General features: G+C 39.9%; 51 protein-coding genes and 1 tRNA gene. 19 read left to right on the top strand and 33 right to left on the bottom strand.

The features are described 5' to 3' along the window. Positions 1-293 precede the first annotated feature (293 nt). The 3 genes from ACWIX0_RS01220 to dapA all read right to left on the bottom strand — a co-directional run bounded on the left by ACWIX0_RS01220 (position 294) and on the right by dapA (position 2,371). A complete protein-coding gene (locus ACWIX0_RS01220; RefSeq protein WP_454171234.1) occupies positions 294-437 on the bottom strand; it encodes a hypothetical protein in 144 nt (47 codons plus the stop codon). Positions 438-641: 204 nt separating this feature from the next. Further along, complete coding sequence (locus ACWIX0_RS01215) at positions 642-1,412, bottom strand: enoyl-ACP reductase (RefSeq protein ID WP_454171246.1); 771 nt, start codon at positions 1,410-1,412, stop codon at positions 642-644. A 77-nt stretch (positions 1,413-1,489) separates the two neighbouring features. Then, entirely contained in the window at positions 1,490-2,371 is an 882-nt protein-coding gene (gene dapA, locus ACWIX0_RS01210; RefSeq protein ID WP_454171233.1) for a 4-hydroxy-tetrahydrodipicolinate synthase, read from the bottom strand. Positions 2,372-2,501: 130 nt separating this feature from the next. On the opposite strand from dapA, the gene ACWIX0_RS01205 reads away from it, so the two are divergent. After that, positions 2,502-2,678 carry a hypothetical protein gene (locus tag ACWIX0_RS01205; RefSeq protein ID WP_454171231.1) on the top strand — a complete coding sequence of 59 codons (177 nt, stop codon included), beginning with the start codon at positions 2,502-2,504 and terminating at the stop codon, positions 2,676-2,678. On the opposite strand, the gene ACWIX0_RS01200 is transcribed toward ACWIX0_RS01205, so the two are convergent. From ACWIX0_RS01200 to ACWIX0_RS01190, 3 genes are all read right to left on the bottom strand, one after another. Continuing rightward, positions 2,667-3,272, bottom strand: a complete 606-nt coding sequence (locus tag ACWIX0_RS01200) for an FAD-dependent oxidoreductase (protein WP_454171244.1) — start codon at positions 3,270-3,272, stop codon at positions 2,667-2,669. The genes ACWIX0_RS01205 and ACWIX0_RS01200 overlap by 12 nt on opposite strands. 233 nt (positions 3,273-3,505) lie before the next feature. Then, entirely contained in the window at positions 3,506-4,195 is a 690-nt protein-coding gene (locus ACWIX0_RS01195) for a hypothetical protein (RefSeq protein ID WP_454171229.1), read from the bottom strand. Between the two features lie 41 nt (positions 4,196-4,236). Then, positions 4,237-6,060: a BspA family leucine-rich repeat surface protein gene (locus tag ACWIX0_RS01190; RefSeq protein ID WP_454171227.1), complete on the bottom strand. Its 1,824-nt coding sequence runs from the start codon at positions 6,058-6,060 to the stop codon at positions 4,237-4,239. A 272-nt stretch (positions 6,061-6,332) separates the two neighbouring features. Here ACWIX0_RS01190 and ACWIX0_RS01185 point away from each other — a divergent pair, with 272 nt between their 5' ends. Then, positions 6,333-7,256, top strand: a complete 924-nt coding sequence (locus ACWIX0_RS01185; RefSeq protein ID WP_454171225.1) for a class II fructose-bisphosphate aldolase — start codon at positions 6,333-6,335, stop codon at positions 7,254-7,256. A 199-nt stretch (positions 7,257-7,455) separates the two neighbouring features. Here the strand turns inward: ACWIX0_RS01185 and ACWIX0_RS01180 are convergent, their stop codons facing one another. The 3 genes from ACWIX0_RS01180 to ACWIX0_RS01170 form a co-directional block, all read right to left on the bottom strand. Then, complete coding sequence (locus tag ACWIX0_RS01180) at positions 7,456-8,868, bottom strand: alanine/glycine:cation symporter family protein (protein WP_454171223.1); 1,413 nt, start codon at positions 8,866-8,868, stop codon at positions 7,456-7,458. Positions 8,869-9,035: 167 nt separating this feature from the next. Next, positions 9,036-10,322 (bottom strand): hypothetical protein, encoded by a 1,287-nt coding sequence (locus ACWIX0_RS01175; RefSeq protein ID WP_454171221.1) that lies wholly within the window; start codon positions 10,320-10,322, stop codon positions 9,036-9,038. Between the two features lie 18 nt (positions 10,323-10,340). After that, positions 10,341-11,750, bottom strand: a complete 1,410-nt coding sequence (locus ACWIX0_RS01170) for a hypothetical protein (RefSeq protein ID WP_454171219.1) — start codon at positions 11,748-11,750, stop codon at positions 10,341-10,343. A gap of 175 nt (positions 11,751-11,925) precedes the next feature. Between ACWIX0_RS01170 and ACWIX0_RS01165 the strand changes: the two genes are divergently transcribed. Continuing rightward, the gene (locus tag ACWIX0_RS01165) at positions 11,926-12,690 is read left to right on the top strand and encodes a 3-methyladenine DNA glycosylase (RefSeq protein WP_454171218.1); all 765 of its coding nucleotides are present in this window, start codon (positions 11,926-11,928) and stop codon (positions 12,688-12,690) included. A gap of 20 nt (positions 12,691-12,710) precedes the next feature. After that, complete coding sequence (locus ACWIX0_RS01160; RefSeq protein WP_454171216.1) at positions 12,711-14,942, top strand: hypothetical protein; 2,232 nt, start codon at positions 12,711-12,713, stop codon at positions 14,940-14,942. A 17-nt stretch (positions 14,943-14,959) separates the two neighbouring features. On the opposite strand, the gene ACWIX0_RS01155 is transcribed toward ACWIX0_RS01160, so the two are convergent. From ACWIX0_RS01155 to hisF, 13 genes are all read right to left on the bottom strand, one after another. After that, complete coding sequence (locus ACWIX0_RS01155) at positions 14,960-17,446, bottom strand: hypothetical protein (protein WP_454171214.1); 2,487 nt, start codon at positions 17,444-17,446, stop codon at positions 14,960-14,962. Position 17,447: 1 nt separating this feature from the next. Beyond that, positions 17,448-18,404, bottom strand: a complete 957-nt coding sequence (locus ACWIX0_RS01150) for a hypothetical protein (RefSeq protein WP_454171213.1) — start codon at positions 18,402-18,404, stop codon at positions 17,448-17,450. A 59-nt stretch (positions 18,405-18,463) separates the two neighbouring features. Beyond that, the gene (locus tag ACWIX0_RS01145) at positions 18,464-21,871 is read right to left on the bottom strand and encodes a hypothetical protein (protein ID WP_454171211.1); all 3,408 of its coding nucleotides are present in this window, start codon (positions 21,869-21,871) and stop codon (positions 18,464-18,466) included. Positions 21,872-22,029: 158 nt separating this feature from the next. Then, entirely contained in the window at positions 22,030-22,839 is an 810-nt protein-coding gene (gene mreC / locus ACWIX0_RS01140; RefSeq protein ID WP_454171210.1) for a rod shape-determining protein MreC, read from the bottom strand. Between the two features lie 59 nt (positions 22,840-22,898). Next, complete coding sequence (locus tag ACWIX0_RS01135) at positions 22,899-23,939, bottom strand: rod shape-determining protein (RefSeq protein ID WP_454171208.1); 1,041 nt, start codon at positions 23,937-23,939, stop codon at positions 22,899-22,901. A gap of 2 nt (positions 23,940-23,941) precedes the next feature. Further along, complete coding sequence (gene clpX, locus ACWIX0_RS01130; RefSeq protein WP_454171206.1) at positions 23,942-25,324, bottom strand: ATP-dependent protease ATP-binding subunit ClpX; 1,383 nt, start codon at positions 25,322-25,324, stop codon at positions 23,942-23,944. 14 nt (positions 25,325-25,338) lie between these two features. Next, positions 25,339-25,563 carry a hypothetical protein gene (locus ACWIX0_RS01125; RefSeq protein ID WP_454171204.1) on the bottom strand — a complete coding sequence of 75 codons (225 nt, stop codon included), beginning with the start codon at positions 25,561-25,563 and terminating at the stop codon, positions 25,339-25,341. Further along, positions 25,556-26,362, bottom strand: coding sequence for an acyl-ACP--UDP-N-acetylglucosamine O-acyltransferase (gene lpxA, locus ACWIX0_RS01120; protein ID WP_454171202.1), 807 nt, complete (start codon positions 26,360-26,362; stop codon positions 25,556-25,558). Before lpxA ends, ACWIX0_RS01125 begins: the two co-directional genes overlap by 8 nt. 36 nt (positions 26,363-26,398) lie before the next feature. Then, complete coding sequence (gene fabZ, locus ACWIX0_RS01115; protein ID WP_454171201.1) at positions 26,399-26,884, bottom strand: 3-hydroxyacyl-ACP dehydratase FabZ; 486 nt, start codon at positions 26,882-26,884, stop codon at positions 26,399-26,401. Positions 26,885-27,340: 456 nt separating this feature from the next. Further along, a complete protein-coding gene (locus ACWIX0_RS01110; protein WP_454171200.1) occupies positions 27,341-28,750 on the bottom strand; it encodes an epoxyqueuosine reductase QueH in 1,410 nt (469 codons plus the stop codon). A gap of 156 nt (positions 28,751-28,906) precedes the next feature. Further along, a complete protein-coding gene (gene rlmN / locus ACWIX0_RS01105; protein WP_454171242.1) occupies positions 28,907-30,196 on the bottom strand; it encodes a 23S rRNA (adenine(2503)-C(2))-methyltransferase RlmN in 1,290 nt (429 codons plus the stop codon). Between the two features lie 224 nt (positions 30,197-30,420). Continuing rightward, positions 30,421-31,146: a phosphorylase family protein gene (locus tag ACWIX0_RS01100; protein ID WP_454171198.1), complete on the bottom strand. Its 726-nt coding sequence runs from the start codon at positions 31,144-31,146 to the stop codon at positions 30,421-30,423. Positions 31,147-31,243: 97 nt separating this feature from the next. After that, positions 31,244-32,008: an imidazole glycerol phosphate synthase subunit HisF gene (hisF, locus tag ACWIX0_RS01095; protein WP_454171196.1), complete on the bottom strand. Its 765-nt coding sequence runs from the start codon at positions 32,006-32,008 to the stop codon at positions 31,244-31,246. 368 nt (positions 32,009-32,376) lie between these two features. On the opposite strand from hisF, the gene ACWIX0_RS01090 reads away from it, so the two are divergent. The 8 genes from ACWIX0_RS01090 to ACWIX0_RS01055 all read left to right on the top strand — a co-directional run bounded on the left by ACWIX0_RS01090 (position 32,377) and on the right by ACWIX0_RS01055 (position 41,821). After that, positions 32,377-33,477: a ribosomal RNA small subunit methyltransferase A gene (locus tag ACWIX0_RS01090; protein WP_454171195.1), complete on the top strand. Its 1,101-nt coding sequence runs from the start codon at positions 32,377-32,379 to the stop codon at positions 33,475-33,477. A gap of 11 nt (positions 33,478-33,488) precedes the next feature. After that, a complete protein-coding gene (locus ACWIX0_RS01085) occupies positions 33,489-35,540 on the top strand; it encodes a ribonuclease J (protein ID WP_454171193.1) in 2,052 nt (683 codons plus the stop codon). A gap of 112 nt (positions 35,541-35,652) precedes the next feature. Continuing rightward, entirely contained in the window at positions 35,653-36,666 is a 1,014-nt protein-coding gene (locus ACWIX0_RS01080; protein ID WP_454171191.1) for a KpsF/GutQ family sugar-phosphate isomerase, read from the top strand. A gap of 60 nt (positions 36,667-36,726) precedes the next feature. Continuing rightward, positions 36,727-36,966 (top strand): DUF2443 family protein, encoded by a 240-nt coding sequence (locus tag ACWIX0_RS01075; protein ID WP_454171189.1) that lies wholly within the window; start codon positions 36,727-36,729, stop codon positions 36,964-36,966. A gap of 249 nt (positions 36,967-37,215) precedes the next feature. Next, positions 37,216-37,425, top strand: coding sequence for a carbamoyltransferase N-terminal domain-containing protein (locus tag ACWIX0_RS01070; RefSeq protein ID WP_454171187.1), 210 nt, complete (start codon positions 37,216-37,218; stop codon positions 37,423-37,425). Between the two features lie 172 nt (positions 37,426-37,597). Continuing rightward, the gene (locus ACWIX0_RS01065) at positions 37,598-39,526 is read left to right on the top strand and encodes a carbamoyltransferase family protein (RefSeq protein WP_454171186.1); all 1,929 of its coding nucleotides are present in this window, start codon (positions 37,598-37,600) and stop codon (positions 39,524-39,526) included. Next, positions 39,513-41,429 (top strand): hypothetical protein, encoded by a 1,917-nt coding sequence (locus tag ACWIX0_RS01060; RefSeq protein WP_454171184.1) that lies wholly within the window; start codon positions 39,513-39,515, stop codon positions 41,427-41,429. The genes ACWIX0_RS01065 and ACWIX0_RS01060 overlap by 14 nt, the downstream gene beginning before the upstream one ends. A gap of 20 nt (positions 41,430-41,449) precedes the next feature. Continuing rightward, positions 41,450-41,821 (top strand): SxtJ family membrane protein, encoded by a 372-nt coding sequence (locus tag ACWIX0_RS01055; protein WP_454171182.1) that lies wholly within the window; start codon positions 41,450-41,452, stop codon positions 41,819-41,821. Here ACWIX0_RS01055 and ACWIX0_RS01050 read toward each other — a convergent pair. After that, entirely contained in the window at positions 41,762-41,908 is a 147-nt protein-coding gene (locus ACWIX0_RS01050; protein ID WP_454171180.1) for a hypothetical protein, read from the bottom strand. The two genes, ACWIX0_RS01055 and ACWIX0_RS01050, sit on opposite strands and share 60 nt — an antisense overlap. 117 nt (positions 41,909-42,025) lie before the next feature. On the opposite strand from ACWIX0_RS01050, the gene ACWIX0_RS01045 reads away from it, so the two are divergent. Beyond that, positions 42,026-42,175 (top strand): DUF5989 family protein, encoded by a 150-nt coding sequence (locus ACWIX0_RS01045; RefSeq protein ID WP_454171178.1) that lies wholly within the window; start codon positions 42,026-42,028, stop codon positions 42,173-42,175. Between the two features lie 88 nt (positions 42,176-42,263). Here ACWIX0_RS01045 and ACWIX0_RS01040 read toward each other — a convergent pair. Next, positions 42,264-42,339 (bottom strand) — tRNA-Phe (locus ACWIX0_RS01040). 184 nt (positions 42,340-42,523) lie between these two features. Between ACWIX0_RS01040 and ACWIX0_RS01035 the strand changes: the two genes are divergently transcribed. Both ACWIX0_RS01035 and ACWIX0_RS01030 read left to right on the top strand, forming a co-directional pair. Continuing rightward, positions 42,524-43,372 (top strand): exodeoxyribonuclease III, encoded by an 849-nt coding sequence (locus ACWIX0_RS01035; protein ID WP_454171176.1) that lies wholly within the window; start codon positions 42,524-42,526, stop codon positions 43,370-43,372. 224 nt (positions 43,373-43,596) lie between these two features. Next, complete coding sequence (locus tag ACWIX0_RS01030) at positions 43,597-43,896, top strand: TRL domain-containing protein (protein WP_454171174.1); 300 nt, start codon at positions 43,597-43,599, stop codon at positions 43,894-43,896. A 413-nt stretch (positions 43,897-44,309) separates the two neighbouring features. Here the strand turns inward: ACWIX0_RS01030 and ACWIX0_RS01025 are convergent, their stop codons facing one another. The 4 genes from ACWIX0_RS01025 to dnaA form a co-directional block, all read right to left on the bottom strand. Beyond that, positions 44,310-44,573, bottom strand: a complete 264-nt coding sequence (locus tag ACWIX0_RS01025) for a superinfection immunity protein (RefSeq protein ID WP_454171172.1) — start codon at positions 44,571-44,573, stop codon at positions 44,310-44,312. Positions 44,574-44,684: 111 nt separating this feature from the next. Beyond that, positions 44,685-47,024: a DNA topoisomerase (ATP-hydrolyzing) subunit B gene (gene gyrB, locus ACWIX0_RS01020; RefSeq protein ID WP_454171170.1), complete on the bottom strand. Its 2,340-nt coding sequence runs from the start codon at positions 47,022-47,024 to the stop codon at positions 44,685-44,687. A gap of 133 nt (positions 47,025-47,157) precedes the next feature. Further along, a complete protein-coding gene (gene dnaN / locus ACWIX0_RS01015; protein ID WP_454171168.1) occupies positions 47,158-48,252 on the bottom strand; it encodes a DNA polymerase III subunit beta in 1,095 nt (364 codons plus the stop codon). 249 nt (positions 48,253-48,501) lie between these two features. After that, complete coding sequence (gene dnaA / locus ACWIX0_RS01010) at positions 48,502-49,821, bottom strand: chromosomal replication initiator protein DnaA (protein ID WP_454171167.1); 1,320 nt, start codon at positions 49,819-49,821, stop codon at positions 48,502-48,504. A gap of 257 nt (positions 49,822-50,078) precedes the next feature. Here dnaA and ruvC point away from each other — a divergent pair, with 257 nt between their 5' ends. Continuing rightward, positions 50,079-50,570, top strand: a complete 492-nt coding sequence (ruvC, locus tag ACWIX0_RS01005) for a crossover junction endodeoxyribonuclease RuvC (protein WP_454171166.1) — start codon at positions 50,079-50,081, stop codon at positions 50,568-50,570. 111 nt (positions 50,571-50,681) lie between these two features. Here ruvC and ACWIX0_RS01000 read toward each other — a convergent pair whose 3' ends face one another. The 5 genes from ACWIX0_RS01000 to ACWIX0_RS00980 form a co-directional block, all read right to left on the bottom strand. Then, complete coding sequence (locus tag ACWIX0_RS01000) at positions 50,682-51,083, bottom strand: hypothetical protein (RefSeq protein ID WP_454171164.1); 402 nt, start codon at positions 51,081-51,083, stop codon at positions 50,682-50,684. Between the two features lie 72 nt (positions 51,084-51,155). Then, entirely contained in the window at positions 51,156-51,980 is an 825-nt protein-coding gene (galU, locus tag ACWIX0_RS00995) for a UTP--glucose-1-phosphate uridylyltransferase GalU (protein WP_454171162.1), read from the bottom strand. Positions 51,981-52,233: 253 nt separating this feature from the next. Further along, positions 52,234-53,892 carry a DNA recombination protein RmuC gene (gene rmuC, locus ACWIX0_RS00990; RefSeq protein WP_454171160.1) on the bottom strand — a complete coding sequence of 553 codons (1,659 nt, stop codon included), beginning with the start codon at positions 53,890-53,892 and terminating at the stop codon, positions 52,234-52,236. A 514-nt stretch (positions 53,893-54,406) separates the two neighbouring features. Next, complete coding sequence (locus tag ACWIX0_RS00985) at positions 54,407-54,583, bottom strand: hypothetical protein (protein ID WP_454171158.1); 177 nt, start codon at positions 54,581-54,583, stop codon at positions 54,407-54,409. A 237-nt stretch (positions 54,584-54,820) separates the two neighbouring features. Further along, the gene (locus ACWIX0_RS00980) at positions 54,821-55,012 is read right to left on the bottom strand and encodes a hypothetical protein (protein WP_454171157.1); all 192 of its coding nucleotides are present in this window, start codon (positions 55,010-55,012) and stop codon (positions 54,821-54,823) included. Positions 55,013-55,283: 271 nt separating this feature from the next. Between ACWIX0_RS00980 and ACWIX0_RS00975 the strand changes: the two genes are divergently transcribed. The 3 genes from ACWIX0_RS00975 (at position 55,284) to ACWIX0_RS00965 (ending at position 57,422) form a co-directional block, all read left to right on the top strand. Further along, the gene (locus tag ACWIX0_RS00975) at positions 55,284-55,772 is read left to right on the top strand and encodes a hypothetical protein (protein WP_454171155.1); all 489 of its coding nucleotides are present in this window, start codon (positions 55,284-55,286) and stop codon (positions 55,770-55,772) included. A gap of 145 nt (positions 55,773-55,917) precedes the next feature. Next, positions 55,918-56,358 carry a hypothetical protein gene (locus tag ACWIX0_RS00970; protein ID WP_454171154.1) on the top strand — a complete coding sequence of 147 codons (441 nt, stop codon included), beginning with the start codon at positions 55,918-55,920 and terminating at the stop codon, positions 56,356-56,358. Positions 56,359-56,762: 404 nt separating this feature from the next. Continuing rightward, positions 56,763-57,422, top strand: coding sequence for a hypothetical protein (locus ACWIX0_RS00965; RefSeq protein ID WP_454171152.1), 660 nt, complete (start codon positions 56,763-56,765; stop codon positions 57,420-57,422). The last annotated feature ends 249 nt before the right edge of the window (positions 57,423-57,671 follow it).

The raw sequence follows: 57,671 nt of genomic DNA, 5'->3' as shown, positions 1-57,671 counted from the left end.
AATGTTTGGGCTGTTTGGAATGTTTGAAGTTTAGAGATTTTATAGGCATTTTGTCCTCTTATATTATGTATGTTTTGTGTGATTTTGGGCAATGCTTACGCGATAAAAAATCCCAAATTTTCCCAAAAATGCTGTGTTTTTGAGAAAAACAAAAAATGATACAAAATATTATTTATATCTCTCTTATAAACTGCTTAAATTATAAAAATTTTTAGATTTTATGTAAGATTTCGTAACAACTGATAAAAAGCCACAAGAAGTAAAATATGCAAAAAGCAAAAGCAAGTAAAAAACTAATCCATAAACACAAAAATATGACAAGCCTCAAAAAATCCAATAAATGCAAGCAAAAGCACGCCCCCAGCCACAATTTCCAACCTCCCAATCTCATCAATTAGTTTGTTTATTTTTATGGCAATTAAGATTATAGCTGGCATAAAAAATACAATTAAGACAAGCTTAGATAAAGCAAAATGAGTTTTGTCATATTTCGTAGCTACAAAGGCTATGAGTGCAAGTAGTGTTGTTACACAATAATTCTACCAACGCCTAAATTCCGTTTAATTTTTCTTTCTTTTCATCTAATGGTGCGGACAAAATCCAAAATCTAACTAAATCACTAACAAATTCTACACTAGATTTTACTTAAATGTCGTCCCACCATCGATTACGATTGTCTGCCCTGTAAGCCACGCACTTTGTGCATTATCACAGAGGAAATACGCTGCCCCTGCCAAATCTTGAGGCGTTCCCATTCGGTTTAGCGGGGATTGCTCCTCCACTTTTGCCCTCACCTCCGCATAGTCTGGGAATGCCCGCAATGCGTCCGTGTCGATAGGACCTCCGCTGACTGCATTTACGCGGATTCCCCATTCGCCTAGCTCTGCTGCGGCGTATTTCACCATTGTTTCTACGGCGTTTTTAGAGTTGCCATGCCCTGCGTAGTTTGGCATATACACGAGATTTCCTGTGGAGCTTAGTGAGACGATAGCCCCGCCACCGACTTCTTTCATTCGCTTTGCCGCCTCTTGCGCACCCACGACAAACGCTAGCACGGTGGCGGTGTAGATATTATTTAGCCCTCGTGGGCGAAGTCTCATAAACGGACCAAATCCCCCAGCCACGCTTTTGCCATAGATAATCGCATTGGAGATGAAAAAATCCACGCGTGCAAAATCTGCATCAATCTTGCTAAAAAGCTCGACATATTGCTCGGGCTCTAGCACATTTAGCGGGTAAAATCGTGCTTTTATGCCGTATTTTGATTCTACATCTTGGGCGATTTTGCTCGCTTCTTCTTCGTTTTTATTGTAAGTGAACGCCACATTTACGCCATTTTGAGCAAATTTATACAAAATCGCCTTGCCTATGCCTCTTGTCGCTCCGCTTATCACAAGCGTCTTGCCTTTCATTTGAGTATTTGTTTGGCTATTTTTATTTGCCATAGACTCTCCCCCACAACAAGCATTATTTTTATTAGAATCCACATTCATTTGCACACCTCGTATTGTTGTAAAACTTGCTCAATCAAACGCATATTTTCCACGCTAGGAGCGACCAAAGGCAGTCGATACTCTAGCGTTGGGATAAGCCCGCTTAAAAACATTGCCGCTTTGATAGGTATAGGATTGCTTTCACAAAATAATACCGAATTTATATCATAAAGTTCATTATTTATCGCTTTAGATTCCAATATTTTGCCCTCTAATGCGCAGTGAGTAAGATTAGCGATTTTATCGGGCAGTAGATTCCCCGTTACGCTTATCACGCCCTGCCCGCCATTTGCTAGTATGGGGTAGTTTATCGCATCTTCGCCACTAAATATCGCTAGCCCTTGTGCGTGAGTATTTAGCTTTATTATCCTCTCCATTTGCCCGCTTGCTTCTTTGATTGCTACGATATTTTTTATATTGTCAAATAGCCTTATAGCCGTGCTTACTTCGATATTTACACCTGTGCGCGATGGGACATTATACAGCACAAGCGGGATTTCCACTGATTGCGCTACGGCTTTATAATGCTGATAAAGCCCCTCTTGGCTTGGTTTGTTGTAGTAAGGCGACACGCACAAAATCCCATCTGCTCCACATTGTTGGGCAAATCTCGCTAGCTCGATAGCTTCACTTGTAGCATTGCTCCCCGCTCCTGCTAGGACTTTTGTCTTGCTTCCCTTACACACGCTTACTGCCATTTCTATACACTGCTTATGCTCGCTATGGCTTAGCGTGGCAGATTCCCCCGTAGTCCCCACAGGCACGCACGCATCCATTCCACAGCGGATTTGTCTTCTTAGCAAGCTCATAAATGTCGCTTCATCTACCTTGCCGTCTTTAAACGGCGTGATAAGCGCACTCATCGCGCCTTTTATCATCATATCTCCTTAAGATGCTTTTTTGATTTGGTATTATTTGTATGTGATTTAGAATGTAGATTTTAAGTTTGCAAAAGGCATATTGTAGCATATTTTGTAGTTTTATAGGCAGATTAGTTATGGCTAGATTTTGCTAGCGGATTTTTCACAAAACCCAAAATCTAGCAAAAATCTAAACCACAAAAAAGCGCGAAATCTAGCAAAATCTAGTCATTATTTTCGCGTTTTTTGTGCTTTGTTGCCGTGTTTGCGCTTTTTGAGTTTGCTTGTGTTTGATTGTGTTTTGTGCTGTTTGCTACTTCCTTGAAGTAGGCGTATCGTGGTGGTAGGCTACTTCGCCCGCTATATCGCTAAGTATAGCACACGCCGCCTCACTAGCAGAACCCATAGCAGTCGTTACCATAGAAGTAACCCCAGAAGCGATTCCAGCGACATACGCGCCCGCTTTTAGCTCCTGCCTACCGCTCCACTCTAAGCGGACTTTGTTTGGGCGAGGGATAAGGCTATGTGGGCGCACAAATTCTGTAAATCCTGCGATTTCAAACGCGCTAGCCCCTGTGGCAAAAATCACATATTCGCTTGCAATAGGGCTAAATCCCTCTCCGCTTGTGGTAAATTCACCTTTTTGCCCGCTTACCTCCGTAGCTTTGCCCGTGATATAGCGCACCTCAAGCATTGAGGCGATTTGGGATTTTAGCTGTGAGTAAATCTCACTAGCCTTCGCACCTTGCGGAAAAAGAGGGGCGTTATAAATCGCAGCAGCATTTAAGTCAGCCTTGCCCTCATCGATGATGGTTATCTCAAAATCTTTGTCCGCAGATTTTGCACTCGCAAAAATAAGCGCGGAAGTAAGCCCCGCGATAGAGCCACCAATAATGCTAATAGAAGTTTTCTTAGCCATTTTATGTCCTTTATGTTGATTTATTGATTGCGTAGAATCGTTAGATTTTATGGATTTATAAATGCCTTTTATCACGCAAAGCGCGGCAACTAAAAGCCACAATAAAAGCCTAAAAAGCAAAAAATCTTAACCCTGATTCTAGCGCGCAAATTGTAGTATAAAAATGATAATGTGGTGCAAAATTTGAAAATGATATTTTGTGCTAATATTTTTGCGCTACGCTTAGTTTGCAACTACTTAGCGACATTATTTTGATTGCTTTTAAAATGCTTTTTGCCAAGTTGCCACAGATACAAATCCAAATCCCTAAGAGTTGCACTTAGTTTATAATGTCTTTGAAAAGCACACAAAATCTCCATAAACTTCCCATAATCCCTTAAATCGTTTTGGTTAAATGTTTGCTTAAAATCTTGCTTAAAATGCGTTAAAACCTTTGCCACAAAGCTATCATAAATAGCGTATTTTTCGCTATTGTGAAAGGAGCAAAATTTCGTAGCAAAAGAATAAAAAATGATTTCTTTCCCGTTTTTATTTTTTAAGCCACTTTTGGCAATTTCGCTAACCAACTTTTCATCGCCACTTTTTAGCCTCTCATCAATGTGTTTAATGTGGCTAATATGCTCTGCCACCGCAAAAATATTAAAGATATTTGTGCCATAAAGGCTATTTAGCGTAGCGACTTTGATGATAATCTCATCTAAGTTAGTATTGTTATGATAAGCCTTAAATAGCTTCTTTAGCGCGGATTCTTGGGCTAGATAATGCCTCATAGTAAAATCTGTTTGAAACGCCTTAAGATAAGATTCTAGCTCCTCTTGGATTGGTGTTGGGATTTGTATTTTGTTCGTTTTGCTTGTTTTGCTTGTTTGCTGTGTTGAGCTTCTGCCCTGATTTTTGCCCCATTTGTTTTGTTGGTTTTGCATCTTAGCCCCTTATGTTGTTATATACTTAAATCGCCCTATTTTCATATCATACTTTGTATCACAGGCACAGCCGCTAGAATCGCACCAAGCGCGGACAAAACACCGATTATAAACATAGCCCAAGTGAATCTTTTATTTTCCGCTTCTCTTGTTTTATTCTCCCTCTCCCTTATCTCATCACTCACAAGCTGTGCGATTCGCGTAATCGTCTCTTGCAATTCCTTATGCTTATCATTTATCTTATATCGCTTTGAGAGTTTTTCCCAAAATTCCACCAAAGCAGAATTATAAACCAGCACAGGCGTATCTTGGTAAAATTTCAAATCAAAAGCGCAAATCTCTTTATGACATTGCATTAGATTCGCCCCTTTTGTGCTTCGTGCCATTTTGTTAAAATCATACATTTTTGATTCATAAGCCTTTGCAAGTATCAAAGCACCGATGATATTTAGGATTCGATTGCTATTTTGCGTATCTTTGTTTGTGTTGCCATTGTAGATATACATTTCATTGCTATCCTCCAAACTAATATGCAAAGAATTGCTTTGGTAGTGAATCTTGCGCTCCCCAAAATCATAATCTTCATCGTCATCATCAAAAGGCTCTTGCTTTATTGTCAGTGTTCGTTTATCGTGCTTTTTTAGTGCATTTTGCGAGATATTAAGGATATTTTCCTTATCGCCCACTTCTATCACAAAGATATAATCAAAAACTTTATAGCAGATAAAATCCCATTTGCTCTCATCTGCCTTGCAATATCTATCGCCTTGCTTTTTAGATAGATAGATTTCAAAAGATTGTCGAATATTTTTTGGTAGCCAACTATAAAGCTCTTTTCTATCGCATTTTTGCCATTCTTGCGGATTTACAAACGAATCTAGCGCGTTTTTGTAATCTTTGTCAATGAGATTTTTATCATTTTTGACAATTTGATAGATTCTAAATTCCTTTATGTCGGAGGCAAGTTGATAGGCTTGTTTGACCGAATCTATCGCATTTTGGCTTGAATCTTGCAAAGTTTCTTTTTCGATCTCTGCACCACTATCGCTAATTTGCGTGATTTCAAGCTGTAATTTACTACCTTTGATAATATTATCAGTATAGCAATCCGCTGGTATTTGCCAATCTTGCAAAAAGTTTATATCTAGCGACTTCGTATCGGCAAACATTCTTGCCATACTTTTGACTTTCCCTAGCTTTGTCCCCCATTCGCTTAAATCTTGATTAAACGATTCTGCCCCGCTAAAAACCCCCTGCATATCCACTACATTGCTGATATTCCACTTATCTAGCGGTTGGTTAAAGTCCTTAGCGCGCAAAAACATTTTTTGGATTTTTTGCACGCTAGACATATCCCAATCATTCAAAGGCTGATTAAATTTCTCCGCCCCTGCAAACATTTCCCAAGCCCAAATGACATTTGACATATTCCAAGATTGTATGGGTTGGTTAAATTCCACCGCCATAAGAAACATTCTAATCGTATTTGTCGCTTTGGCTGTATCCCATTTATCAAGCGGCTGATTAAAAAATTTTGCGCCATAAAACATTTGCATAAAGTTCGTAGCATTGCTGACATTCCAATCGTTTATATTTTCATTGAAACTCTCTGCCCCCTCAAAGCAGCTCATAAATGTCGTTACCCTGCTCGTATCCCACGAAGAAATCCCGCTAAAATCTACTCTACTAGAGCTTTTAAACAACTCTCTAAAACTTGTAACCTTGCTAGTGTCAATCCCGCCCAACTTCACTTCATCATAGCGCACAAGCTCTTTTATCTGCTGATTATTAGGCACAAACTGCCCTTTGTCATTTCTGTCTATGGTTTTTAGTAGTTTTTGTAGTTTTGGATTTTGAGATTCCATAAGTAGTGTCCTTTGAGATAGTGATTTTGTTTTTTTTAGTTTTGTTTAAGCAAAAAATGTATTTGTATTCTACCCCCCCCCTAACTTAAAATTTACTTAAAAATCATTTTTATAAAATCCACAAAACAAATATAAAAAAGGATTTTTGCGTATTAAAAGATTTTAGCTACACTTAAGGTTTTATTTTGGCTTTGGGCAGTATTTGATAGCAAAATCCTTACAAGATTGCCCAAAATCCATACTCAAACATAAAATCCAAAAAGGAGAATCCAATGCTAGTTACAGGAAATGAAATCCTCCAAAAAGCCCATAAAGAAGGCTATGGCGTGGGCGCGTTTAATTTTGTCAATTTTGAAATGCTAAATGCGATATTCTTAGCCGCTGACAAAGCAAAATCCCCGCTCATTATCCAAGCAAGCGAGGGCGCGATAAAATATCTCGGCATCGATATGGTGGTAAATCTCGCACGCACGATGGCAAGCCGATATAGCCATATCCCTGTGGCACTCCACCTAGACCACGGCACGAGTTTTGAATCGTGCAAAAAGGCCATTGACGCGGGATTTACCTCCGTGATGATTGATGCCTCTCACCACGAGTTTAGTGAAAATCTCGCCCTCACCACGCAGGTTGTAGACTATGCCCATAGCAAAGGCGTGAGTGTAGAAGCCGAGCTAGGGCGACTACAAGGTATCGAGGATAATATTTCAGTTAGCGAAGCAGACGCCGTGCTAGTCAATCCCACAGAAGCAGAAGAATTTGTCGCCAAAAGCAAGGTAGATTTTCTAGCCCCAGCCATTGGCACAAGCCACGGCGCGTTTAAGTTTAAAGGCGAGCCAAAGCTAGATTTTGCCCGCCTCCAAGAAGTCAAAAAGCGCACCAATATCCCGCTAGTCTTGCACGGCGCAAGCGCGATACCAGAGTATGTGCGCGAGTCTTTTCTCTCCACAGGCGGGGATTTAAAAGGCAGCAAAGGCGTGCCATTTGACTTTTTAAAAGAAGCGGTAAAAGGCGGTATCAACAAAGTAAATACCGACACGGATTTGCGCATAGCCTTTATGGCACAAGTGCGAAAAGTGGCAAATGACGACCCTACGCAGTTTGATTTGCGCAAGTTTTTCACGCCCGCTATGGAGGCGATGAGCGCGGTAATCGCCGAGCGAATGGAAGTGCTAGGCTCTGCGGGCAAGATTTAGCAAAATTTATAAAAATCTAGCCAAAAATTTTTAGCAAAGCCAAAATCTTAAGCAATCTTAACAAAACTCAACAACTTAGGAATGGGCAAAGAGAGGGGACAAACAAAATTAACGCCACAAAAAATGGGAGTAAAATCTATATTTTTTTGAAACCTCTCTAAAAATCTCTTTTACGCATTAAGCATTTAAAAGCACTTGTTTATTTCCAGCACTCCGTATTATTGATTCCCACGCTGCGTGCGCTAAATACAGGATTTTTGCCCGCCTTTTTTTGCGCTTCATAATCGCGTAAAACCCGCACAGCGATATTGCTTAGAATCAAAATTACGACAATATTTATGCTCGCCATTAGCCCCATAAAAATATCTGCCAAATCCCACGCCAAAGCCAAATTTAACTGCGCCCCGACAAACACCATCACCACAGCAAAAAACCTAAAGATTTGCAAAGCGACTGTATGCTCTGTGATAAATTTAAAATTTGCCTCCGCATAAAAATAATTCCCAATAAGCGAAGTAAAGGCAAAAAGCACGATTGCCACGCTTACAAAGATAAGCCCAAAATCGCCAAAATGCCCCCTCATCACCGCTTGCATCACTGCCATTCCGCTTAATCCACTTGTATCCACGGTAGAGCAAAGCACCATAAACGCGCTTGCCGAGCAGATGATAATCGTGTCGATAAAAACAGATAGCGTTTGCACCATTCCTTGCTTAGCAGGGTGGCTAGTGTGCGCGCTCGCAGCGGCATTTGGCGCAGAGCCCATACCCGCTTCGTTTGAGTAAAGCCCGCGCTTAATCCCTATGACTATCGCACTCCCTGCAAATCCCCCAAATATCGCGCTAAAATCAAACGCCTCTTTTAGCACGCTAGAGAAAATGAGCGGGATTTTATCCACATTTAGCCCCACAACTACGAGTGCCACAGCAAAGTAGCCAAACGCCATTATCGGCACGAGTATGGAGGAAATGAGCGCGGATTTTTTGTCATCGCCAAAGAAAAAGAAACTCACCAAAATCGCTAAAATTAGCCCGACAAAAATCGTTAGCGGGGAGTTTTCAAACACTTCTTTGCCCACAAAAATCTCAAATGACGAAGTCAGCGTGAAAGCCTGCAGGGCATTAAACCCAAGCGCAAAGCAAAATATGAGCGAAATCGCAAAGATAATGCCAAGTTTTCTAGAATTTAGCGCAGATTCTATGTAGTAGGCAGGACCGCCTTTGTAGCGGTGTGTGCCGACTTTTCGTTTATACACTTGCGCGAGGGTGGATTCTACAAACGCGCTTGCCCCGCCTACAATCGCGCTAACCCACATCCAAAATAGCGCGCCACTTCCCCCGCTAGCGATAGCAACGGATACGCCCACGATATTACCTATGCCCACGCGTGAAGCAGTCGAAATCATCAGCGCACCAAATGGCGAAATATGCTCTTTCTCGCTCCTCTCTTTTAGCACGGCAAACACATCGCGCAAAAATCGCAACTGAATAAAACGCGTGCGAATGGTAAGATACGCCCCACAAAGTAGTAACGCAAACACGAGCCAATAAGTGTATAAAAACCCGCTAAAACTGCTTACAAAATCCATAAACAAATCGCTAATATGCTCCATAATGTAGCCTCCTTAATAAATAAAATAGCCACCCCAAAAACACCACAAAAAGCGTAAAAAGCACGCAAAAACAGCGTTTTTTCAAATCCAAAAATACTATGATAGCCCATTTTATGCTCTTATTATCCATTACTTTTAGGCAAATCAACTCATTGCGACATTGCATATCATAAATCTAGCCATTCTATATCGCTTGTGTGGATTTTGATGCTATGGGTGCGATAGGTGGCGTAGATATTAGCGACTTCAGGGGTGAAATTATCCTGCCTTGCATAATTTGTGCCATTTGAAATATGCGTAAAAAGCGGGGGAAGCACCTTTAAGACTGCCCTAGAATCTAGCCTCGCAAAAATCAATGCCAAAGTAGCCTCCCTCTCTTGCAGCGGATAGACAAGTCGCAACACTTCAGGGGTAAATTTATTGTCCTTAAGCACGGCAAAAACACGAGATAGCTCGCTAGGGTGGTAGCAAAATATAAGCCCGCCTCTTTGGGCTAAAATCCGCCTTGCTTGAGGTATCCACTGCTCTAGGGGCATAGAAGTGGCGTAGCGGGATTCTACTAAATGTGGGTTGCTAGAGCGGAGCGCACCATCGGGGTAAAATGGGGGATTGCTAATGCAAAAATCTGCTTTTTTTGTGGCATTTGTGAAATTTGTTGTGGCATTTTTTACGCTACTTGTGAGATTTGCGGTGTTTGATAGATTTTTTGTGTGGATTTTGGAGGTTTTTTGCGGTTTTTCAATATGGTGGTTTTTAGATAGATTTTGGGATAAAATCTCTAACAAACTAGAATCTAAAAAATCAATATGATACACACGAGCCAAAGGGGGTTTATCAGCATTTTTTAGGCAAAAAGTCGGATTTTGGGATTTTGCGTATGCTTCAAATGATTGTTCAAAATCTGTTTTAAAATGCTTTTCAAAAGAGGCTTCAAAAGTTGTTTTAAATGGGGCTTTAAGCCCACTTTCAAACTTACTTTCAATCTTGCCCTCACATTTCCCCTCAAACTCACTTCCACACTTTCCAACTAGATTTTGCGCAAAATCCTGTGCCAAACCTAACGCAAAATCTTGTCTAAAATCCTTTCCTAAATTTTTAAGCGGTTTTTGTGCATTGTGTTGCGCTAAATACGAGCTATGTTCTCGCAAACAATCGCCATTTGTCCTAGCATTGATATACGCAAGCGTCGCCATATATTTATTGATTTCTATGAGATGGGAGCGCACGCCAAAATGTTTTGCGCAAAGTAGCCCGATGATGCCACAGCCCGCGCCAATATCCACTAGATTTATCATTTTTGATTTTTGCTTCTTGTGGAGGGGGTGAGTGCTAGGCAGGGTATGAGGGGCTAAAAACCCCCTTGCAAAATCAATCAGCAACAAACTATCGCTATTATACAAATAGCCATCGCGTGGCTGATATAGTCTCAAAAAATTTGTTTGGTGTTTGCCCATTTTTGCCTACCAAATGCCTTAGAGATTTATAGGCTTTAGCCACAAAAGCAAATCTTGCATCTTATGTGGATTTTTGGCTAGACTCTCAAAATCTTGCCTAGAATCTATTTTTGAAGTTTTTGGATTTTGCTTGCCTATTTTTTGGGGTTTATGGCTAGATTTTGGTATAAAAAGTTTGCTTGATATATTTGATAGATTTTGCAAACTATCATCTAGCATATCGCTATGCAAAATCCTAAAATGACACAAGATTTTTGTCAAATCACCCTGCATTTTTTTGGTATGTTTGATATGGTTAGATTCTTGCTCTAAATGCGAAAAATCGCCTAGCCACACGCTAGGAGAAATATGCAAAAGTAGCATATCGATTTTTTCTCTCAATGCCCATAACAGCGAAAATCCCCCCTCAACTACATTAAACCCGCTAGATAGACTTAGCGCATTTGGCGAAGTCTTTATAGCCACGCTACGATTTGGCAGGCTAAAAAGCGGGATTGTGTTTGAATGCCTTAGCAAAGACTCTTTATTGCGCGTTAAAATCTCTATATTTGGCAATCTTTGTAAATGTGGCATTTGTGGCGCAAATCGTTGTGTGGATTGTTGGGCTTGTGGCATATCTTGCCTAAGAGAATCTAGCGTTTCAAAATCATTTTGTCTAAAATCTAGCGCGTAAAAACTATCCGCATAGCGCGTATCAAGACGAGGTTTATCATTTATAGCGGTGCGTCCTGAAATGATTAGATTTTGTGCTATGCAGCGCTGATTATGCGTGAAATTACGCGAGGCAACGCCTGAAATTTGCCCATCTTTATACTCGCCATCTAGTCGCAATGCTAATTTAAAAAGATTAAACCTCCCCCGCTCTTTTAAGCACAAAAATGGATAAAGCAAATCCAACATTTGCGCATAAATATCATCGTGGCAAAAATCCATCTGCGACAAACTCGCTTGCGATAAAAATTCCACTTCCACTCCTGCTTGTTGTAGCTTTTTTGCACCATTGCTAGATTCACCCCATTTATCGCAAAATCCTATGATAACTTTTGCAGGTTTTAGCGTAGCGATAAGCTCCGCACAAGGCGGGGTTTTGCCATAATGATTGCAAGGCTCAAGGCTAATTAGCAAGATTTTATCCCTAAAAAGTCCGTTATGATTTTTTGCCAAAAAGTTATGTATTTCTTGTGAATCGCTCCATTTATCTAGCCCGCTTTTTTTCCCGCTTAGCACCTCATAGCCATATAGCAATGCTAGCACTTCTGCGTGTGCCTTGCCTGCTTTTAGGTGGATTGCACTAGAGATGATTTCATAGCTATGATTTAGCAATATCGCGCCTACGGGGGGGTTTGGCAGTGTGAGTGTCTGCGCACTCCACGCCAAATCTATGCAATGCCGCATAAAAAGAATGTCCCTACTCGTGTGAAAAAACATATTTTGCCTTAATGTTTGTGTTAGTTTTGTGCTTAGCAAAGCAAAAAGTATAAACGCGCATTATAGCGTATTTGGGGATTTTAAATATGCTATAATCGTGCGCAAAATATTCATATATAATCACACTCATCAAAATAAGCAAAATCTTAAAAACACATTTTAAAGAGAAAATACAATGAATAACACAATACATATCAGCGACATTGATAGCCTATGGCTACTAGAGCGACTAAAAAGGCTAGATTTATTACGCGGATTTAGCGCGTGGTGGTGGGAGGGCGCACCTAGCTTTGAAGTGGTTTGCGGGGCATTGCTCGTGCAAAATAGCAGGTGGGAGGGTGTGCAAGCCTCGATAAAAAACCTAAAAAACGCCCACATTTTAAGCAACAACAATGACGAAGAGAGCCTATACAATCTCTCAAAATGCGCTAGCATAGAATCCCACATAACCCCAAGCGGACTTTTTAGACAAAAATCCGCCCGACTTATCGCCCTAGCAAAATCTATCATCACAGATTTTGGCAATTTTAGCGCGTTTAGAAGCGAGGTAAGCAAAGAGTGGCTACTCTCCCAAAAAGGCATAGGCAAAGAAAGTGCCGATAGTATCCTAAACTACGCGTGTGGGCGCGAAATAATGGTGGTAGATAGATACAGCTACAAGCTACTATGTGCGCTAGGCATAGAGATAGAAGACTATGAGGAATTGCAAGGGTGGTTTATGGATTTGGATTTGGGTGGTGCATTTGGGCTATATGAGGGATTTTATGAGGATTTTGATGGCATTTGTGGCATAGATAGTGGCGTGGGCAGTGGCACAAGTAGCAATAAAAAGGGGGCAAATCCTCAAATCAGCCTAGCCCAAATCTACGCTCGCTATCACGGCAAAATTGTAGAGTTTTCTAAGCGAAAAATGGATATAAACACGCTAATTGCGCAATAGATTTTACAAAAAGTGGCAAAATGAAAAATAGCAATACACAACAAATATTTTCAAACAAGACTTTTTCAAACAATCTACCAAATACTTTGTCAAATACTTTGCCACAATCCAAAATCAAATCTAACCCAAAATCTAAACAACCTAAAATCAAAAAATCTAGCAAATCCCGCGCTATGCTTACTCCATTGCAGATTTTTGAAAAACTTTGTGAGATTCCTCATCGCTCATACCACACACAGAAAATGTTTAACTATCTTTGCACTTTTTGTAAAAATCTAGGGCTAGAAGTCCGCACTGATAGGGCTAAAAATATCTATGTTTGTAAAAAACCTAAAAAATCTAGCCCAAAAGGACGCTTGCCAAAAAACCACCTTGTCAAAAACGATTTTCCCAAAATCTGCTTGCAAGCACATTATGATATGGTAGGCGTTGGCAAGGCACAAAGTGGAGAGGGCATAGAGCCTTATGTAGATAAGCAGTTTTTGCGTGCTAAAGATTCCTCGCTTGGCGCAGATAATGGTGCGGGGCTAGCTAGCATTTTGTGGCTTTTTATGCAGGAAAAATACGCGCCGCATATCGAAGCGATTTTCACAAATGATGAGGAAGTGGGGCTATGTGGAGCAAATGAGCTAGAATTGCCCATAAAATCGCGCTTTTTGCTAAATGTGGATAGTGAATTTTTTGGCGAGATTATCACGGGCTGTGCGGGGGGATTTGATGTGGAGTTTGATTTTAGTGTGTTTGAGATTCAAAAAACAAGCGGGGCAGGGCAAAATCTACTTTTCTACCCCTATGAAATAGAATCATTTGGCTTTGAGGGCGGGCATAGCGGGGTAGATATTCATAGAAATATTCGCTCTAGCATAGTGGAGTTTGCGCGTCTGCTACAAACCCTATGCGAGATAGAGAGGGCTACTTCTAGCTTTTTTTGCGAAATATATAGCCTAAATGCAGGCGAGAAGTCAAACTCCATACCTGTGGGACTAAGCGCATTTATGGGCTTTAGCAGCGATATAGACGCGCTACAAAACACACTAAAAAACGCGGGGCTATGTGTGAAAAAAGAGAATCTACACACTCTGCGCATAGGACTACTACCAAACGATATGACAAAATCTAAACAAAATCTAAAAACGGGGTTTTTGATAAAGTATCATCGTAATATAGGGGATTATCAACAGATTTTAAAGCAAAAACCTCAAAAATGTTATGATAAAAAATTGCTATCAACACTGATTTTAAAGCTACGACACGGAGTGTGGGAAAGGGGAGAAAATGCGGAAGTAATAAGCTCGCTAAATATTGCAATGATAAAGGGCGATTTATCTTTTGAGACGCAAGCAAAACAGATTTTGGATTTTTTGGATTGCACAAAGTCCGCTAACATTTCAAAAAATTTACACAGCCACACCACACCAAACGAGTTGCAAGCAAAGCAAAGCAAAAATACTAGAATCGTGGGGGAAAGTGGCATAGATTTTAGTCAAAACAATAATCCCCCCTCCCTTGCGGAGGGGGTTAGGGGGAGGGTAGAAACTCCATTAGAATACCCATTAGAATCTAGCCTAGAATCTAGCACAAAAACCAACGCCAAATCGTCATTGCAAGACTTGCCAACGGCAAATCGTGGCAATCCAAAACCTTGTCATATTGAGCGAAGCGAAATATCTAAACAAAAACTGCAAGGGGATATTTTTGCTTTTTCAAAGCCTCAATATGACAAAAAAAACATTGACAAAACAACAAATTGCCACGCAAATGCGTCCCCATTTGCTCGCAATGACGGCATAAACCCCCCAGCCCTTCATTTCACGCTAAAAGCACGGGCAAATACCAACCCCCTACTAGAAAAAATCAAAAATCAAACCACACAAACCATAACAAACTTGCTAGCAAATCCACGCCACACAGCTAGCCCAAATATCAGCAACGAATATAGCGCGTGGGCAAACGCTAGCGAGCATAAAACAAATAAAATAGCGCGTATTCACCCCATTTTGCAAATGATTATCGATGCGTATAAATGGCGACATTGCGCGGTGGGAAGTATCCACGCAGGGCTAGAATGCGGTATTTTGCAAGAGCGTTTTAGCAAAATGGGGTTAAAACATATCACTATGGCGTCCATAGGACCTACGATTTTATCCCCACATTCTCTGCAAGAGAGGCTTGATATTGATAGTTTTTATGAGTTTGTAGAAGTGCTAGAATCCCTGATAGCAAACATCTGTGCTAGTGAAATAAACAACTAAAACAAAATCTAAATACCCTACAAATCAACCCTATTTCTCCGCACATACACTACCTCATCATTACTTAGCACAAACGCACCATAAGGCAAAATCACTAAAATCTTTTGCTTAAACACATTAGAATCTTTGCTAGCTTTTTTGCCTTGCTTTTGCAAAGTCGCGCCCTCTACCATACTTATGAAATTTTCATAATCCCCCAAAAACACAAAATCCACCGCTATTTTTTGCGGATAATACCCCTTGCCCCTGTCATACTCCACGCGCTTATCGCCACGCTTTATATCTAGCTTTTCTAACGCCCCCGCATCACTATCCCACGATTTTGCCATTTTTATCGCCTCTTTTAGCGAGGCTACGCGCTTAGCATTGCCCACAGCATTTTGCCCTAACTTCAAAATCCACTCGCCACTAGAAATTTCAAGCCTTTTTGGCGTTGCCACTTCTGCCATTATCTCGCCCGCCTTTGCATAATCAGGGCTAGAAGCAATGTCATATTTCTCGCAAGGCAAAAGCGCGGATTTACTTATGCGCACATTGCGAGTGATTACCTCGCCTTGCTTATTGCGGATATTTACTATGAAATAATCCCCCCTGCCCGTATTATTTAGCCCTAAAATCTTTTCTATGGACATATTCTCGCTTCTAAACTTCACTTTATCCAAAAAACCAAAAACCTGCCATTTTTCATCATACATTGGCACAAATGCGTGTTTTGCTAGCTCCTCCCCGATGCAAAGCAACTCTTCTTTGTTGGAGTTTTGCAAATCTTTATTTGTCGATTCTGCTAAATCCTCTTGCTTTTTAGATTCACTCACAAATCTAAACTCCACCGCGCTATATGTATCACTTGCCTTATGCAGTGTCGTAATCGGCAAATCCCCCTTTTTCAAATCCACCTCTAGCGCAATCTCTAACTCCCGCTCCCCTCTACTTTTTGCCATTTCTAAGGCTTGTTTAGTCATCTTTTTATCCAAATGCAAGCTAAGCGCACCGCTAATGGGTAGCTGATAATAGCTCACATATCCGCTCAAATCGCGGGTAATTTTCTCGCTAGGCTTTATAGAATCCCCCGCCCTATCATCGATATATGGTTTTCTAGCATACTCCACGCGTTGCGCCTCAAAATCCACTACGGCTTTGACTTGCGCAGGATATTCCACTTTGACTACTTCTCGTAGCTCATTTAGCGAAATCTGTCGAGGCATATTCTCACGCGGGATAAAGCTATAAGCCTTTTTTACCTCCTGCACTCTATACTCAAATGGGAGTAAGCAAATATCACAACGCGTATCCCAATAAAACTCCAAAATCTCATCTGCCAACTCCTTGCTTCCTAAATCAATATAGCCCCAAAAATACACGCTATCCCCGCGAATCACAAGCACTTGCGCGATTTTTTCAAACTTTGCAGAGCCAAGCCCTAGCACAAAAACTTTATCAAGCAATGGCGCACTTAAACTCACCCCCTGTTTTGCTAATGCCTCCCTGCCCAAAGTCGCGCGTTTGGCGTTATGATAAATGCTATCTAAAATAATATCTTTTGGATTAGATTTTTCGCTTTTATCCGCATTATTCGCGCTACCCGCTTTTGTGTCATTTTTGCCCGCACTAGCATTAAGCCTAGATTTTAGCACCGCTTCAGGCGTAGCAAAAAGTGTGATATTGCGAGCAAAGCGCAAACCAAGATACGCGCTAGGGAGCAAAATAGGGGAAAAATTTTGTGGGTTTGTGCTATAAGAATTTATCACAGAGCGCGTATTTACTAGCATAGATTCTTTTGCCAAAAATCCGCCATAGCCAATTTTTTGCGCCTCTTTTGAATATTCAGAGTCTTTGCTATCCTCGTAGGACTCAAACGCGCTTAAAGGCAGAGACACTATTTTTGTCTCATTATCGCTCTTTGCTTCTCGCCACCCCGCATAACCAAAGATTTTATAGATAATCCCTAGCGTGCGCGAAGTCGCGCCATTATTTTGCTTTTGGCTAGATTTTGCGTCATTTTCTAGCGTGCCATTTTTTAGTTTGCCATTGTTTAGTAGCTCAATCGCGGCAAACTCATTTCTATCAGCGAGATTAAATCGCCCTGTGGCATTCATCATACAGGGCTTATCATCACATTTAGTCTTTGTATCAATGATATTTAGCACTTGATTTGGCAAAAGGGCGCGTTTATCTCTGTCATTATACTTATCCGCGATAGTGTCATTTGCAAGAAAATATGATTGCTTTATCCGATCGCACACCTCTTCGCCCATATACAGCAGTGGTGCGTCCTTTGGGATTCCCATTTCGCGCAATTCTTCTTCGCTAATATTTGGCGTATCCACGCGACAATTTATTGATTCGCTTTCCCCACCATAGAAAATAAATCCATCTACAAAAATACTCTTTTTAGAATCAAGTGCCTTTGGTAGCGTTGCGGAAAATAGCGCGTTTGGTGCAAATGCGCACACAAACGATACGCTAAACACAATGTGGACAAAGTCTAAAATCCATTTACGCATTTTATTTTTTGTCCCGTGATTTTAGCTCATCTAAATGCCTTTTATGCAATGTTGTTGGCGGAGTGAAAAACACAGGTTTATCAGCATATTGCGGGTCTAGGCGCATTAACGGGTGGCTAGGCAAAATCTTTTTAATCGCGCTTTTTGGCACAAAAGCATTGATAGGCTCTCCATAGCATACACCATCGCCGTGCGTTGCCCTCCACCCCTCACTGCACTCATCACGCACGCCTTGTAAGTAGTCATAGCTCTCCTCCACACTCTCAAAATCCTTTAGCCTCATAAAGTGAGGAAAGATAATCACTTGATAAAATTCGCCTGTTTGCGCGATAGGGAAAACAATGTCTTTTTTGCTCTCAATCTCCCACGCCACAGCAGAATCTAGATTTGGAAGCGCGTAGGCTTTGAAATTTTTAATATGTGGGGTGTAGGGAAACACACAGCCAAAGCCTTTGGGCGTATAGCAGAGGCTTTTACTCTCTTTGTCAGTGATAACCCCGCTTTCCTCTGCCCACAGAGCATATATATAAAATGGCACATTTGTATCCACCAAATCCCCCGCCCAATTTATGCCATATACACCTTGTGTGCTATCCCACTCACGCAATTTTTTATCCAAAAAGCTCGTATAATACCCAACGCCAATAGCACTCGCAAGGGCAAAATCTGCGTAATTTTCATCTTTTTTGCTTAAACTCGGCTTCACACCTCGAAAACTTTTATTATGCCCAATATAGTAAAACCCGACATATAGCCCATCTTTGCGTGGATCTTCGCTTATAGGGCGATATGGGGCAAACTCTGCGTTTTCAACACTTTCCACGCTTTGTGTGTAGCTTGCTACGGGACAAAATGCAAAAATAACCGCTAGGCTTAATGCCTTTAGATTGTTGTAGATTTTGTTTTGCAAATATGAGGTTGATTGCATAAATTGCGTTGATTGTGAGGATGATTTCATCATTGCTCCTTATCTAAGATTTTATAGCAAAACTATAAGAGAAAAATTTTAACAAAGAATCAGGAATGAGAATCTAAAAAATCCATAAAATACCTAACCCCTAGTCGCTCTTTTATGGCATTGCCCATTTCAAAAATAAGGCTTTGAGTGCGCAAAGCATTTTTGAAGTTTTTATCTTTTTTCTTAGTAGAATCTATCAGTTTTAAGGCTTTTTGTAGGTATTCCTCTTTACAAAAAGCTCGATTTTGACTAAAGCATAAAACTATGTTTTTGTAGCTTGCAAAATCCATTTTTTTGGTTGTGATTTTTGCTTGTTGGGCGTGGTAAGTTATTGTTTTGTCAATGTTTTTTTTGTCATATTGAGGCTTTGAAAAAGCCGAAATATCTCCTTGTATTTTTTGTTTAGATATTTCGCTTCGCTCAATATGACAAGATGATAGATTGCCACGCGGATTTTGCAAATCCGTTTCCAATGACGATTCCGCGTTGGTTTTTGTGCTAGATTCTAAGGTGGATTCTACCCTCCCCCTAACCCCCTCCGCAAGGGAGGGGGGATTTTTTTTGTCATTGCTAACAAATGCCTCCACATTTGCGTGGCAAGTTATTTTGTTTTTATTGCAGGGTGGATTGCTACGCTCGCTATCGCTCGCTTCCAATGACGATTCCGCCATATTAGAATCTTTGTCGCCATTTTCCCCCACAATTCTAGTATTTGCGGTGGTGCTTGTGGAGTTTTTGGCAGTTTGACACGAGGTTAGCGCACTGCTCGTGCGTGCCTCGTGGCAAACTGCCAAATCTATGCAATGATTACCCAAAGATAAATTGCCCCAGCCCAAAGACAAATTGCTAAAATTCTCATCACACAAAATCTCATCAACTACGCCACTTAGCATATCCAACTCCCCCTCCAACCTACTCAAAAACTCCCCCTCACTCCCCTCAAAATACCTAAGCGCAATCCCCCTGCCCTTTGCCACATATTCGATTCTGCTCTCCCCCTGCTCCATAGGAAAGCTATCTAGCCACACATCGATGATATGCCCATACACCGCGCTATCTATCTGCCCCGTGAAGCAAAAACGATGCAACACGCTAGGATTTATCTGCAAAATCTTATCTTTTATATGCTCCTCATTTCCCACGCCACACGCCACAAACACACATTCTTTGCGCCTATGCAATATCTCACAAATCACTTCCAAATATGCCATAGAATCAATCTTAGTAAGCCTCCCCATAACGCCCAAAATAACTTTATCTTGCAAGATTTTATGGGCAAAATCCGCTTCTAACTCCGCGCTTATGTTTGGGCTAGTTTTCGTGTCAAATTGCAAAATGTGGCGCGTGCCAAAATGAGTGCCAAACTGCGTTATGGATTGTGTGCTAGATTGCATAGCAGATTGCGTAAGAGACTTTTTGGTAGCCTGTTTAGCAGGTTCTTTGCTAGACTTTGCATTAGATTCTTTAGCCATATTTTGTGCTAACAAATGCGCGATATTTTGCCTAGCCTGTGCGATTTCCTCTTCTAAAACAGGCGGATTATAAAATCCATTATCCATTTTCACAGGAATCCCGCCAAACTCCACTCCCTCGTGTGTGATTTTTGCCAAATCATTGCAAATATGCGTAAGCCTCCCATCAATCCCCACAATATCATAGACAAAATTGCCGTGCGTCCAAAAAACCTGCATAGGCGCACACCGCACGCTAAGCAAAAAATCGCTAATCCCATAGCCATTATTTGGGCTTATTAGCACCGCTACTTTGTCGCTTAGCATTAGTTCGCGCAGGGCAAATGCTTTTTGCAAATGTGAATTATAAAAATTTGCCCTATTGTAAGCTAGCCCAATATCGATGATTTCTACGCCTAGTCTGGCAAAAAACTGCATTATTCGCGGGTCATTTTCGCTTTTTTCTATGAGGCTCATACAATAGATTTTTATGCTGTATTTTTCCCTAAATTGCGCAAAATCCATAAGATTTTTGATAAGGCTATATTCGACTTTGAAAGGGGAATTTTCTACAAATCTATCGCGCAAAAAGCCGATGACTTTTTTGCTAGATTTTGGGGTGGTTTTTGTGGTAGATTTTGTGGATTTTAGGCTAGATTTGGGACTAGATTTTGCAAAATCTATTTTGCTACTTTTTACTAAAAATTTTGCTCCAAACTCCCTATAAAGAGAAGTAGATTTTTCTAAAACTTCGGTATTAAATCCCCTCCATTGCTCTTGAGAGATAAAGCTATTTCCACAAAAATGATACATAAACAACTGCAAATAAAGCACCTCATCAATCGCCTGATATAATGGCTGTAAATTTGGCTCTTGCAAATATGCTCGCGTGTCGCCCTGCTCTATGCTATGTCTTGCATCGTGTGGCAAGTCGTTTTTATTAGATTCTATAAAATCCATAATCTCCCTAGATTTTGCTATCCTCTCATAAAAAATCTTTTTCCACAAAGGATAGAGATTTAACCATTCTTTTATGTTAAACCACTGCGCGACATTCCAAAAAATATGCAGTTGCCAATTACACACATTGCGCCGTTTTAGCGCGTTATCAGCGTTTTCAAACGCCAAAAAAATAGCCTCCTCTAGCAAAGAAAAATCTAGCTCAAAAAGCCTATATGCCTCATAGATAAAAGGCTGGATTTTTTGTGCGGGAGCGCACTGCATATCGCTAAGCGATACAAACGCGCTAAAAAACACAAACGCGTTTTTTATCTCACATAAATTTTTAGCATTGCGTTTTGACGCATTGTTTTGGGAGGCATTTTTTTGCGTTTTTTGCCTGTTTTTTTGACTAGGGGCAGTATGGATAGCACCTTTTTGTATTTTTGAAGTTTTTATAGCATTTTTGTTAGATTTTGCCCTGTATTGCTCACTAGGAAAAGCAAAAACCCTGCTAATGCTACCAAGCTCGACTAGCATTAGCCACTCTTCTTGACTGATAGTTTGACTAGCATTTGGAGAATCTAGCGTGTTTGTAGTATGTGATACTAGCATTTTATCAGCCAAATTTACAAAGCCCAAAAATCTCTCATCATCATAAAAATGCCTAAAAAAATCCCACGAAGCAATATCATCAAAATCTGCGCTATTTGCACCAAAATCCACAAAATCTCTACGAAAAATCTCTACGAAAAAATGTGGCGTGATAAAGTTAATATACAAAAATGAACAATCAAGTATATCTCCACTCTCTAAAATCCCATAGATTTTCTCTCTAAACGCACAAAAAATCTCCCCAAAAAGCCCAAATATCCTCTCTAAATCCGCCCTATTTCGTGTCTTTGTCGCACAATCTGCATTTTGGATTTTCTTAGAAGCATTTTTTTTAGCACTGATAGCACGGACAAGGCTAAATAGCGCGTTTTTTAGCTGTCCTTTGTCTTGACTAGATTTCACACATTCTAGCACGCTAGACAAAAACGCCTCATCGATTTGATTTTGATGAGAAAAAATCATTGTTACTCTTTAGTTTTTTATAAAAATATTGCTACAAAGCCCAAAAAATAGGCTACAAAAAACTTTAGCTTAAGCCCACGCAAAATCCGCTAAGCAAACCAAAAACCCCGCCAATCTCGCTAATCCGCTGATAAATTAGCCCGACAACAAAACTGCGACTAAAATGGATTTGCTTCCTCCACACTTTGTGTCTTAGCACCTGTATCCACTAGCCACACATACCCTAGCGTAGAGCTTTGGGCATAGGGCTTTATCTCTGCGCTGATATACCCAAAATCCGTATTTACAGCACTCACTTCCCCCACCAAAATCCCCTCGATAAATATCCCGTCCATTCCGCTAGTTCGCACTTGATCACCCACTTTTACCTTGTGCCATAGTGGGATAAAATCCGCCGTTACGCGATTGCTACTAAGGGCTGAATTATGCACGATAGCAGGGACTTTTTCATCACCGATATGCACGCTATACGCGCTTTTTTTATCGCCATTAAAAAACCCCATCACCTTTTGCCCGTCAATAAGGGCGATTCCTAGCACCATATTATCCCGCACTATCCCAAAGATTCTGTCTTTTGGATAATCTTTTGCATCAAAATTTATCCACACGCGATTATAATCCCCCATACCCACATACGAATAAATCCGCGCAGGCAAGAAACTAGCGTCATTATGAAAAGAATGCTGCGTGTCAAACACCGATAGCGCGTCTAGCTCTGATTGTGTATGAAGTAGCTGAAGTTTTAGTTTTTCGTAGTCTTGTAGTTTTGCTTTGTATGATTCGATACTTGAGGCTTGATTTAGGTATTTTTGATAGCCAAGTGAGATTCCCTCTTTTGCATTTAGCACGAGGGTTTTTATGCTATCACTCACTGCCATAATACCATTTTGCAAAAATTTACTAGAATCTATGGCGATAAAAAGCACCGCCATAAGCACGACAATAAAGCTAAGTGATTGATAGCGCATTTGCTTTGTCTTTTTGTGTTTTTAGTTAGCGTATCGTAGTTTAGATTTTGCGCGATTTTTTATTGATAGTTTGCCGTATTATACACAGCATCTATCTCTTCTAATGCCTTGCCCGTGCCTTTTGCCACCGCTAGCAAAGGCTCATCGCCGATAAACACAGGCAATTTAATCGTATCGCTTAGATACCTATCTAGCCCACGGATAAGCGCACCACCGCCTGTTAGCGTTAGCCCATTTTCTACCAAATCCCCTGCCAAATCCGCAGGCACGGATTCTATCACGCTTTTTACCGCAGAGCTGATTTCTCGTAGTTGATCTTTCATCGCCTCTCGTATATCCTCACTTGTAAGCGTTATCGTGTCTAATAGCCCGCTTACTTGGTCGCGTCCCTTGACTTCCATTGATAGCATATTATCTAGCGGGGCTGCTGCGCCGATTTCGATTTTTATCTCTTCGCCTAGTCGCTCGCCGATAAGCAGATTATGATGCTTGCGGACATAATTTACAATCGCCAAATCGATTTTATCCCCCGCCACGCGCACGGATTTGGATATGACAAGCCCGCCTAGAGAGATTACGCCGATTTCAGTAGTCCCGCCGCCAATATCTACGATAAGACTCCCTTGAGGCTCTTTGATAGGCAATCCCGCGCCAATCGCTGCTGCCATAGGCTCTTCGATAAGAAAAACCTCTCTAGCACCCGCACTCATTGCGGATTCTTTCACAGCTTTGCGCTCCACACCTGTAAGCCCATAAGGCACGCACACCATTATACGCGGACGCACCAACGCCTTGCGATTATGCGCTTTTTGGATAAAGTGGCGAATCATCTTTTCAGTTACATCAAAATCCGCAATCACCCCATCTTTCATCGGGCGAATCACTTGGATTCCATTAGGTGTTTTTCCCACCATTTCCTTTGCTTCATAGCCCACAGCGACTATCTCGCCATCTCTATCAAACCTATCCACACGCACCGCTACTATGCTTGGCTCATTGACAACGATTCCTTGCCCTTTGACAAGCACGAGGGTATTTGCCGTGCCCAAATCTATCGCCACATCGTGGGAGAACATTCCTATGACTTTGTTAAACAACACTTTTACGCTCCTTTTACTTTAGAGATTTTTTTGTGCTTTATGAGCAATGGTTTGGATTTTTGCTCGACACATTCTTTTGTGATGACAACTTCGTGCTCTCTCATCGAGGGCAAGTCAAACATAATATCTGTCATAAAATCCTCGATAATCGCCCTAAGCCCTCTAGCACCCGTCTTTCTAGCTATGGCAAGCTCCGCGATAGATTCTATCGCCTCCTTTTCAAAGCTAAGTTTGACATTATCATCGACTTCAAAAAGTTTTTGATACTGCTTTATAAGCGAGTTTTTGGGCTTGGTAAGAATATCTATCATCGCTTCTTTTGTGATAGGCTGCAAAGTAGCGATGATATGGAGTCGCCCGATAAGCTCGGGGATAAGCCCATAGCTTACCAAATCATCTGGCTCCACTAGATTTAGCACATCTTTTTGCTCGGATTTTGTTTTTTGTATCTGTCCAAATCCAAGCACATTATCCCCCATTCTGCGCTGGATAATCTCACCCAAACCATCAAAAGCACCCCCACAAATAAACAAAATATTTGTCGTATCGATTTGGACAAACCGCTCATTTGGGTGCTTTCTGCCACCTTTTTCAGAGATATTTACCACACTTCCTTCAATGATTTTTAGCAACGCTTGCTGCACGCCCTCTCCGCTTACATCGCGCGTGATAGAGCGGTTTTCACTTAAGCGAGAGATTTTGTCAATCTCATCAATAAACACGATTCCTCTTTGCGTCTTTTCTATATCGCCATCAGCGGCTTGATAAAGCCTTGTTAGGATATTTTCGACATCTTCGCCCACATAGCCCGCTTCGGTTAGGCTTGTGGCATCGCTTATGGCGATAGGCACATCTAAAAATCTAGCCAAAGTCTGTGCCATAAGAGTTTTGCCACTGCCTGTGGGACCGATAAGCAAGATATTAGATTTTGCGATTTCGACATCATCATTTGTAGATTCTGCAGAATCCTGCGCGATAGGCGAAGCCATAGAAGAAGTCTGCACTTTTTGGTGTGTTTGTTGAGATTGTTGGGTTTGCAAATTATTTGCGATTCGCTTGTAGTGATTATATATCGCTACGCAAAAGACTTTCTTTGCTTCCTCCTGCCCGATGACATATTCATCAAGTTTTGCCTTTAGTTCCTTAGGGCTTGGCACTTTGCTATGGGATAAGTCAAGGTTTAGAGACTGCTTTTGCGTGCTAAGAGAGATTTTCCTAGAGCCAAAAATCGGATCTAAAAACTCCTTATAAATCGCGCTAATACAAGGCAAACAAATAAACGCAAAAGCATTGCCTGTATCGTTTGGATTAGGATATTTCGCACGCAATCCCTGCCTATGCTCTCCGATAGCGTTTCCACAAAAATTACAAACAGCTTGATTCATACACTGCCTCTCTATTATAGATTCTCTTTTGAAGTTTTTGTTTTTATAGACGCGCTATTTTGGGCATCATAGCCAAAATCTAGTCCAAAAACTACGATATTACTCGCATTATTTGTGTTATGTAGTTTTGCAAAAATAAGCCCCACTTGCCCAATATTTTTGTGCAAATTTTGACACACCATTTGCAAACCTCGCTTAAAATCCGCCACAAATAACACAAATAAACTGATTTTAGGCATTTTCCACCTCGACTTTTCGCAATGGAATCCCCCTCTGTGAGCCAACCACAAATTCACAGATTTTCTTAATAGATTCTTTTTTGGTAGATTTTTCCATAGAATCTAGTGTTTTTTGCGCAAACTCTCGCATAGACACCGCAGCAAAAAGCTCCTTATAAAAATGACTTATCTCATCAATCTCTTTGCTGTCAAAAAGTTTTCGCATTCTATGTTTATTTAGCCCGCGGATTACCGCCCTATTTCCCTCTGCCATACAAAATGGCGGAATATCTTGACTTAACGCGCTAGCCCCCGCTATCATCGCCCCATCGCCGATTTGGACAAACTGATGCACGGGCGTCATTCCGCCGATATTCACAAAATCCCCTATTTTGATATGCCCACCAAGCGTAGCATTATTTGCCAAAATGCAGTGATTTCCCACCACACAATCGTGCGCTATATGCACAAACGCCATAAACAAATTATTATCCCCGATGATTGTCTTGCTAATCCCGCCCTCTGTCCCGGGGTTAAACATACAATGCTCGCGGATAATGTTATTATCCCCGATGATTAGCTCGACTTTTTCGCCCGTATATTTTAAATCCTGCGGAATCGTCCCAAGCACTGCGTAAGGAAAAATCGTGTTATTTTTACCTATAGTAGTGTCGCCCAAAATCGTTACGCCATTATACAGCTTGCACCCCTCGCCGATTTTTACCCCCTCGCCAATCACGCAAAAATCGCCAATATCCACACCATCAGCGATTTGCGCACCATTTGCGATAACGGCTGTTTGTGCGATTTGTGCTTTCACTTTTTGTTCTCCTACAAGATTTTTTATAGATTTTACTTATGTCGCACTTGTCGTGCTAGATTCTGCGCTATCATTATCAGCCACCATCGCTTTTAGCTCGGCTTCGCACACTAGCTTGCCATCTACAAACGCCTCCCCTCTAAGCGACCACACAGCACCTTTATGCTTTAGCACACTCAAACGATACTCTAATCTATCGCCGGGCACCACAGGCGAGCGAAACTTCACGCCATCAATCGTCATAAAATACACAATCTTATTTTCCGCAGCTTTTACATCATCGCCCCACATACTCACAAACGCTAGCACGCCCCCAGCCTGCGCCATTCCCTCGATAATCATAACTCCCGGATAAATAGGCTTACTAGGGAAATGCCCCAAAAAAACCTGCTCATTTGCCGTGATATTTTTATACCCTTCAATTAGCGTGTCTTTTTCTAGTTTGGTAATCCTATCGACAAGCAAAAGCGGGTATCTATGTGGCAATATTTTTTTAATCGCGTTAATATCCATTATGCTCATAGCTCACACCTTGTATCGCGTGTATCTTATACGCCATATCTCAAACGCTTTTATCAATCCCTACTAACAAAAACCACCAAAAAACACCTGCAAAACGCAAAACATTTTTGTTTTGTTGGGCTAGATTTTTGCCAAAGTGGTTTTTATAGATTTTAGATAGATTTTTGCTAATCGCACCAAAAGTTTGAGATTTGCGCTAAAACGCAAGATTATACACAATTTTTGATAATGTTTTATATGATTTTAAGCGGATTTCATAATAATTTTGCATAAAATAGTGGCATTTTTTATGTTTTTTGGTTAAATTTAGCATTTTTTAGCACATTTTTTTAGATTTTTTGTTTGCAAAATCCATTTTTACAATCTTTTGTGATAACTTTTACACGATTTTTTACGATGCAACACCCAAAAAACACAACCACCACAAAGCCACACAAAATCCAAAATGCACCAAACCTATTCAATCTCTATAATTTCAAACACTTTTTCATCTTGAAAAAATGATTCTATATGAAGCGAGATAGATTTTTGACTTGCGGGGATTTTGTGTTTTTGACTTGCAAAAATTTGTTTTGTGGATTTTGGTAAATCCTCTCTTGCAAAATCTAGCATTTTTTGATTTTCCAAATCAGCATTTGCTCCAAACGCACCAATACACAAACAATCATCAACCACCACGATAGGATTTATCGACTCATACCCACAAAGCCTATATCGCAAATCAAGCTCTTTTTCGTATTTTACAGGGTTTCTAGCTATCTCGCTCACGCCCTCATATTTCGCATTCACAAGGGTATTAAAACTTTTTAGTGGCAAAAATATCGTGTCATCTTTTGGGCTAATGCCAATAGTGATTTTGGTAGCATTTTTGGTGTGTTTTTGCGCTAGATTTTGCTTATCTTTTGTGGATATTTCCTCTAAAATCTTTGTAGATTTTGCATTCCTTTTTATATGGGGTATGTGTTTTTCTTGCCCGCTTAGACAAACCTCATCACAAGATTCCACCACACTAGAATCCACCACAAAATCATCACTCAACCCCCTACCCAAATCCACCAAAATTTCTACCCAGCTTAGTAGCTCCATTTTCACTTTTTTTGATTCAGAGTGCGCTAGCACATAGTTAGATACAGACTCCCCATTTACAAATAGCGTATGTTTTAGCACGCGATAGACACGCTTTTTTCTCTGCGTCAAAATATATTTTTTACCCTGTTTTTCTAGCGCGTCCCGCTTAGCAAATACTGCGATTCGCTCTTCAATGCTCGCAGGCAAATCTCGCCTGCCAATATCACTCATCATTTCCAAGCTATATCGCCCCTGCTTTTCTCGCTGTTTTTCTAGCGCGTATTTACACCCACAATAATTCTGCCGATAGAGATTGTCTCGCTTAGCAAGCGCATTTTGCTTATTTACGCCACCATTTGCACGGACATTGATTTTGACAAAATCTAAATTTTTTGCCCGCGCGATAATATCCCCCTGCGTGTAGAGAATCTCCTGCTCTTTCATAGGGCTTGCAAGTAGCGTGCTAGTAAATCGCGCTTCGCCTATCTCGCTCGCCACTTCCGCGCTTCGCTCTAGCCGAATGTCAAAACACCTCTCACACCGCTTGCCTTTCTCTGGCTCTTCCTCTAGCCCACGCACACCCTCTATCCACTCATCTGTATCATATCGCCCCTCTATGAGCCTCACTCCTAGCATCTCACAGCTCCTGCGCACATCTTGCAATCGCAAATCGTGTTCAGATTTTGGGTGAATGTTTGGATTATAAAAAAAACCGATAAGATTTTCGCTAGGATATATTTTTTGCAATTCGCTCAAAAAATAATGACTATCTACCGAACAACAAATATGCACCAACATTGTTTATCCTTATTTTATTTTGTTTATTTGACTTTGTATCATTTTTTTGCATTTGGTTTTTGCTAATCTTTTTTATCATCTCGTATAAAATACAGATATCCACCGATACCACCCACTAGCACTAGTAGCAAAAACACAAGCAAAAACACCTCTAAACTATCCATTTTGATTCTCCTTTTGTGTAGATTTTGATATGGATTTTGCTTTGTCGATCCTAGTATGATGAGGCATTGTAGTTTTTATAGAGGCATCTATGTTTGCCTTGTCAATATATTTTTTATCCAAACTAGAATCCAAATCATTCACAAATGTTTCATATGAAACATTTTTATGCAAATCATTGTTTTTGTTTCCGTCATCATTTTGCTTTGTGTTATGCAGTTTTTTCTCACGCAGTTGCCCACAAGCAGCCGAAATATCCACGCCCTTAGATTCTCGTATGGTAGCTAGCAAACCTTTTGACACGAGAAAATCAGCAAACTCTTTCACTTTTTTCATTTCTGGGCGTTGATATTTTGACTCTTTATGCGGGTTAAATAGTATCAAATTTACCTTTGATTTTATCCCGTTTAATAGTTTTAGTAGCTTTTTTGCGCTCTCCAAATCATCGTTTATATCCTTTATCACAAGGTATTCAAACATTACGCGTTTGCGAGTGTCTATGGGAAATCGCCTCACAGCCTCAATCACCGCTTCAATATTATAAGTCTTGTTTATGGGCATAAGTTTGCTTCGTAGTCCATCATCTACCGCGTGCAACGAAATCGCCAACTGAATCCCCAAATGCAACTTACCTAGATTTTCTATCTGCGGAGCGATACCGCTCGTAGAAATCGTCTGTCTTTTGGGCGAAATCGCCAGCCCATCTAGCTCGCTAAGGATTTTTATCGCCCTTACCACCTCATCAAAATTATGCAATGGCTCTCCCATACCCATAAACACGATATTTACTCGTTTGTGAGATTCTAGGGCGTTATCTCTTTTTAGGAAAACCACTTGCTCGACTATCTCTCCCGCACTTAGATTTCGCACAAATCCCCCTCGAGCCGTAGAGCAAAAAGAGCAACCAACCTTGCAACCGATTTGACTAGAGAGGCAAAAAGTCCATTTTTCACTTGCTAAAATCTTGCCGTTTTCATCGTGTATTTTATCGCGCATCTTGATACACACCGACTCAAAACAATGCCCATCGCTTGCCTCAAAAAGATATTTTTGCGTGCCATCTTTGCTTTTTTCTTTGGTGATTAGATTTAGATTTTGCGCTGTAAAATCCCTGCTTAAAATCCCGCGCAAATCTTTTGGTAAATTTATCATTTTAGCAAAATCATTTTCATAGCGAACATATAGCCAATTATAAATCTGCTTTGCTCGATATGGTGGAAATTTTTGGATTAGATTTTGCACAAGATTTTGCTGTGGCGTTTGTGATGATTTTTGTGGCGACATTTGTGGTGGATTTTGTTTTGTGCTAGTTTGTGCTAGATTTTCCTCTTTAGCTAGTTTTTGGGCAAAATCTAGCGCGGATTTTCTACATTGCGCAGATTTTTCATAGGAAAATCCATCAGTCAAAATCCCCTCTAGCTCTTTCAAAGCAAAACCATAAATATTGATTTTGCTAGGCTCACGATTTTTTAGACTTGTGCTTTGATTTTTACTCATCGGCAGCTCATTTATTTGTTTTCACAGCTTCTAGGCAATATATTTTGTATCAAATCCTCCAGCCTAGATTTTGCCTCGCTATGATTTTCCAAAAAATCCTTATGCGCATTTTCATCGCAATAGTTTGTTACACAAAAAATCCCCATAGCAGGCACACCAAAAGTTTGTGCCACTTTCATCACGGCAAAAAATTCCATATTTTCTAGCAAGATTCCAGCCTTTGCCATTTGCTTTGCCACCCCCTCATCAGTCGTTATATAGTTTGAAGAATTCACCACTGCACTTTTTATCTGTCTTTTTATCGCGCTAGATTTTTTTACATTTTGTTGCGCCAATGTTTTAAATGTTTCATATGAAACATTTTTTTTTGCATTTTTTTGCTCCGTATCCGCGACATTACCCATAGCATTATTTTTGTCGCAAAAAAATTTTTTACCCAAAACCACCCCAAAAATATCAAAATCCACCTCCTCCATTTTTACCACATTGTCTATCGGCGTATAGCTCCCTCCTTTTAAAAAGCTAGATTCTATCTGTGTCGCCTCTACCGAAAAAAACATATCACCTATCAAAATCTCTTTGCTATACGCCCCAACACTCCCCACAAAAATGATATTTTTCACTTCCCTCGCCCCGCCTAGCAATAGCCTAGCTAGCCCCAAGCTAGCCTCCACTAGCCCCACACCTATAGGCGTGGCATAGCATAGATTTTCATTTTTCCCAGCACATACTAGCATTTATATCACTCCCATTTTTAAAAAACCATAAAATTTTTCAACAACACAAAATCCACCACGCGCACACAAAACCACACAAAAACATTAAAATCCACCCTCATATCCTAACCGCGATACCACGACTATGCAGGTAACTTTTTAGTTCACCGATAGAAATCTCATCATTATGAAATATGCTCGCAGCCAATGCCGCATCAGCCACTCCAAGCTCAAATACCTCTGCTATGTCGCTCATCTTGCCAGCCCCACCAGACGCGATGATAGGTATATCCACCACTTCGCGCAATGCCCTTAACCCCTCCAAATCATATCCCACCTTTGTCCCATCTGTATCCATACTCGTATGCAGGATTTCCCCCGCGCCATTATCCTCGCAGATTTTTGCCCACTGACACAGCTCCAGCTCCACTCTCTCTCGCCCACCTTTGATATACACTTCTTTTTTGTGTGGATTCTCACTTGATGAGCGCGTATCGATAGCCACCACCACGCATTGAGAGCCAAATCGTTTTGCTGCTTGCGCCACTAGGCTAGGATTTTTTATCGCCGCGCTATTTAGGCTGATTTTATCCGCGCCAGCATTTAGCAGGGCATACATATCTTCTAGGCTAGAGATTCCCCCGCCAATGGTTAGCGGGACATACACTTCTTTTGCGATTTTTTCACATAGCGACACGATAGTTTTTCGATGCTCAAAAGACGCCGTTATATCTAGCAAGACGATTTCATCAGCCCCAGCGTCATTATAGATTTTTGCTAGCTCCACAGGATTGCCCACGCTTTGTAGTCCTACAAAATTCACCCCCTTTACCACCTGCCCATCTTTTATATCCAAACAGGGGATAATCCGTCTTGCTAGCATTTAGATTCCTTTTGTTATTACTTTTTTGTCAAAATCTACTTTTTTCACACGCGCTTTTTGCATCAAACCAAACAAAAACAACGCAAATTTTTATGCGCAATCATAGCATTTTTTAGTCCTTTTTGCCTATTTTTTGGCGATACTAGGGATATATTTAGGCTATTTTACGCATTTTGATATGTATTTTTGACAAACTTTAGCCACAATTAACAAAAACTTCGCTACAATACCTCCCAAAAATGCAAAATACTTTTATAAATAGATGCCACATTCAAGCCACAACTACAAGGTGCAATCACACAAAATGATAAAACAACACAGGCATACATTTATAAAAGGATTTTCCAGCAAAAGACAGAAAAAACATAATGCAAACAAACCAAGACATTAAACCCAAAAAGCATTATGGACAGAATTTTTTAAAAGATTCTATAATCATAGACAAAATCCTCCAAGCAAGCTCCGAGCTATACAAAAGCACTAAAGCTTCGCTAGAGCATAAGGCACTAAAGCCACTAGAATCCAAAATAACGCAATCCCCACAAGAAAATAGAGGGAGGAATCTGCGAGATTTTGATACGCACTCTAGCACAGATTCTAGCACAGAGGCTTTAGACAAAAAAGCACAAAATCTAGCTCTTGTAGAAATCGGTGTTGGCTTGGGTGATTTATCCATTCAGCTTTTGAGTCTCGCCCCTCTCATAGCCTATGAGATTGATGAGACTCTGTGTTCTTTTGTATTGCAACGATTTAAAAGCGAGAATCTAGCAAATGATTTTGATTTGAGGCAAGTAGATGTGCTATCCCTGCCTTTTGCCATAGATGCGCAAAAAAGCAAAGAAACAACCAAAAATAAGCAGGGAAAAACCAAACAAAATAGCCATCAAAAAAAAGCCCCGCAAAATCTAAAATCTAGCCCGACTACCTCTTGGCTTGCTAGCACGCCCTATGTGCTTATCTCAAATCTCCCCTACTACATCGCCACGCGCATTATCCTTACCGCGCTAAAAGACCCGTTTTGTTTGGGCTTTGTGGTGATGACGCAAAAAGAAGTCGCGGACAAATTCTGCGCTACAAGCGGGGATAGCAGATTTTGCGCTCTCTCTGTGTTAGCACAAAGCGTAGGCGAGATAAAGTGGCTTTTTGATGTGCCAAAAGAGGCTTTTAAGCCTATGCCAAAGGTAACTTCATCGGTATTTAGCCTACGCAAAAATCACAAAATAAGCCAAGCCAGAGGGCAACATTATGCCACGCTAGATTTTAAGCTAGATTTTTATGAGTTTGAAAACTTGCTAAAAACTGCCTTTTCCTCCCCTAGAAAAAAGCTGTTTTCAAACCTAGCAACGCGCTATGAAAAAAGCATATTAGAGGAAATTTTTGCTACGCTTAGCTTACCTCTAGAGACAAGGGCGCACGAGCTTTGCACACAGGAATATCACCACATTTTCACAAAACTTCACAAAATCTAAAAGGATAAAAAATGGACAACAACACAAACAACGAACAACAAAAAAGAGGATTTTTCTCTCGCTTTAGCAAAAAAGACGGACAAAATCCCCAAAATCACCAAGACAGAAACGACAACTCCAAAAAAGAGCGCGACAACCAACGACAAAACCACCAAAGCAGACCCCACCACAGCTCACAACACCCACAAAACACCCAAAATCCACCACAAAAAAGACAATTTCCAAACTCTAGATTTCAAGGAATCCAAGATTCAAACAGAGTGGCTAGAGGTGGGGCTAGAGAAGTGCAGGGCGCAAAAGAAAAAGGCAATTTAGAATTTCACAAAGACTTAAAAAAAGGCGTAGAGACAAACACGAGAATCCAAAAAAATAGCCTAAATCCACACAACAAACTAGACCTCTCCACCAAAGAAAAAATCAAAATCACTCCACTAGGAGGACTAGGCGAAATCGGTGGAAATATGATGGTGATGGAGAGCGAAAATAGCGCGATTATCATCGATGTGGGTATGAGTTTCCCAGAAGAAAATATGCACGGCGTGGATATTCTTATCCCAGATTTTAGTTACCTGCACTCTATCAAAAGCAAAGTCGCAGGCATAGTCATAACCCACGCCCACGAAGACCACATAGGCGCAGTCCCGTATCTTTTTAAAGAATTACAATTTCCACTTTATGGCACGCCTCTAGCATTAGGAATGATAGGCGCGAAATTTGATGAGCACGGGTTAAAACAATTCCGCCCGATGCTAAAAGTCGTCCAAAAACGCCAGCCCGTCCAAATCGGCGATTTTGAAATCGAATGGATTCATATCACGCATTCTATTATTGATTCTAGCGCGTTAGGGATTCGCACCCAAGCAGGTATCATTTTACACACAGGGGATTTCAAAATCGACCACACGCCTATTGACAACCTCCCCACAGATTTGCACCGACTAGCGCATTATGGCGAAGAGGGCGTTATGCTACTTCTTAGCGACTCGACAAACTCTCACAAAAGCGGCTGCACACAGAGCGAAGCCACTGTGGGACCGACATTTGATGCGTTGTTTAAAAGCGCGCAAGGACGCGTGATAATGAGCACATTTAGCTCAAATATCCACCGCGTCTATCAAGCAATCACTTATGGGCTAAAATACGGACGCAAAGTCTGTGTCATCGGCCGTTCTATGGAAAAAAATATCGAAATCGCACGCGAGCTAGGCTACATAGATTTGCCAAACAACATTTTCATCGAAGCTCACGAAGTAGAAAAATACCCTGATAATGACATTTTAATCGTTACCACAGGCTCACAAGGCGAAACAATGAGTGCGCTATATCGTATGGCAACTGATGAACACCGCCATATCAAAATCAAATCTAGCGATTTGATAATCCTCTCAGCCAAAGCCATACCGGGCAATGAAGGAAGCGTTTCAGCCGTGCTAAATTTCCTTATGAAAGCAGGTGCGAGCGTGGCTTACCAAGATTTTAGCGAAATCCATGTAAGCGGACACGCCGCACAAGAAGAACAAAAACTAATGCTCCGCCTCATAAAGCCTAAATTTTTCTTACCCGTGCACGGCGAATACAACCATGTCGCTAAGCACAAAGACACCGCCATAAGATGTGGCGTGCCAGAGAAAAATATATTGCTAATGGAAGATGGCGACCAAATCGAAGTAAATCCAAGCTACATAAAAAAAGTCGGCAATGTCAAATCAGGCAAAGTCTTTATCGACAACCAAGCCTGCAAAGAGATAGACGCACCCACATTGCAAGATAGAAAAGATTTGGCAGATAGCGGGATAGTTAGCATTGTCGCATTTGTCTCAAAATCCGAGCAAAAACTCCGCTCACTTGAAATCCAAATGGTAGGCGTAGCAAATCAAAACGAGCAAAAAGAGCTAGAAAAAGAAGTGCAAGGCACGCTAGAAATGGCGATTCGCACGATTAAAAAAGAAACGATGAATTCTAAGGGGCATTTAGAAGCAGAATTGCGAAATATCGTCCGCAAATTGCTATTTAAAAAGCTAAAAAAATACCCCGCGATAATGATGCACATCTTTACGGCATAAATCTTGCTTTGATTTTGCTAGGGAATTTAGTCATAAAGCAAAATCTAGCAAATTAGATTTTAGCAAAATCAAAGTCTAGTCAATCAAAGTCTAGTCAATAAGGAACAAACCCTTGAAAAACGATTTTAGCAAATTAGATTTTAGTCAAATCGCTTCAAATATCTTGCAAGATGAGGCAAAAGCATTGCTTGAGGCTGCCTCATCATTGCGACAAATCCTACCAAATGACAAACTACAAAAAATCATCTCTCTTATCTTAGAATCCACCTCACAAAATGGCAAACTAATCATCACAGGCATAGGCAAAAGCGGGCATATCGCTAGCAAAATCGCAGCTACTCTTGCCTCCACAGGCACGCCTAGCTTTTTTTTGCACCCTAGCGAAGCATTGCACGGGGATTTGGGTATGGTAGGCAAAAACGACATTGTGCTAGCTATTAGTTATAGTGGGACTTCTAGCGAAGTGCTAGCCATACTGCCCCATCTACAATCCCGCGCAAAAGCAATCATCACTATGAGCAAGTCAAAAGATTGCGCTCTAAGCGCGTATTCGCCGTTTTTTTTGCCTATCTTTGTAGAGAGTGAAGCCTGCCCTATCAAAAGTGCTCCGATGAGTAGCACCACGCTAACTCTTGCTATGGGAGATGCCCTAGCTGCGTGCCTAATGCACGCTAGAGATTTTAGCAAACAAGATTTTGGCTCTTTGCACCCCGGAGGTGCGCTAGGACGCAGACTTTTTGTCAAAATCAAAGACATAATGCAAAAAGACAACCTCCCTATAATCAGCGAAAAAACCACGCTAAAAGAAGCTATCATAGAAATGAGCCAAAAGCGACTAGGCAACGCCATAATCACGGATAAAAATCAAAAACCAATAGGCGTTTTAAGCGATGGGGATTTGCGCAGGGCGATGATGAGTGAGGATTTTTGCCTAGAATCTAGCGCGCTAAACTACGCTAGCAAAAATCCAAAAACTTGCAACGATGAAAACCTACTAGCTAGCCAAGCCCTAGCCATCATCGAGCAAAGCAAAATCCAGCTACTTATCATCACCGATAAAAACGGCGTTTTAAAAGGCGTGCTACATATCCACACCCTGCTAGATGCGGGGATAACGCGAGATTAGCTTAGCAATTTTGCTTTTTGTAATACAGCGATACACACAAAATCTAAAAAAGGAGCGAAAATGTTTGAAAAAATCAACGAAATCATCGCAAATATCGAGGAAATCCGCGATGAAATCACTATCTTGCTAGGAATGGCAAAGATTAGTTTTGTGGATTATATAATGATAAAGCGAGGCTCTATGGATATGCCAGAGGGGATTCAAAACTCCGTGTGGGAGCACCTAAACGAAGAAGTAGATAAACTAAAAGCCCAAATAGATTTGCTAAACAAACTCAAACGCGAAATGCTTGTATTTTAGGGTTTTTATCATCACAAAACTTGCTAAAACGAGTCATAGAAAATCGTCACAAAAATTGTCCAAAAATTGTTATTGTTAGGCATTGTAAATTCCGCAGACAAGACACAAAAAAGCATATCTTAAAAAATAAAAACTTTTGTCATATTCAAGCAAAGCATCTCAAAAACATTAAAAAAGCAAAATCTATTAAGAATTTCTAGCTAAAGTTTCAAATCGATTATTTTAAAACACTTACAACAAAGGCAAATTATGATTACTTTAGGCATTAGCGCGTATTACCACGATAGCGCGATAGCGATTTTGGACGATGAAAAAATAATCTTTGCCCTGCAAGAAGAGCGACTATCGCGCAAAAAAGCAGATGATAGATTCCCCGCATTAGCGATAAAATCCGCGCTTAACTACATAAATAGCACGAATTTATTGGGCTTTAAAGCAGAGAGAGAGAGAACAGCTTAACCTTAAATCTAGCTTAAATTTCACATTAAACGCATTAGATTCTACTTCAAACACTTTTTCAAAATCCACTTTAAACCCAACAAAACAAGATTTTCCACAAAATCCAACGATTCAAAGCCCAAATTTCACCCTTGATTCTATCGATAATTTTGTCTTTTATGACAAGCCATTTTTGAGCTTTGAGCGCATTTTAGAGACTTACTTTGCCACCGCACCAAAGGGCTTTTTTAGCTTTATTAAGGCAATTCCCTTGTGGCTATCTACCAAACTATTTTTAAAAGAAACCATTGCGCGTGAGTTAGCCAAAATCTACGCCGATCTTTACCCGCACAAGCACAAGCACGAAGTAAAATCTTTCAAGCAAAAAGTCCTAAATAATCTCTACTTTGCCGAGCATCATATCTCGCATTTAAGCGCGGCATTTTTCCCTAGCCCCTTTGAATCTGCTGGGATTTTAAGTATCGATGGCGTGGGCGAATGGACGACTACGACTATTGCCAAAGGGAGTGGCAACCACATAGAAATTTTGCGCGAAATCCACTTCCCGCATTCGCTTGGGCTGCTATACTCGGCATTTACTTATTATTTGGGATTTAAGGTAAATTCGGGCGAATACAAGGTTATGGGACTTGCGCCCTATGGGACGCCAAAATTTAAGGATTTGATTTTGCAAAATCTCATCGATTTGCGCGATGATGGGAGTTTCGCGCTAAATATGGATTATTTTGATTTTTTAAGCGGACTAAAAATGACAAATGCAAAATTTGACGCGTTGTTTGGCGGGGCAAAACGCGAAGGCGAGGGCAAATTAGAGCAAATCCATTTTGATATAGCCGCTAGTATTCAAGCCGTTACAAACGAAATTATGCTTCGTTTGGCGCGAACTACGGCAAAACTCACAAAATCGCGCAATCTATGTCTAAGCGGTGGTGTCGCGCTAAATTGCGTAGGCAATGGAATCATTTATGACAAACTCGTGCGCGAAGAAAAATTGCTAGATTCGCTTTGGATTCAACCAGCAAGTGGCGATGCAGGAAGTGCGCTAGGGTGCGCTTTGGCGTTGCATTATATGGAGTTTGGAAATCCGCGCAGGATTCAAACTACTTCGTCATTGCGAGGCGATTCGCAAGATTCGCGTCCTGCTTCGTCATTGCGAGGCGCACGAAGCGAAGCGAACACAACGAAGCAATCCAAATCAAGCGAATCTAAATCACAAGGCGAATCAATGACGGAAAAGCGAATCAATGCAGATTCGTTGCAAGTAAGCGATTCGCAAAACGCGCAGAGTCTCCATAATGGATTGCCACGATTCGGTGTTGCCGAATCTCGCAATGACGATTTTGCAGACTCAATGCAAGGTGCGTATTTAGGGCTTTCATATAGCAACGATGAGGTTGAATTAGTGTTAAAATCTCAAAACGCAATCTATGAAAAGCACGAATGGCACGACTTAAAAGCAATCATCGCCAAAGAATTAGCGAATGGCAAAGTCGTAGGCTTTCATCAAGGGCGGTGCGAGTTTGGTCCCCGCGCACTTGGAGCGCGCTCGATCTTGGGCGATTCACAAAACCCCACTATGCAAAAGATTATGAATCTAAAAATAAAATACCGAGAGAGTTTCCGCCCATTTGCGCCTAGTGTGCTAGATTTTGCCACTTCGCAGTATTTCGCGCTAGATTGCCCCTCGCCATATATGCTACTTGTCGCCCCTGTGGCAAAAGATAAATGCTACAAAATGAGCGAATCGCAAGAAAATCTCTTTGGCATTGAAAAGCTAAATGTCGCTAGAAGTGAGATTCCAGCCGTTACGCATATTGATTACTCCGCGCGAGTGCAATCCGTGCATAAAGCCACAAATCCGCGATATTACGAGCTAATTTCGGCATTTTATGCGCTTACAAACTGCCCAGTGCTTGTAAATACGAGTTTTAATGTGCGCGGAGAGCCTATCGTGTGCGCTCCGCTTGATTCATACTCGTGCTTTATGGGAACTGAAATGGACATTTTAGCAATCGAGGATTTTTTGCTATACAAATCTGCCCAGCCAAGCGCGAATCTCACCAAATTCCAAAATATAAAGGACAAATATGAGCTTGATTAGAAAATTTATAGAGCGATTTATATCGCAAATTTGGAGCGAATCAAAGGTATTGCGAATCTTTGTAAAAACCTTAAATTCTGTGGCGATTTTCGCCCTTGTCGCGTGGATAGTGTTAAGCGTTATTGCACATTATCGCGCTGACACCGCACAAGTGTTTTTTGAAAAGGATTTAACCCAAAATACGATAGATTCAAGCGTTGATTTAGCCACAAATCCAAACGCGCCACAAACTTTTACATACCGCGCAAAATTGCGCTTTTCAAATCCGCTATTTCGCTATCAGCGCAATATCACGCACATAAATATCACGCAGATTTTATGGAGCGAATCTATCGACAAAAGCGCGATTAGCGAAGTGAAAACTACGCACGATAGGATTTTTGAGTTTAGCACCACGCAGGATTTAGACACGCTAAAATCCGCCGAGATGGGATTTGTAGAATATAAAAGCGACTTTATGCCATTGCTAAAAACAATCATTTTTTATTATATTTTGCTTAGTTTTGTTGGTTTTGCGCTTACGATTTTGTGGCGATATAATCGCACATTGCTAAAATCCGCGCTCATTTTGGTAGCGTTTAGCCTTGTGATTTTGACAATCGATGGCGCAAAGATTGAAAAACTAAATCTCGTGCCATTTGGTATTATAGGGATTTGCGTATTTGGGCTATGTGTATTTTTTGCATTTCGCGCTAAACGCACGAAAATAAAGCTATTTTTATCATATTTTAGCGTTGTGCCTTTGTGTTTAGGTATTGCGGAATTTTGGTTGTTTTTTAGTCAAAACAAAGCCGAAATGACGCGTCCGCACGAGATTTTGGGCTATGCAAATAGTCCATTATATGAGGGCAGGGCAAAGCTTGTAGTTGATGATAAAATAATCTATGACGCGCATTATAAGCACGATGAATACGGCAACCGCATAACACCAAACAATAATGTAAATTCTAAAAAGTGCATAGCCATTTATGGTGGCTCATTTGCCTATGGCAGTGCAGTAGATAGCGACAAAACGCTAGAATATTTTTTGGCACAAAATTTGCCAGACTATAAAATCTTAAATTTTGGCATAAATGGGTCTGGGGCGCATACGGCACTAGCGAGATTAGAATTTCAAATCGATAAAAAGATTTTGGAGAAATGCGAGGAATTTATCGCTATTTATGAGGCGATACCACATCATATTTATAGGGCGTATGGGGCATATTTGGGGGCGCATTATCGCCTAGACTCGCAAGGGGTTTTGCGATATTTTGGGACTTACAAAGATGGCGAATACAATCACGCTAGATTTTATCAAAAAAATCCACCCAAAATCACGCCACGCCCACAAGAACCCGTGCGCTATATAAGCATTTTCAAAAAGATTCACAACACATTCAAAGATATAGTGCGATTGCAGGGCAAATTTGACAAATCCTATATCAAACAAAGTCTTACGGGCAAAGAAACTACTTTAAAATCGGAGGAAATTGTGAAAAGGTGGGGTATCGGCTTTGCTTCAAATCCAAATTATTATAAAGTCGCTCCAAATGAAATAAATCTTTATTTTGCAATAGTTAAGCGCATACAAGAGGAACTAAACGCGCAATATGGTGTCCCGCTATATATCGTGCTTTGGGATTACGATATGCACGCGCAGTTTTTGGATAAATACGATGAAGTGTTGAAGGCAAATTTTAGCAAAATGAAAGTTCCTTTTTACGCATTAAGCGAGATGATAGAGGATTATCCGCAGGATTTGGAGCGTGTAAAAAGGGGAGATTTTGATAATTTTAAATACCGCGTTTCACGCTGGGATACTCACTCAAATGGGTTAGCAAATGAAAAAATTGCAGAGTTTTTAGCCCAAAAAATCAAAAATGGCGAAATCAAAAGCTACAAAATAAAGGGGACAAAATAAAAAATATTTCAAAGCGTGATTTGCGCGTATTTTTGGGCATTTGGGCGGGGATTTTCGCGGTGTTTTTAATCTTTGGGATTGTGCGCCACGACACTATTCGCATTTGGGCTTTGTGCGGGGCAGTGATAAGCATTGCACTTTTGGCTACACCGCGCGTAATTGTGCCACTTTATAAAGCGTGGCTAACATTTGGCAATATTATGGGCTTTGTGATTTCGCGCATAATTTTGGCTTTAATATTTTTTGGGATTTTTACGCCACTTGGGATAATTTTTCGCATTTTTAAGCGTGATATTTTGGGGCTAAAATTGGCATTTCAAAGCAAAGATAAATCACAAAGCCTTTTTAAAATCCGCGAGATTGCGCCCACAAGTATGAAAAATCAGTTTTAATGGATTTACCCACCCCCTAACCCCCTCCGCAAGGGAGGGGGAATGTGATGAATATCCGCTCGCAAGGGAGGGGGAACAAAAAGGCATAATCTAAAATTTCCCCCTCCCTAGCACGAGGGGGCTAGGGGGTGGGTATAAAATATATCAAAAAACATTGCGGATTTTTTCGCAATGATAAGAAAAATAACACAAAGGGAGTAAAAAATGAGTATCTTAAAAGAATTATGGGCTTTTCTAAAAGTGCAAAAGAAATTTTGGCTTTTTCCTGTGATTTTGATAATGCTATTTTTAGGCGCGTTAATCGTGCTAGGGCAAGGTAGCGCAGTCGCACCATTTATTTATACGATATTTTAGTGAAAAAGACAAAGAATCTAAAAATCAAACAATAACACTCAAGGATTTTAGAATAATAAAAAATGAGGGAAAAAAGAAAAAGAAGTAATGGTGGCTCGAGGCGGAATCGAACCACCGACACGGAGATTTTCAGTCTCCTGCTCTACCGACTGAGCTATCGAGCCATTTTATAAATCTAAAAAACTAAAAAGAACATTTTACACAAAATCTAAAGCAGATTTTGCAAGCAAATTTTACAAAAAGTAAAGCGGGTATTTTATCCAAAATTGTGTAAATTTCATCTTAAATCACCATAGATTCTACTATAATCCCAAGTTTATTTAAAATCTAACACTATAAGGAATAAAAATGCCAACGCTAAACCTCATCTCGTGGAATGTCAATGGACTGCGAGCGTGTATGAATAAGGGCTTTATGGAGTTTTTTAAGCAAATAGATGCCGATATTTTCTGTATCCAAGAATCCAAAATGCAAAAAGAGCAAGGCGATTTTGATTTTACCTCTTTGGGTTATGCAGAGATTTGGCATAGCGCGGACAAAAAGGGCTATTCAGGCACGATAATGCTAAGCAAAATAAAACCTCTAAATGTGCGCTACGAAATGAATGATTTTCACAAAAATAGCATTCAAAAGCACAGCAGGGGCAATGAGGGCAGAATCATCACCGCAGAATTTGAGAAATTTTACCTCGTAAATGTCTATACTCCAAACTCAAAACGCGAGCTAGAGGGGCTAGAGTATCGAATGGCGTGGGAAGATGACTTCCGCGCGTTTCTCAAAGATTTGGAGCGCAAAAAGCCCGTGATAATCTGCGGGGACTTAAATGTCGCCCACAATGAAATCGATTTGGCAAACCCCAAAACAAACTGCACCAAAAAAGACAAAAATGGCGAAATAAAGTTTAAGGGCAACGCAGGCTTTAGCGACTGGGAGAGGGAGAAATTTAGCGCGCTTTTAAATTCTGGATTTATCGATACTTTTCGGCATTTCTACCCCGAGTTGCAGGGTGCGTATAGCTGGTGGAGCTACTTTGGCAAAGCTAGAAAAAACAATGTGGGCTGGAGGATTGATTATTTCCTCTGCTCCAAATCCTTAGAATCTGCCTTAAAAAACGCCAAAATCTACAACGACTTCAAAGCCTATCCACAGATACTAGGGAGCGACCACTGCCCTGTGGGAGTAGAGATAGAAATCTAACCTAAAATCTACGCTAAAAAATAAAGCAATCTTAAAATTTTAAAAATAAATCCACAAAATCCATTTTTTTAGCCATTTTTCAAAAATTTTATATTTTTAAGCCATTTTTAATTGGGGGGGGGGATAAAATAAATAGTTTTGTTTTTTTAAATTTTTGCAAAATATGATTTATCTTGCATTTTTTAAGCAAAGCAGAACAAATTTTTTTCTCTAAGGAGCACGAAATGAAATTTCTTTCGTTTAAATGTCTTGCACTCGCTTTTGCAGCTGGATTAGGTGTGATGATGATGACAGGTTGCGCGGTAAATACACCTATCAACATCACTTCCGCTGAAGTCCCACAAGGACAAGCAAAAATAGGTGTGGCTACTTGCCGAAGTTTCTTTGGAATCTTTCGCTTTGGCAAATGCACACTAAGTGATGCCATCGAAAAAGGTCAAATCACCGCAGTCCAAAGCGCAGATAGAAAGCTATTTACCCTTTGGTTTTATCAAAGCGACAAAATCATAGTGCGCGGTAGATAATCCGTCTTTGTAAAAAACGCTTTTTTAGCAAAATCTTGCCAAACGCGTTTTAAACAAAAAACCTTGAAGCCTTGAGTTTGGAATCTATTTAGATTCTGCCTCAAGGCTTTTTTTTGATAGTTCTATAAAATCTAAATTCTTAAACTTACAAAATCTATCTCTAAAACTCACAAAAACACGCCAAAAATCACTTAAAATCTAATTTTAATACTTTTCATTGTTTCACAAACATTATAAGCAAAATCAAGCGTTAATGAAAATTTTGCTTAGATTTTATGTCAAAATTTTTACAAAAATAATGCGTTTGTAATATTTGTAATATTTTATTTTTGGATACTTCGGTTTTTTAGCAAAAATCTTCGTATGACAAACAAAAATTGCTTAGCAGTTTGATTAAAAAATACTAAAAGTTTTTACTCTTTTTTACTGAAAATCGACCAAATAAACGCCACAAACCACATAATCCCCGTCCAAGCAAAAAAGAAATTGATGATAAAAATAAGCCATTTATCTTTATGAGCGCGGACAAAAGCAATCACACTTGGCAAAAAATACAGCCCAACACCACAAAAAATACCCAAAATACACGCCACAAATAGCACAAAATCAAAGCTAGGCACACCTACTATCTCCACGCCATCAATCACTTGCGTAGAATTTTTATAAAAATTAAACACGGCTATTCCTTAAATAAATTTTTACCAAATAAATCAAAAACTAAATCATAGATTTTCCCCATTCCTTAGGCTAAATAAAACTAAAAGAGACTAATCCTACAAATCACATTTTTACACATCTAAATGTTTGACATCTTTTGCGTGTAGTTGGATATATTCTCTTCTAGGCTCTACTTCATCGCCCATAAATAGCGTAAAGATTCTATCTGCTTCCTCCTCGCTTGGTAGCTGCACGCGAAGCAAAGTCCTATCAGTAGGTGTCATTGTAGTTTCCCATAGTTGCTCTGGATTCATCTCGCCTAGCCCTTTATATCGCTGTATATCAGCACCTTTTTTCGCAGAATTTTCGATTTCCTCAAGCAAAGTTATGACATCTTTTTTCACACCATTTTCATCTTTTAAAAACGCCAAATCTCGCTCATTTATCTTATGATAAGTATGCCTTGCCTCCACAAAAAGCGGGTCGCTAAATAGATTTTCATCTATGGTTATATCAAGCAAACCTAAACTTGTTTGCACATACAGCGTGATAGAATCCTCCCTCAAATCTTTTGACAAAATATTACACTCTATGCTAGATAAAAATTTCTCTATATTTTCATACAACTTAGCAAAATCTTTATCCCCGCCCTCTTTTAGATTTTCTATCAAATATCGCACCACTTCTATCATCGCATATCGCTTCTCTAGGCTTTTTAGCGTAGAGCGATAATGCGCAATAAATCGCAAAATCTCTAGCAATTCTTTATTGCCAATGCCTTTAAATGTGAAATTTTCTATGCCATTTTCGCTTAAATATTCACTCAAAGCCTTATCATCTTTTAGATAAATTTCTTTTTTGCCTTTTTTGAAGCGATATAGCGGAGGCTGTGCGATATAAATATGCCCATTTTCAATCAAAGGCTTTAAATAACGATAAAAAAATGTCATCAAAAGTGTTTGAATATGGCTACCATCGACATCAGCATCAGTCATAATGATGATTTTATGGTATCGCAATCGCTCCAAGCTAAACTCATCGCCTATCCCGCAGCCAAAAGCAATAATCATATTTTTGATTTCTTCGCTTTTTAGGATTTTATCTAGGCGAGATTTTTCGACATTTAAGATTTTCCCACGCAAAGGCAAAATCGCTTGATAACGCCTATCTCTCCCCTGCTTTGCGCTACCACCCGCAGAATCCCCCTCCACTAGATAGATTTCAGATTCCACAGGGTCTTTGCTTTGACAATCAGCGAGCTTGCCGGGTAATGTCCCCACAGAAAAGCTCTCTTTTTTGCGCATCGTTTCGCGTGCTTTTTTTGCTGCTTCTCTTCCACGCGCTGCTAGCAGAGCTTTTTGCATTATATTTTTAGCATCATTTGGATTTTCCTCAAAAAACTTACTTAGCTTATCAAAAGTGAGTTTTTGGACGATTGGCTTTACAAATGAGCTTCCTAGCTTGCCTTTGACTTGCCCTTCAAACTGCGGGTCTATCACGCGTGTAGAGATGATAGCCACAAGCCCCTCTCTCACATCTTCGCCCGTTACTTTGACATCTTTTTCGCGTGCATTTGCATTTGCCTCTATGTAGTTTGTGATGACGCGTGAGAGCGCAGCGCGAAATCCTGCCTCGTGTGTCCCGCCATCTGGCGTGCGGATATTATTTACAAAACTAAGCACATTTTCATCAAATCCCTCATTGTAGGTTAGGGCGATTTCTACTTCTGTCTCTTGCTCCACACCTTTAAAATAAATCGTTTGTCCAAGAATGGCATTTCTTTTGTTTATATCATCGATAAACTCTACCAAACCATTTTCAAAATGATAGCTAGCCTCCGTGCCATCGCGCTCATCTTTAAAATCAATCGTTAGATTTTTGTTTAGATAAGCCATTTCTTTAAATCGCTTCAAAAGCACATCTTTGTCAAAATCTAGCACTTCCATTATTTTCCCATCAGGGAAAAACTCAATCATAGTCCCCCTCTCTTTTGTCTCTCCTATGATTTCTAGCTCGCTTGTAGGCTTGCCCTCTGCAAACTCTTGTCGATAAATGTTTCCATTTTTTTTGATTGTCATTATGAGCTTTGAAGATAGCGCATTTACCACCGATACGCCCACCCCGTGAAGCCCCCCAGATGCTTTATACACTTCACTATCAAATTTCCCCCCCGCGTGAAGCACGGTTAGCACCACCGTTGCCGTTGGGATTTTTTCAGTTGGGTGAATATCCACAGGGATTCCCCGTCCATTATCTTCAATAATCGCACTCCCCTCTAAAGTAAGCGTTATTTTGATTCTATCACAATGCCCAGCCATAGACTCATCAACAGAATTATCCACCACTTCATACACCATATGATGAAGCCCGTTGATATTCGTGCTACCGATATACATTCCCGGGCGTTTTCGCACCGCTTCTAGTCCTTTTAAAACCTTGATATTTTCGCCCGTATAAGAAACATTTTGCATCGCAATCCTTTGTGTAAGTTGTAGAGTAAAAAAGTATGTGAAAGCAGAATTTAACAAAGAGAATCTAAAAAATAGATTCTCTTAAAAAAGCCTAAATGCCCTGTTTAATATTTGTCTAAATATAAAAAACTAATTAAATAATCACAGGCATTACGATTGTAGAGTAGTTTTCATCTTGCAACAAAAATGGTAGATTTGCATCATTTAGCAAAATCTCAAATTCATTTCCCTGCACAAATGAGAGAAAATCTAGCACATATTTAGAATCCATACCTATGGTAAGCTCATCTTTCATATCTAGGCTGATTTCTAGCTGTGTGCTAGCAGATTCTGATTCTTCCATACTCATAGACTCAAAAGAGATTCCATTAGAATCTATGGTGATTTTCATCTTTGTAGCGAGCGGGTTTATAAGCCTTATCGCTTCTATAATGTCATTTTTTGGCAATTTTAGCTTGATTTCAAAATCTTTTGGGATAATCTTTTCATAATCTGGATACTTGCCATTTATGAGCTTGGTAGAAAACACATAGTTTTCTGAGCGGACAAAAAGCATAGTTTCAGAGAAAAATATCTCAAATTCATCAAAAAACAGCTTTGTGATTTCCAAAATAGCCCTTTTTGGGATAATCAATGATAGAGAATCGCTCACTGATTGCGTAGAATGACGGATAATAGCAAGTCTGCGCGTATCTGTGGCGACAAAATTGCACTGATAGTCTTTGACATCTAAAAGCGCACCTGTAAGCTCTACTCTATGATTGTCCTTGTTTGCCCCTTCAGAAGCTACCGCTACTTTTCGCAAAGAATCGATAAAATTCGCAGAATCTAAGTTTATTTGCTTATCTTGCTCGCTTATTTCGGGGAATTTTGTCGCATTATCATATTCACTCGCATTAAATGTCGCAAGTTTATAAGTAGTTTTTCCCTGCTTTACATAGATTTGAGCGTCTTTAGATTCTAGCGTTACTTCTCCATCTTTTAGTTGCTTTATGATTGTTACAATCTTTTTACCCTCGATAGTAGCAATCCCATCTTCGTGTTTTTGGAGAATGTCTATTTTTGATTGGATTGAAAGCTCGTAATCCGTAGCTTTTAGTAGCAATTTATCATCAGTAGTCTCAAGATAAATATGCGAAGTGATTTGTGAAGAATCCCTTTTGTCTAAGAATGACTGGAAGTTGTTTAGGACAATCTCAAAGTTTGACTTATTTAGCGTGATTTTCATCGCGTTGCTCCTTTTTTAAATTAAATGTTTAGCAGTATTAGTAGAGGGTGTGAATATGTGAAAAACCCTTGCAAAATCCCATCTCATCGCCACTACAAAAAAACCTAAATCATAGATTTGCTATGAGATTTATTAGATTTAGCTAGATTTTTGTGCCATTTTTTACACGCCACATTCACACACTTTTTTCATACTTCAAACCGCTTTTTTGCTATGTTTGTAATTCTACCAAAATTTATTATATTCACATTATAGATTTTTTTCATTTTGCATTTTATTTTTCAAATCTAGTATTAAATGCTTTAATTCTTGGCTTTCTTCGATTTGTTTGTTGATTTTGGCGAGAGCTTTGCTGACTGTGGCGTGGTTTTTTAGCCCTAGTCGGCTAGCCACATTACTCATAGATTCCATATTGCTAGCAGAATTTTTGATGAAGTATAGCACGATATGGCGAGCTTGGACGATTTTTGGCACACGAGAGCCACTTGTTATTTCGCTGATTTTGACATTTAGTTCTTTTGCGATTACGCGGATTATTTTATCAATGGTTACTTCCTCTTGGTTTTCTTTTAGGATTTCATCTAGCACGGTCTTTGCCATTTCTACGCTTAGAGGCTGGCTTGTCATTGCGTTGTGAAAGCGCATTTTTGCGATTACGCCTTCGATTTGTCGGACATTTTCGCTGATATGTTCTGCTATGTAGTTTATGATTTCTTTATCCATTGAGATTTTGTTATCCACGCATTTTTGGCTTATGATTTTGATCCTTGTCTCAACGCCCGGTGGCTGAATATCAATCCGCATTCCGCTCTCAAACCTAGATCGCAATCTCTCCTCTAGCCCCTGAATTTGCTTTGGCAATTTATCGCTTGTCATTACGATTTGTTTATTTGTCTTATAAAGTGCTTCAAAAGTGTTGAAAAATTCCTCTTGCAAGCTCATTTTCCCACCCAAAAACTGAATATCATCAATCAGCAAATAATCACAATTTCGATAAATATCCCTAAAAGCGTCCATTCCCACGGTATTTAGATGCCTAGAAAAATCATTCATAAACTCTTCTGTTGTGAGATAAATCACACTTTTTCCACTTGCGCGGACAAAATTCCCTATCGCACAAAGCAAATGCGTCTTGCCAAGCCCCGTGTTGCCATAAAAAAGCACGGGATTATACGCCTTTGCCTGCGTATTTGCCACCATTTGGGCAATCGTATAAGCTGATTTATTAGAATCCCCCACTACGAAATTTTCAAAAGTATATTGGGATTGATATGATACTTGTAAACTATTAGATTTTGCCTTTGTTTGCGCTTTTTTGGTGCTTGTTTTATCTTTTGATAGGCTAAAGCGGATTTCAGGCTTTGTCTTAGTTAGCATTTCAAAAATATGCGCAATCCTTAGCGCGTAATTGCTTTTTACCCAATTTTCTATATATGGATTTGGCACGATAAGCACGCATACATTGCTTTTTGAAGCGTTTTCATCATATTTTATAAGCGATATGTATGTCTCAAAATCAAAATTTGATATTTCCTCCTTTAGCACACCTAGCACCTTGTCCCAAACCATTTTTACTCCTTAGATTTTCTAAACGCTCATATATCGCGCACACAGAATATTTATATAAAAATCTTTTTTGGCTTATTCACTTTTTCACACCATTTTGATTTTCTACAAATATGCGCAAAAAACATACACCAAAAAAGCAAAAATCGTTCTAAAAACACCACGAAAAAGATATAATCAAACAAATTTTTCTTAAATATTTGCCATTTTTTTAAAAAACACCATTTTAAACCTCTTCAAAAATATATTTAAGGACATAAATGAAAATCTTAGGCATTGACCCGGGCAGTAGAAATTGTGGCTATGCCATCATAGAATCCACCAAATCAAACGCCAAATCCATAAATCTAATCGAAGCAGGATTTATAAAAATCACCAAATCAAACCTCCAATCCCAAATCCTAGAGTGCATAAACGCCCTAGATTCTATATTTGAAGCACACAAAGCTACAAAACCCATAGAATCTGTGGCTTTAGAAGATGTCTTTTTTGCTTACAATCCCCAATCCGTGCTAAAGCTCGCCCAGATGCGTGGCGCAATCGCCCTAAAAATCCTCCAAGAAATCGGTAGCTTTACCCAATACACCCCACTGCAAATCAAAAAAACCATAACAGGCAAGGCAAAAGCTGATAAAACCCAAGTATCTTTTATGGTGCGACAGATTTTGGGGATAAAAAGCGAGATAAAACCACTTGATATTACCGATGCCATAGCCATAGCCATAACCCACGCTTTTAAAACAAGGCAGTAAAAAAGATTTTATTTTTAGATTTTATTATGGATTTTACTTTGTTTGATTGTTTTGTGGAGTGAAAATCTAGCCATACTTAAGATTTATATTTGCAGTAGAAAAATATTAGATTTACGCCTTTTTGTTTTTTAGCGCGTTTCCCACAAGCTGCGTAATATCATTTTGCAAGTTTGGATTTTTTGAGATTAGCCGCTCGCGCACTTCAGCAGCTTTGTCTGTGTCTATGCTATCAAGCGATACTAGCTCTTTTACCGTATCAAGCCATTCTTGTTTTTGTGGGGATTGAGGGGCTAGAATGTTAAATTTTTTGATAAACATATCTACTAATTCTAGGGCTTTTTTTTGATCTTTTGCAGTGGGTATAAGCTCCCTAAAATCTTTTAGGCTAAATTGCTTTGGCTTAGGCGGACGCACGCCAAACATCGAGCGCGCCACCACCCCAAACACAAGCATAATCGTCCCAAACACAAACGCAATAATCAAAAATAGCGCGAAAAATCCGTGATTATACATTCTTTGCCCTTTTTAAGTGTGTTTTTATCTAGTGTGCCTTAGCAAAATCGTTTTTAAAAAACCAACCAAAATCTATTTATTTTTTTGCTTCTCATAAAAAGCGTTTATTGCCTCGACAAACCCAGCCAAACTCCCACAATCATACCTCTTTCCAGCAAATTTATATGCCAGCACGCGTCCATTTTTTGCCTGCTCCATTAGAGCATCGGTGATTTGGATTTCGCCTTTTTTGCCCGGGGGCGTTACGCGCAAAATATCAAAAATATCAGGAGTTAGGATATATCGCCCGATGACCGCGAGATTTGATGGGGCTTCATTTTGGCTAGGTTTTTCTATCATCTTGCTTACGCGATAGACATTTGGAGCGATTTCTTCGCCCGCGATTACCCCGTATTTATCTACCTCGCTTAGCGGGACTTCCTCTATCGCCACTATGGAGCATTTATGCTTAGAGTATAGCTCTACCATTTGGGCTAGCACGGTTTTATTATCATTGTAGCACAAGTCATCAGCCAAAATTACCGCAAAAGGCTCATTGCCAATGAGTGTCTCTCCCGTCAAAATCGCGTGTCCAAGCCCTTTCATCTCATTTTGGCGAGTATATGAGAAGGTGCATTGATTGATAAGGGAGCGCACCTCTTTTAGCAAAAATTCCTTATCCGTTCCTTTGATTTGGTGTTCTAGCTCATAGCTTATATCAAAATGATCTTCTATGCTTCGCTTTCCTCTCCCCGTTACTATCGCCATCGTCTTACACCCCGCGCTCAAAGCCTCCTCTACGCCGTATTGTATAAGCGGTTTTGCTAGCACGGGCAGCATTTCTTTTGGCATTGCCTTGGTGGCAGGGAGGAATCGCGTGCCATAGCCTGCAGCTGGAAAAAGACATTTTTGTATCATTGTAGATTCTCCTTTTTGCTTAGATTTACGCAACGATTTTGCTTTTTAGATTTTGGTATTTTTAGCCGTGCAAATTCTAATCCACAAACGCAAAAAAAGCGTTAATAAACAATCCTAAAACCACATAGACATTGTAAAAACATCGTAAAAAATCATAAAAATAGCGCAAAAAGCTAATAAAATCCCCAAATCCTCAAACTCCCAAAAACCAAAAATCCACCACCACAGCTAAGCCAAATCTAGCCAAACCAAACTAAATCTGTGGAATATCCCCCTCCTCTCTAATCTCTGCTAGCTCTTTAGAATCCATAGATTCTACTAACGCCCATTTTTCATCATTGTCGATGATTTTTGTTTTGTCTAGTTTGTCTAAATCCTCTTTTTGTGCCTCGCCTTGTTTGTCGCTAGATTCTTGGATTTTAGCTAGTGATTTTTTTGTCTTTGCCCCTAGATCTTTTAATAGCTCAAACTTTGAAGCAAGCCCGCCTTTTCCACTTAGCTTTGTCTCCATATCATCGCTTTTGTTTTGGGCTTGGGACAAAAGTGCTTTTAGTTTTTCAAAATCCTCGCAAACCGCCACAAACTTATCATAAAACCTACCAATCTCCTCAAATGCCTTTTTCACATTTTCATCGCTTTGTATATGCACCCAACTAATGCTAATGGTTTTTAACGCCATAAAAAGCGTGTGTGGCGTGGTAAGGTAGATTTCCCTTTGGTAAGCGTATTGATAAATATACGGGTCGGCATTTAGTGCCAAATCTAAAATATTGTTATAAGGCACAAAAAGCAAGATAAATTCTGAGATTTGTGCCTTTGCAAACGCGGGATTTGCTGATTTAAATTTTTTATAGGGCTTTTTTGCTAGCTCATCTATGCGGGATTTTAGATTTTTTGCGATTTGGGCTTGCAAGAGCGGATTTGTGATTAGGGCATTATCATTTGGGCTAGAATCTTTGTCATTTTTATGTGGATTTTGGTTTTTTTGATTTGAAAAAGAGTCGTGGCTAAAATCCGCGTTGTTTTCATTTTGGCTTTTTTGTCCTGCTTTTTTTGTAGCATTTACGCTACCCGCGCCACCATAACCCAAATCGCCCAAATCCTCATAGCCCATATTATTTAAATCATTTGCATAGCTATCAAAATCAGGCAAATTTGGCAACGAAAATTTAGAATCAATGATTATCCCCTTGTCTTTGTCAAAATACACCACCGCATCGGGGATATATCGCTTTCCCTCCTCATTAAAACCACTTTGAATCTCATAATTTACCCCCTCTTGCAGCCCGCTAGATTCTAGCACCGCTTTTAGTTGTAGCTCTCCAAAATTCCCCCGCACCTTTTTATCGCCTTGTAGCACCTTTGCTAGCCTATTTGCATCCTCGCCTAATTTACGCGAATACTCAAAGATATGAGAAATATTTGCCTTTAGGTTTGCCTCATTTTGTAGCAATGTCTTAGAATAATCCTCTATTTCTTTTTTTATGGGGTTAAAAATCTCCTCTAGCATTTCCCTAGAATCCTTATTTAAAGCGATTTTGTTTTGGTGTAGCAGGGCTTCTTTTTGGGTTTGTATGTTTTTTTGGAGGTTTTTTTCTAGCTCTTCTTTTAGGGTTTTTAGGTTTTCTTGGGCTTGTTTTTGGAGATTTTCTAGCTCAAGTTTGTGGGTTTGCCTTAGCTCTTTTATTTGGGAGGTTTTGTCCTCTAGGGCTTGTGCGTGAAAATGCTGTGCTGATTGCAAAGTGGCTTGGAAATGGGCTTTTTCTTGGGCTAGATTTTGGGATTCTTTTGTAGAGTTGGCTAGGAGATTTTGGGTGTTTTGCAGGGTAGATTTTAGCGTCCTTGCCCGCACGATAGCGATGATACAAAGAATCGCTAGTATGGCATTTAGAGACAGAGATAAACTAAGCATTGGTGTCCTTTTGTGGTTTTGGCGTGTTTTGTTTTTTTGTTGTTTTGGTGGGGATTTGGGCGTTTTTGTTATCTTTGTAGCGATTTTGCTTTTGCTTAAATCTTTATGTTTTGAAGACCCGTGATTATAGCATAGATTCTATCGTGGCACATTATTTGGGCAAAATTTAGGCAGAGTGTTTTTAGTGTATTTTGGGACAGATTGGGATAGATACCACGATTTTAGCAATTTTAATCAGTTCGCAAAATCTTGCGATAAGATTTTGCGCGACATTTTGTCATTGTAAGATTTTGCGCAATCTTTAGTCAAACAAGAATTTTTGTCATTGCGAGCAGATTTTGACAAAAATCGCGTGGCAATCCACAATTAAACATTGCTAAATAACGCTTTTTGTAATTTTTGGTTATAGATTGCCACGCGTTGCGGTCGCTTGTAATGACAAAGTAAGTTGTCATATTAAGATTTCGCAAGAAAACAAAATATCTCTATTTCCTTAGTTGAGACACTTCGCTTTCTACGCTCCATCAGTATGACAATGTTTTTTTGTTTTTATAGTTTGCCACGCATTTTTATCAAAATCCGCTCGCAATGACGACAAAGAACCCCCCTCCCTTGCGGGGTCGCTACTCTCTTGTTCCCCCTCCCTTAGCACGAGGGGGTTAGGGGGTGGGTTCTTGTCGGACTTAAACATAGCCTACTTTTATATATTGTCATATTTAGACAAAAAAAGAAATCGAAGTATCCAAAAATAGATTGCCACGCCGATTTTGTCAAAATCCGCTCGCCAAATCTGCTCACAATGACGGGATTTTCTAAAAACCGCGTCCCGCTTGTTTTTTGCAACTAAACGATATGGCAAAAATATTTTTTAAACACCACAAAAGCACCAAAAAACCTCTCATCTAAATCCCATAGAAATGTTCATTTTTTAAGCAAAAATTTGTGGATATGTTCTAGCCTTTTTGATGTCAAATTTTGATAGCCAAAAATGCCCAAAAATCGTGCGAAAAATGTGTATATTTTCTACATATTTTTGGTTAAATTTTGTTGTGTTTGCTAGTTTCGTTTGCGTGGGCATTTGTGGCTTTTCTCTACAAAAATGGCAAAAATTTTTTAACATTTTTTTGCGCCTTTAAGGAATCGTTTTTTTTTTTTTGTATAATTCTAGTAAGAAAATTTCCTCCCTAGTAAGAGGATAAACTGCTAAAGAAAAGTTCTTTAAAATTGTCTTTTGGCAGAGCTATAAGAAAGCATCAAAATCCCTTGTAGGACGATAATTTGCCACCTTTTTATTAAGCCTACTTAGCCTACATAGCTAGTATGCCAAAAGAGATTTTTCTCATTTTGTCTAGCATAATGAGAAACAAAAAATTGTCTCTAAGGAGAGAGCTATGTATGTTTCTATGTATGATTTTTGTCGTAGTAAAAAAATGGGAAAATTCCCCCTTATTTTATTGATAAATCTAATATTTCTAGCAGGCTTTGCTAGCGCACTAGATTTGCTAGAAGTCTCACAAAATCTAAATGTAAAAAAAGAGCGAAGCAAAAAGCCAGATTTTTGCTCATTTGCCGTAGGCAAAAAGGGCAATCCGCCAAAATTAAGTAGCGCAAATAGAATCGCTTGCTACAAAAACAAACTCTACACCTACAACACAAGAAAAAGCCAAGAGCTAACCCCCATAATCCCAGAGATAGGCAGTATCGCCTGCGCTTGCAATAGTGGAAATATGCTAGCAAAAGTCAAAGCAATAAGCCTTTTTGGGAAAACAAACAGCAAGCCAAAACAAAAAAAGCAAAAAGTGGCAAAAAAGCAGGATAAAAGCGCAAAAACAAGCCAAGATGGGACACAAACAAAGCTAGCGCAACAAAAACCACAATAAACCCTCCTCCTAAGCAAGAGGATAAACTGCTTAAACGCCACGAGGTGATTGCGCTTTGGGTAGTCATATAGATTAGCTAAAGCGGTGATTTTATCGCCCCTCGCAGACTCTGTTTTAAGCCGCGTTCATTGAGGAGCTTTGTCTTGTGTCTGTCCTAAATGAAAGATTTTGGTGCAAAACCTGCACACAAAAGATTTTAGCGGAAAACACAGGAGATAGACTGAATGTCTCTAAGGAGAGAGCTATGAGGCTAGGGAAGTTGAGTATAACAGCAGTAGCTGTATGGTTGGTAGGTGTAAGTTTCGCGGGCATTAGTTTTGTAAATGCTTTTTCTGTATTTGAAATCGCAGGCGAAATCTCCTCTGACAAAATGTTTTGTCAAACAAGCGCATCGTTTAAGGATTCTAACACTTCGGGCGAAACGCTTGTATGCTACAAAAACAAGTTGTATCTTTACAACCTACGCAAAGGCGAGTCATTGCACGCAGCATTTGATGACAAAGGTCATCAAGCTAGTTGCGCTTGTCCCTTTACCAAAAGTGCTTTTAACGACAGGGCAACCAAAAACAGGCTAGCAAAAAAATAGCCTACCCAAAAACTAACCTCCCAAACAAAAAAGCAAGTAAAAATGAAGGCTCTTTTTGGGATTTTAGTAGATTTTCAAATGCAAAATCTAAATAAGAATCCAAAGATAAATGGAGTCGGTTTTTTGGGGGATTAGTTTAAGTGGGTTTGATTTGCAAGTTAGTTTTGCGCCCCAAGCTAGAATCACTTAAAGTCCTAAGCAAGACGAAAAACTGCTTAACCATAGAGGGACAACACTCAAAAATGAAAAAACATTACAATGAGTTGTTGCCTAAGATAAAAGTTTTATAAAAACTAAACGATATGGTAACAACTATACGCACTTTTTAGAATCTAGCTAAAATCTAGCCTAGATTTTAGGAAGTGTCATAGCCAAGAATGGCGGATTTGAATAAGGAGGTTTGAATGAAAACGAAAACTGCGTTTGTTGGCATTGTGGTTGGTGTCGCGCTTTTTGTGGGCATCGTTGTAAGCGGTGTATATGTCATCGATAGATGGAAAAACTCAAAAAACGAAGAGCAAACACTAACGCTTAATGCCGAAACAAACAACGAAAATAACGGGGCATTGCCCAAAGGCGAGCTATCTGAGCTACAACGAGAAATCATCGATGAAGTCTATGAGCTAGTCGAAGACCAGCTATATGACACCATAGTCAAGCTCGACAACTCACGGGCTTTTGTGAGTATGGAAGATGAGATTATGGAGGATTTTAATAGGGAGCTAAATCCTAAGAAAAAACGCGAGCTAGCAAAAAAACTCGGCGAAAAATACATCGAGGATATGTATGCTAAAGCGTTATTTAAAATCCGTAAAAAAGTCGATAGGCATTTTGATGATGAGTATGTCGATGAAATAGTGCAAGCCGTGATGGAGCAGCTAAAGCCGTATAGGACGGAGGTTGTAAGAAGGTTTGTGCTAGATAATATCTACTCAAGGGTTTCAGATGAGATACTCCAAGAAGTGGCTATGGACTTAGTAAGCGAAGCTAGAGAGGACTATGCCAAAAAGCTCAAAGAAGAAGCTGTAAAGCAAGTCGATGAGTTTGTAAATCGAAAGGACTAGTTTTATAGCACGCTTTTTGTGCCTTTAGGCAGTGTTTTTTGGCAAGTATTTTATTTAGGCATTTGTAGGCGAGGATTGGTAGCACGGGCTACCCCCTCGCCTTTTTTTATTGCTATTTTTTTACTTCTTTTGTTGTGCTTATGATTTTTGCCACACGGTTATATTTCTTTTTACTTCGCTATGAAAGCATTATCACTTATTCTCGTTTATAAATTATCCATAAATTTTGTTTTTTATTTGCTTTAAGCC

The organism is Helicobacter sp. T3_23-1059 (genome assembly GCF_053654515.1).
Note: the sequence above shows the minus strand (reverse complement) of the source record. Positions and strands in the feature narration are given on the sequence as shown.

What these genes read in the sequence shown, in the direction of transcription:
- ACWIX0_RS01220 (WP_454171234.1), bottom strand. Translation starts at nt 437, where the DNA reads ATGCCAGCTATAATCTTAATTGCCATAAAAATAAACAAACTAATTGAT.
- ACWIX0_RS01215 (WP_454171246.1), bottom strand. Translation starts at nt 1,412, where the DNA reads ATGAAAGGCAAGACGCTTGTGATAAGCGGAGCGACAAGAGGCATAGGC.
- dapA (WP_454171233.1), bottom strand. Translation starts at nt 2,371, where the DNA reads ATGATAAAAGGCGCGATGAGTGCGCTTATCACGCCGTTTAAAGACGGC.
- ACWIX0_RS01200 (WP_454171244.1), bottom strand. Translation starts at nt 3,272, where the DNA reads ATGGCTAAGAAAACTTCTATTAGCATTATTGGTGGCTCTATCGCGGGG.
- ACWIX0_RS01195 (WP_454171229.1), bottom strand. Translation starts at nt 4,195, where the DNA reads ATGCAAAACCAACAAAACAAATGGGGCAAAAATCAGGGCAGAAGCTCA.
- ACWIX0_RS01190 (WP_454171227.1), bottom strand. Translation starts at nt 6,060, where the DNA reads ATGGAATCTCAAAATCCAAAACTACAAAAACTACTAAAAACCATAGAC.
- ACWIX0_RS01185 (WP_454171225.1), top strand. Translation starts at nt 6,333, where the DNA reads ATGCTAGTTACAGGAAATGAAATCCTCCAAAAAGCCCATAAAGAAGGC.
- ACWIX0_RS01180 (WP_454171223.1), bottom strand. Translation starts at nt 8,868, where the DNA reads ATGGAGCATATTAGCGATTTGTTTATGGATTTTGTAAGCAGTTTTAGC.
- ACWIX0_RS01175 (WP_454171221.1), bottom strand. Translation starts at nt 10,322, where the DNA reads ATGGGCAAACACCAAACAAATTTTTTGAGACTATATCAGCCACGCGAT.
- ACWIX0_RS01170 (WP_454171219.1), bottom strand. Translation starts at nt 11,750, where the DNA reads ATGTTTTTTCACACGAGTAGGGACATTCTTTTTATGCGGCATTGCATA.
- ACWIX0_RS01165 (WP_454171218.1), top strand. Translation starts at nt 11,926, where the DNA reads ATGAATAACACAATACATATCAGCGACATTGATAGCCTATGGCTACTA.
- ACWIX0_RS01160 (WP_454171216.1), top strand. Translation starts at nt 12,711, where the DNA reads ATGAAAAATAGCAATACACAACAAATATTTTCAAACAAGACTTTTTCA.
- ACWIX0_RS01155 (WP_454171214.1), bottom strand. Translation starts at nt 17,446, where the DNA reads ATGCGTAAATGGATTTTAGACTTTGTCCACATTGTGTTTAGCGTATCG.
- ACWIX0_RS01150 (WP_454171213.1), bottom strand. Translation starts at nt 18,404, where the DNA reads ATGAAATCATCCTCACAATCAACGCAATTTATGCAATCAACCTCATAT.
- ACWIX0_RS01145 (WP_454171211.1), bottom strand. Translation starts at nt 21,871, where the DNA reads ATGATTTTTTCTCATCAAAATCAAATCGATGAGGCGTTTTTGTCTAGC.
- mreC (WP_454171210.1), bottom strand. Translation starts at nt 22,839, where the DNA reads ATGCGCTATCAATCACTTAGCTTTATTGTCGTGCTTATGGCGGTGCTT.
- clpX (WP_454171206.1), bottom strand. Translation starts at nt 25,324, where the DNA reads ATGAATCAAGCTGTTTGTAATTTTTGTGGAAACGCTATCGGAGAGCAT.
- ACWIX0_RS01125 (WP_454171204.1), bottom strand. Translation starts at nt 25,563, where the DNA reads ATGCCTAAAATCAGTTTATTTGTGTTATTTGTGGCGGATTTTAAGCGA.
- fabZ (WP_454171201.1), bottom strand. Translation starts at nt 26,884, where the DNA reads ATGAGCATAATGGATATTAACGCGATTAAAAAAATATTGCCACATAGA.
- ACWIX0_RS01110 (WP_454171200.1), bottom strand. Translation starts at nt 28,750, where the DNA reads ATGTTGGTGCATATTTGTTGTTCGGTAGATAGTCATTATTTTTTGAGC.
- rlmN (WP_454171242.1), bottom strand. Translation starts at nt 30,196, where the DNA reads ATGTCGCCACAAAAATCATCACAAACGCCACAGCAAAATCTTGTGCAA.
- ACWIX0_RS01100 (WP_454171198.1), bottom strand. Translation starts at nt 31,146, where the DNA reads ATGCTAGTATGTGCTGGGAAAAATGAAAATCTATGCTATGCCACGCCT.
- hisF (WP_454171196.1), bottom strand. Translation starts at nt 32,008, where the DNA reads ATGCTAGCAAGACGGATTATCCCCTGTTTGGATATAAAAGATGGGCAG.
- ACWIX0_RS01090 (WP_454171195.1), top strand. Translation starts at nt 32,377, where the DNA reads ATGCAAACAAACCAAGACATTAAACCCAAAAAGCATTATGGACAGAAT.
- ACWIX0_RS01085 (WP_454171193.1), top strand. Translation starts at nt 33,489, where the DNA reads ATGGACAACAACACAAACAACGAACAACAAAAAAGAGGATTTTTCTCT.
- ACWIX0_RS01075 (WP_454171189.1), top strand. Translation starts at nt 36,727, where the DNA reads ATGTTTGAAAAAATCAACGAAATCATCGCAAATATCGAGGAAATCCGC.
- ACWIX0_RS01070 (WP_454171187.1), top strand. Translation starts at nt 37,216, where the DNA reads ATGATTACTTTAGGCATTAGCGCGTATTACCACGATAGCGCGATAGCG.
- ACWIX0_RS01060 (WP_454171184.1), top strand. Translation starts at nt 39,513, where the DNA reads ATGAGCTTGATTAGAAAATTTATAGAGCGATTTATATCGCAAATTTGG.
- ACWIX0_RS01050 (WP_454171180.1), bottom strand. Translation starts at nt 41,908, where the DNA reads ATGCCTTTTTGTTCCCCCTCCCTTGCGAGCGGATATTCATCACATTCC.
- ACWIX0_RS01045 (WP_454171178.1), top strand. Translation starts at nt 42,026, where the DNA reads ATGAGTATCTTAAAAGAATTATGGGCTTTTCTAAAAGTGCAAAAGAAA.
- ACWIX0_RS01035 (WP_454171176.1), top strand. Translation starts at nt 42,524, where the DNA reads ATGCCAACGCTAAACCTCATCTCGTGGAATGTCAATGGACTGCGAGCG.
- ACWIX0_RS01030 (WP_454171174.1), top strand. Translation starts at nt 43,597, where the DNA reads ATGAAATTTCTTTCGTTTAAATGTCTTGCACTCGCTTTTGCAGCTGGA.
- gyrB (WP_454171170.1), bottom strand. Translation starts at nt 47,024, where the DNA reads ATGCAAAATGTTTCTTATACGGGCGAAAATATCAAGGTTTTAAAAGGA.
- dnaN (WP_454171168.1), bottom strand. Translation starts at nt 48,252, where the DNA reads ATGAAAATCACGCTAAATAAGTCAAACTTTGAGATTGTCCTAAACAAC.
- dnaA (WP_454171167.1), bottom strand. Translation starts at nt 49,821, where the DNA reads ATGGTTTGGGACAAGGTGCTAGGTGTGCTAAAGGAGGAAATATCAAAT.
- ruvC (WP_454171166.1), top strand. Translation starts at nt 50,079, where the DNA reads ATGAAAATCTTAGGCATTGACCCGGGCAGTAGAAATTGTGGCTATGCC.
- ACWIX0_RS01000 (WP_454171164.1), bottom strand. Translation starts at nt 51,083, where the DNA reads ATGTATAATCACGGATTTTTCGCGCTATTTTTGATTATTGCGTTTGTG.
- galU (WP_454171162.1), bottom strand. Translation starts at nt 51,980, where the DNA reads ATGATACAAAAATGTCTTTTTCCAGCTGCAGGCTATGGCACGCGATTC.
- rmuC (WP_454171160.1), bottom strand. Translation starts at nt 53,892, where the DNA reads ATGCTTAGTTTATCTCTGTCTCTAAATGCCATACTAGCGATTCTTTGT.
- ACWIX0_RS00985 (WP_454171158.1), bottom strand. Translation starts at nt 54,583, where the DNA reads ATGTTTAAGTCCGACAAGAACCCACCCCCTAACCCCCTCGTGCTAAGG.
- ACWIX0_RS00980 (WP_454171157.1), bottom strand. Translation starts at nt 55,012, where the DNA reads ATGTTAAAAAATTTTTGCCATTTTTGTAGAGAAAAGCCACAAATGCCC.
- ACWIX0_RS00975 (WP_454171155.1), top strand. Translation starts at nt 55,284, where the DNA reads ATGTATGTTTCTATGTATGATTTTTGTCGTAGTAAAAAAATGGGAAAA.
- ACWIX0_RS00965 (WP_454171152.1), top strand. Translation starts at nt 56,763, where the DNA reads ATGAAAACGAAAACTGCGTTTGTTGGCATTGTGGTTGGTGTCGCGCTT.